Source organism: Wenzhouxiangella sp. YN9, assembly GCF_056324165.1.
In genome coordinates this window covers 113694-170675 of the sequence record NZ_JBJNIP010000089.1, presented here as the reverse complement: position 1 = coordinate 170675, position 56982 = coordinate 113694, and the positions used below count along the sequence as shown (strand labels likewise).

Genomic DNA, 56982 nt, shown 5'->3' with positions numbered 1-56982 from the left:
GTTGATAGCTGAAAGTGGCTGCAATCAACTTGCCGTTGCGATAGATATCCGTGGCACGTGAGGCGATTCCTTGCCAGCGCAGTCGAGTGAAGCGGGTTCCGTCGCGCCGTTTGACGGGCTTGGCTACAAGCGAAATATCGTCGCTGCTGGAAGCGGAAACGGCTACGGTATGAGTCACGGAGTCACTCTGATCATGCGCGTCGCTCACGGTCAGCGTTATTTCATAGCTGCCCGGCTGCGGGAATCGATGGCTCACCAAAGGACCAGCGCCAATCGAACCATCTCCGAAAGCCCACTGATATTCGTAATCGGTACCGGAACGGACCTCTGCGGCAAGACTGCAATCAAGGCCTTCACAGTTTGCGCTGAAGTCGGCTAGGGGCGGTTCCGGCGTAGGCTCAGCCCCATATTCGATGGCGCCGATATCCGGTCCGCCGTTAACGCCGCGCGGCAGATTGCTGAAGTCGTTGTCCGGTGCCATTGAGGCGTTGGCAGCCGCGATCAGCGGGCTGCCTTCTATCGGCTGCGGATCAAAATCGGTGAGCGAATCGTTTTTGATACCGGGTTGACCGCTGCATTGGCTGTCACCCGGGCAGGCACCATGACGCACTCCGTGAATGGAATTGTTTTTCCAGACGACCTGCTCGCTGGAACCTGAATAGTAGAGGCAGCTGTCCTGGCTCTGCGAGTGCCAATAGGGATTGCCGATGATCAGGTTGTTGGCTACCGAAAGTACGGATTGAGCACTGCCGCCGCCCCCGCTGATGATGCAGTTACCCTCACCGACAATAGTGTTGTTGATCAGATCGGTACGAGATCCGTTATTGAATCCGACGTAGACGGTATCGCCCAGGGCGCGACAGACGTCGCCGGCGTGCATGTTCGGGTGGTCGGAAAAGTACGAACAGTTGCCGATGATCACGGAGTTTTCGATGACAGCGCTCCTGGAAACCTTGACCTGGTTGCCGGCATTGCTGTCGATCAACGAGCGCCGCACGGTCGCCTGCCCGTCATCGCGCAGGTAGAGCAGGTCGATGCCGTCGGAGGTGTTATGGTGAACTTCGACGTTTTCGAATATCCAATCGCCGCCCGATTCGCCCAGACCGATCCCGTCGCCATAGCCACCGCCACCCTGGGCCCAGCAGCCGAACTTGTCGCCGCTTTTCCAGTCCTCGACGCAGCCATTCCAGGCAATTTCAGAATCGACAAAGAGCAGGGTGCCCGCATTGCTGCTGTCGCTGCCGATATCGCCATCCCAGCCGGCCCAGCCGTTGGCATTGATGCGGACCCGATCCATGGTCCAGTCAGTCAGTCGGCCTGCGTGCACCCCCCGGTTAGCCAGGCCATGAATGTTGACGTCACGCATTACCACGCTGCTGGAGTCACTGGCGCTTACGCCGGTCGAGGCCCAGTCGCCCCAGGGGGGTGATGAGCGGTTGCAGGCGGCCACCTCGCCGTCGCACTGGCCATTGTGGCAGTGAAACTCGACGCAGCTCGCGCGGTCGGTAACTTCGAGACAGGCGAGTTCGACGTTGGAGCTGCCTTCCAGATTGAGAATCGTGCCCGCGCGTTCAGTGCCCCACAATTCTGGCGCTGCGGTGCAGCCCTGATCGTGACCCTGACCCAAAATGCGCGTGGGCTGATCAGGTGCAGGTCCGCTGGGAATTGGCGGCATGAAACAGTCCCAGGACCAGCTTAGTGCGCAGCTTTCCGTGGCCGGAGCACCATAGCCCATACGGTAGCTGCCGCTGCCTATCACCAGCGTGTCACCGCCGGCAATATGAGGTGTTCCACCGGGCGGCAGGGCCACGAACGGATGGCTCCAGGCGCATGCCTGCTTGGTGCCCGTGCCGGGATAGGGAGCATCCGACAAGCCTGTGCACTGTTCTGCATTCCCCCCATCGGTACGAACGAAGTATGTTTCCGCCAGCACGGCGGGACTCGCCACTGCGATAAGTAGGGCAAGTACCAACCCGCGACCCCCTGAAGGTCTACGATGGGTATCAATCATGATTTCCTCTTGCAACGAGAATGATTTTCCACCGGACAAGTACCGGTGACGATGCAAGAGTATTTCAATGCTGAGTTGAAACTTCCAGACCTAAAACAGCAGTAAAATTAATAACTTGAGAGGCCGATTTCACGCGATCAAGGTTAAAGCGTGAGAGCCGGCGCAGTGTTCGGCAGCGTACAGTGAGAATCCGCTGAAACCAGCTGCGCCTGTGTACCGAAATGCGCAGCGGTCAGGAGCCGGGAGCGGACCTTTCATCCGACGACAAACCGGTTGTTGTCGCCCCTCGGCTCCTGGCCGCTGCACACTTCATCGACAAACTGGAGACACCAAAGCAAGGGGTGACGTCAGATCAACACGCGGGCCAATGGACGCCGGATCATGCACTCGAGTCCGCTGAGCTTCCAGCGAAAACGCGTCAAGTTGTCGTCGAATCCTACGGCAATTCTGGGTAGAGCGAATCGGTGCCGCGCGTGGAAGCGTTGCAGATGTCCCAGGCGTGTTGTGGTCGCGGATTCGAACCCTGTTTTTGCGGCCATGCGAAACTCCCGGAAGCCGGCCTGGTGAGGGCCGCCGAAAGGGTAAGCCAGGTGCCTGACGGGTCGGTCAATCCACGACTCCAGCGTTCGTCGGGAGGCGTCGAGTTCATGCCGCAGCTGAGGCCTAGGCAGACTGCTTAGCACCAAATGGCCATGGGTATGCGCACCGATGGTGATCAGGGGGTCATCGGCCAGCTGGCGAACGTCATCGCGGCTCAAGACCTGACTTTCGAGGTTCTGATGTCGGATCGCATGATCGCTGATCATCGCCAGAAATTTTATCTGTTCGGAGGGGGCCATGCGCTTGAGTTGGCTGTTGAAGCGCTGGTAACAGTCGTGTTTTTCAGAATGACCTTCGATTCTTTCGAGCCAGTGTTTGCCCTCCCACTCTATCTGCAGGGAGTCGGCATCACGAATAATCCTTTCGAGCTCGTACCACCACAGATGCGCCGAGTGATCAATGATTCCCGTCGCAATATACACCGTTGCCGGCACACCGTGCGCACGCAGGATGGGCAGGGCCAGGGTCAGATTATCGAGATAGCCGTCGTCAAACGTAACGACGACAGTTCGCCTTGGGAGCTTGCCTTGCTGCAGCAGACGCACCGCTTCGGGCAGCGCAAGGCAGTTGTAGTGGCGAGAGACAAATGCCATCTGGCGATCAAAGTCGCTGGCCTTAACCATAAGCTCCCGATTGGGGGAGAACTTGCTGCGGGGCGCTGCTTCATCGGCAACGATTCGGTGATACATCAGGCAGGTTCCAAGCCCGGCCCAGGAACGGCGCAGTGGTGCAGTCAGCGATGTTGCAGTCAAGGCCTGGCGAACCTGCTCCAGGCGTGAAGACAGCCGGCCGCAGCGGTGCTTTGGCCGGGTCCCGGCGGCGTCTACGGTTTCAGAATGCTCGTGCCCCCTGACCGAACTCATGGCAACACCGGTTGCTTTCGCTTCGAAGGAATGCGGGTTGTCAGCATTATTCTGGTGTCCTATTGCACGCTGCTGGTCAGCCCGGGCCGGTTTGCCAATGCTTTCATGGCCGGGCGCCGTTCCCAGTTCCAGGCAGATCGAACGATTGCCTCGATATCGTCCTGTTCCGGCTGCCATCCGAGCCGGCTCTTGATGACACCATTTTGCGCAATCACCACGGGCATGTCTCCCGGCCGCCGTGCAGCCTCCAGAATCTCGAGTTTACGACCGCTGACTCGCCGAACCGTCTCAATGACCTCACGCACGCTGTAACCATGGCCATAGCCGCAGTTGGCAATCAGCGATTCACCGCCATGTTGCAGATACGAAAGGGCTAGCAAATGTGCTTTGGCAAGATCTTCTACGTGGATGAAATCCCGAATGCAGGTTCCGTCCGGCGTGCCATAGTCAGTGCCAAAAATGCTCAGAGAAGGCAGTTTCCCGGCCGCGTGCTGGCAGGCCGCCTTGACCAGGTGCGTTGCTTCGGGTGTGTCTTGGCCGATGCGCCCCGCGCTGTCACAGCCGGCAACGTTGAAGTAGCGCAATATCATGTAGCGCATGCTTCCGGCATGGCAGGCGTCCTGGAGCATCCACTCGGTTACCAATTTTGAGCGGCCATAAGGGCTCATTGGGGCAGTTGGCATATCTTCGCTGGCGACGCCGCCGGATGGTTCGCCATAGACGGCTGCAGTTGATGAAAATATGAAGTGCTTCACGCCTGCAGCCAGGCAGGTGGCCATCAGCGTGCGCGCTCGCGCCGAGTTGGTGTCGTAGTATTCCAGCGGCAGGGCCACGGACTCGGGAACTACCGTTCTGGCGGCAAAGTGAAATACCGCCTCGAAATAATATTCACGAAACAGGGCTCGCAAGAGCCGGACGTTGCCAATATCTCCGATCACCAGGCGTCCGCCCAGGACGGCCCTGCGATGCCCGGTGCTCAGGTCGTCCAGAACGACGATGCGCCTGCCTTGCTCGGCCAACAGCGCGACAACGTGAGAGCCGATATAGCCAGCACCGCCGGTGACCAGTATGGTTGGAATTCGTTTCATCAAACGTCCCTCCTCATCGGCTGCCGCGCCTGAACAGGACCACTTCAACGGTCTCCAGGAGGATCTGGAGGTCGAACAGAAGACTCTGTTCCTTGATGTAGTAGAGGTCATAGCGGAGTTTCTCAGCGGCGTCTTCGACCGAGGCACCGTAGGGATAGCGCAGCTGGGCCCAGCCGGTCAGCCCGGGCGTAACGCTGTGGCGCAGTCCGTAGTAGGGAATCTCGCGCTTGAGCTGGTTCACGATTTGTGGACGCTCTGGTCGCGGTCCAATCATGCTCATCTCGCCACGCAGAACATTCCAGATCTGCGGCAGCTCGTCGAGCCTCAGCTTGCGGATGATGCGGCCCACCCGGGTGATGCGAACATCATCGCTGGTTGCCCAGCGGGCAATGCCGTCGCTTTCGGCATCGCTGCGCATACTGCGAAACTTGTACAGGGTGAATTCGCTGTCGCCTTCTCCTACTCTCTGCTGGCGGTAGAGAACGCCTTCGCGACCGCCGGATTCGAGCCAGACCGCCGCGGCAACCAAAAGCATGATCGGCCAGGCCAGAGTGATGACGCCCAGCGCCGCCACCAGGTCGAAAGCGCGCCGGCTGAAACGCCGCATGACGGATCGATCGAAGTGCCCCGTAAAAACGAACCAGGACGGCAGCAGGCTTTCCAGCATGACGCGCCCGGTTTCGCGTTCGCAGAAGGTATCAAAGCGCAAGACGCTGATGCCTGCCAGTCGACAGCTCATCAGCTCATCCATTGACACCCGATTGCGCAGGTCGTCGCTGGCGACCACGATGTCGTCGATCTGGCGTTCGAATGCCAGGTCAAGCAGGGAAGGGGGACCGTGATCCGGAGAACGCTCTTCGAAGTCCGCGTGACGAACCCTGGGCGCCGGAAGGTGGGCAACGATATTGATTCGGCTGAACATGCCGCGTTCGCGCGAGCGCGCCAGAAAGTCGCTGGCGCAGCTGCCGGAACCAAGTAACAGAACCCGGCGCCGAAAACCGTTGCCGCGGAACAGGCGTACAAAGCCCAGGCGGGATGCCAACAGTAGCAAGAAGGCAATCAGGATCGACAGGGCGAGGATGCCGCGGCCGACCTCCAGCCCCGGCACAGCGAAATACAACACGATCAGCGCCAGGGATCCGGCCGCCATGGCCAGGACCAGGCGGGTCAGCATGCCGATGGCCACACCACTGAGTTCATTACTGTGGCGCTGATACAGGCCCAGCGCGATCATGGTCAGCCAGACGACGCCGGCAAATACGCTGCTGGTCAACGGCATTTCCTGAAGTGCAAATGCGCGTGAGCCCGGATCGGCATGGAACCGGATCTCGGTCGCCACCAGCGGAGCCATGAGGAGCATGCCCACCTCTACGACTGCGAGGAGTAGAAAAACCCGCAGGCTTTGCTGGCGCAGCAGTCGGCCGATCAAACCCAGGCGCATCTGACGGCGGGTGGCCAGGACTGGTGAAAACGCCATCTGCCGATCGGCCGGAGTCCATCCCGATCGTTCGGCCTCTTTCATGGGCGTATCCAGGACCTTCGCCATGTACCCCTCCTGATGACTTGGTGCATGAGTGTCAGGCTATGGTTATCGAGTATCTCTGCCCTATCTGTGCGCCTGGGCACGTTCAAATAAAATTAAATATAGTGTGACACACCGCACAGATTGCTGTATATTTTCAGACTGAATCTACTCTTTAACGCCACGTGCTTAAGGAGAATGAAGTTGGATGCGCGGGTCCTGAGAACTAGAAAAGGCATGATCGGTGGAGCGCTGGGTTTCAGCATTCTGAGGATCATTGCGCCTGCTCCAAGAAAATCCGCTGATATTGACGCTGCAAGCTCAGATGGCGCGCTGGAAGACGGCAAACTGGAGCGCTATTTCGGGCCGCAGTTCCTGAACAACCTGAGCGGCAAGACCATCATCGACTTTGGATGCGGCGATGGGCTGGAGGCGGTTGCGCTCGCCCGGCGCGTGCCCGACTGTCGCGTCATCGGGCTGGACATCCAGCCGAAGATGCTCGAGCGGGCCAGAAACAGAGCCCGGACGCTGGGCGTAGCCGATCGCTGCCGCTTTGCTCAAACCACCGAAGAGCGCGCAGACGTCATTGTCAGTATCGACGCCTTCGAGCATTTCGGTAATCCAGGCGCAATTCTGAAGATAATGAGTGATCGGCTCAAGCCCGACGGCGAGGTCATGGTGTCGTTTGGCCCCACCTGGCTTCACCCTTTCGGGGGCCATCTCTTTTCGGTTTTTCCCTGGGCGCACCTGATCTTTTCAGAGCGCGCGCTGATCCGCTGGCGGGCGCAGTTCCGTTCCGATGGCGCGCAGCGATTCTCGGAGGTCGAAGGCGGCCTCAACCAGATTCTCATTTCCGAATTTGAACGGCTGGTCGAGCAAAGCCCGTTGGCTCTCGCCTGGCTGGAGACGGTGCCCATTCGCCAGTGGTCATTTCTCAGGTTGCGATCACTCAGGGAATTCGGGTCCAGTATCGTGCGGTGCCGACTGATTCATGCCAGTAGCGCCGCTGACAATCAAGCGCACTCACCAAGGGGATTGGAAGCATGAGAATATCCATTGCAGAAATTCAGGCACACCGCGCGCGGCCTCAGCCTCAGCCACGCCTGGCCGGAGAGCCTGATCCGGCCGTGAATCGCATTCTCAGGAACTTGACCCCAACAGATCGCCTGCGCATCTGGCCCCATCTGAAACTGGTGGAATGGCAACGTGGGCAAATCATCTATGACACCTGCGCTATTCAGCGCTTTGCCTATTTTCCAATCGACTCGATCGTGTCCATCGTCATGTTCCTTGAGGACGGCCACAGCTGCGAAACCGCGGTTGTGGGAAACGACGGCCTTCTGGGAATGTCGATTTTTACCCGGACAGACTCCATGCCGGCCCATGCTGCGGTGCAGATCGCCGGTAAGGCATTTTGCCTGAAGGCGTCCGTGTTGCGTGAAGAGGCCAATCGTAGCGAGAGTTTTCGCGCGCTGTTGCTTCGTTATACGCAGGTTTTGATGACACAGATCAGCCAATCGGCTACCTGTAATCGGTATCACACGATTCACCAGCAGCTGGCTCGCTGGTTGCTGTATGCCTGCGATCATCTGCCGCACAACTGTCTTGAGCTGACCCAGGAGCAGATTGCGCATAGCCTGGGGGTTCGGCGGGAAGGTGTCACCGAGGCAGCAGGGCGGCTTCAAAAGGCCGGCCTGATCGAGTATCGGCGCGGGCGGATCCAGATGCTTGATCATGCCGGGCTTGAGCAGGTTTGCTGTGAGTGTTACCGAACCGTCAAATGTGAGACTCAGCGTCTCCTGCCTGAGTGATGAGCCCCGCCGCGGCCGACATTTCTGCTGTTGGAGCGGGCCACGGCCCGGCTGGCGTCATCCGTAGTAATGCCTTGCTGGGCGGGCTGTCGACTGAAGAACTGGCCAGAATCATTGCTTCAAGCCACCCGTCAAGTTTCACGGCGGAGACCGTCATCGTGCACAGTGGGGAGCATATCCGCCAAGTTTATTTTCCGATTTCGGGCTATGCCTCCATTATGGTATCCGGCGGCGAAGGCTCCGCTGTGCAAGTTGCTCTGGCGGGCACTGAAAGCATGATCGGCTGGGAGTCCTTGCTCGGCGCCAGCGAATTCCTGCTGCATGCGTTTGCACTTGAAGCATCGGAGGTGCTGGCTATCGATGTCGATTTGTTTCGTCAGCGTGTCGGTGAGATGGACGGCTGGCGTAACGATTTGCAAGTTTACGTTAGAGGCCTACTCCAGACTATTGCTCGCTCCTCACTGTGTGCCCGATTTCACTTGCTGGAAGAACGCCTGGCGCGCTGCTTGCTCGAGATCGAAGATCGGCATGATGACTCTCCGATCCTGCTCACACAAAAGACCCTCTCACAGTTGCTCGGCGTCCGCCGCAGCGGGGTGACCAACGCAGCCACGCACCTGCAGCTACATGGCCTGATCCAGTATCGCCGCGGTGAGATTCGCATTCTCGACCGGGCCGGCCTGGAAGCGGCGGCCTGCGAGTGCTATCGCCCGTATGGCTGCGATTGAGCTTTTCAAGCAGCGTTCCGGCGGTCCTCCAAGGGCCGCGGACCGGACGGCACCAGGCGCCGGCACGCCAGCCCGGACCACCGGATCAGGAATCCGCGTTCGCGAGCTCGAAGGGATCTGCGAGCTGTTGGCGCTCCAGTCCGAGTGGCGCGCGCTGGCGGCGTCAGCCGGATGCGCCACGCCCTTTGCGCAGCCCGAGTGGATTGCAGCCTGGTGGCAAGCCTTCGGAGGCGATCGAGAACTCCGCATAATCACGGCATGGCAAGGGAGCTGTCTGGTCGGGGCAGCCGCGCTGATGCTGAGCCGGGAACGCCGCTACGGCCTGCCGGTCCGGTGCCTGGCCAGCCTGACAAACGCACACTCACCTCGGACGGACCTGCTGATCGCACGCAACGCCAGCGGCGTGATCGAGGCCATCTGGCAGCACATCGCACGGGCTGTTCGGCCCTGGGACGTGTTCGAGATTGCCGACGTGGCCTCGGAATCGCGCACGCTTGCGCCTCTGCTGGAAGCCGCTCGTGGCAGTGGCTGCCGCGCGGCACTCTGGCGCGCCGGGGCGTCCCCTTATATCGACGCTGGAACCAGCTGGCCGGACTACCTGGCGTCGCGATCACGGAACTTCAGAAAGGAGATTCGCCGCAAGGACCGCCGTCTTGCCGGGCGCGGGCAGCTGGAACTGATAGTTGTGACCGACTCGACGGAAGTCCGGGCGGCCGCCCGGACGGGCTTTCGGATCGAAGGCGACGGCTGGAAGGGCCGGGCTGGAACGGCCATCCGGTCGATCGAGAGCGTGCGCGGCTTCTACATCGACCTGGCTTGTCGCATGGCATGCCAGCACGCGCTTCGCCTGCACTTTCTCACGCTGGACGAAAAGCCCATTGCTTTCGACTATTCACTCGAGTTCGACCGGCGACTCTATTCGCTGAAATCCGGTTATCTTCAAGCGTATGCCGATGATTCGCCGGGGCAGGTTCTTCTGGGGCGGATGCTGCAGCACTACATGCGGGAAGGCATCGTCGAAATCGACCTGCTCGGCGATGAAGATGCGTTCAAACAGCGGTGGACAGACCAGAGCCGGACCCGCGACTGGTTCGTCGCCTGCGCGCCGACACTCCGCGGGCAGGTCTTTTATCTCATCAAGTACGGGCTCATCCCGCCATTGAAGCGCCTGCGCCGGGCGGCGGACAGCGTGGCTCATGCCAGCCGGCGACCGTGACCGTCGCACGTGCGTTGAGCACGCTGGCGTGGTGAAATAGGAGGCACCAGACAATCGAGAGGCGTGGACATGTCATATCAAATCCGAATCATCTTCAAAGCAGCCGCGATCCTGCTCCTGACCTGCGCGACCGGCGCACTGGCCGAAGACCAGGTCTCGATCAGTGCCAACGCCAGCCACGATGGCGATCTCGCTACCCGAAACGGTTCCATCCGCATCGCAGAGGGCGCCAGCGTGTCGGGCTCGATAGCCAGCCGCAATGGTCAAGTCGAAACCGGTCGCGGCGTAACGGCGGGCAACGTCAGTACGCGCAACGGCGCCATCGAGCTGGGCAATGGCGGCAGCTATGGCCGCATCGAGTCCCGCAACGGACAAATCATGCTCGGCGACAACACAACGGCCGGCGAGATCCAGACGCGAAATGGCAATGTTCGTATCGGCCCCTCGAGTCAGACCGGTTCTCTGGATTCGCGCAATGGCAGCATCAACGCCGGTTCCGATGCCGTCATTGACGGGACCATCCAGACGCGAAACGGCGATATTTCCCTTTCCTCCGGTAGCCGGGTTACCGGTCGCATCACCACGCGCAGCGGCGATGTCCTGCTCGACGGCGCGACGGCAGAGCAGGGCATCCAGACGCTGGCCGGCGACATTACCCTGGATAACGAGAGCCGCTCCGGCGCGGATCTGACCATTGACTTGACCGCAACCGGAGACGGCAACGATGACGGGCTTTTTAGTTTCCTTGGTAATTCAACCGGGCCGGAGGCCGGCAGTATCCGCGTACTGCAAGACAGCGCGGTCGACGGAAATATCGTCCTGATCCTGCCCAAGGACTATGATGGAAAACTGCCCGTCGTCGAAATCTCGGCCGGCTCGTCGGTTGGCGGCAATCTCCGCATAGACAGCCGCATTGAACTGATCGTCGAAGGTAAGGTTGCCGGGCAAGTTGAGCGCGTAAGCCCCTGATAATAAGGGCAAGGTATATGCCGCCATGTCCTTGTGTCAGCGCTCGCGGGGTGAAAACCGCCGCGCGATGCCATAAGGATCGAAACAGAGAATCAAGAGGATCGAGCCATGCATAAACTTGCCGCCGCCATACTCATCACGACGATATGCTGCGCCTGCAGCGACCCATCGACCCCGCCGAATAGCAGCGAAAATAACGCAGCAGAGCGGGTCAAAACGGGATACGAGCAATCGCTTGATCGTGCCAGAGAAGTTGAAGGCCAGGTGCTTGATGCGGCCGAAAGGCAGAAAGAGCTGCTCGAAGAGCAGGGCGGCCAGAGATGACATGGCCACACCGGATCGCGCCGGGCCAGGCCGGGTAGACGCAGGGTCAAGCGCCAGCTCGGGAGGATGGATATAGTAGCGGCCCTTTACGCCCGAGAGCTGCGCATGAACCGCCCCGAAAAATACGACAAAGCCGCGCTGGAGGCCTGTGGTCACGGCAAGTTGTTTGCCGGCGACATGCGGCTGCCGGTAGATCAGATGCTGATGTTCGATCGCATTACGAGCATCAACGATCATGGCGGCGCCTACGGCCGGGGCGAGGTGGTGGCCGAGCTCGATGTTCATCCCGATCTGTGGTTTTTTGACTGCCACTTCAAGGAAGATCCGGTCATGCCCGGCTGCCTGGGGCTGGATGCCTTGTGGCAGCTGGTGGGCTTTTTTCTGGCCTGGAATGGCGGCAGTGGCCGCGGGCGGGCCCTGGGCGTGGGCGAGGTCAAGTTTTTCGGCCAGGTATTGCCTGACAACCGGCTGGTGAGCTACCACCTTGATATCCGACGTGTTATCCGCCGCGGCCTGGATATGGCCGTCGCAGATGGGCGTGTGGTGGTTGACGGCAACGAGATTTACACCGCGCGCAACCTGAAGGTGTGCCTGTTCACCTCCATGGACAACTTCGGGAGCAGCGCGGCATGAGAAGAGTGGTGGTTACCGGCATGGGCATTGTCTCCAGCCTGGGCGTAGGCCTGGAGGCGGTCGAACGTTCGCTGCGTTTGTCGACCTCGGGGCTGGCCTTCAGCGAACAGGCGCGCGACGCCGGGCTGCGCAGCCACGTGTGCGGCATGGTCGATCTGGATCTGGACGCGCTGATCGAGCGCAAACACAGGCGTTTCATGTGTCCGGCCTCAGGCTATGCTTGGCTGGCCATGCGTGAAGCCATTGCGCAATCCGGGCTGAGTGAGGACGTGGTGCGCAGCGAACGCACCGGCCTGGTGGCCGGCGCCGGCGGCAATTCCAGCGTGGAACTGATGGACGCGGTCGACACCCACCGCGAGCGCGGCATCCGCCGGGTCGGGCCGTTTCGGGTCCCCCGCACGATGAGCAGCGCGATCAATGCCTCGCTGAGCACCGCGTTCGGTATTCGCGGCGTCAACTACGGCATCACCTCGGCTTGTGCCACCAGCGCTCATGCCATCGGTCACGCGGCAGACCTGGTCGCCCTTGGCCGCCAGGATGTGATGTTTGCCGGTGGCGGCGAGGACCTGCACTGGAGCCTGAGCATGTTGTTCGACGCCATGGGCGCCTTGTCAACGCGCTATAACGACACGCCGGAAAAAGCCTCGCGCACCTATGACGCAGACCGCGATGGTTTTGTCATTTCCGGCGGTGCCGGAATCCTGGCGCTGGAAGAACTCGAGCATGCCCGTCGTCGCGGCGCACCGATACTGGGCGAGCTGGTCGGCTTCGGCGCCACGTCCGACGGTGCCGACATGGTGCAGCCCAGCGGCGAGGGCGCAACGCGCTGCATGCAAATGGCGCTGCACGGGCTCGAAGAGCCGGTGGGCTACATCAATACCCACGGCACCAGTACGCCGGCCGGCGACATTGTCGAGCTGGAAGCCATTGCCCGGGTCTTTGGCGACGATATGCCCCCAATGGGATCAACCAAGCCGCTTACCGGGCATTCACTGGGCGCGGCAGGTGTGCACGAAGCTATCTATAGCCTGTTGATGCAGCAGAACGGTTTCATCACGCCATCAGCCAATATCGACAACCTTGATCCACAGGCCGAAGGCTATCCGCTTGTGCGCGAGCGCCAGGACGATGTCGACCTGCCGCTGGTGATGAGCAACAGCTTCGGGTTCGGCGGCACCAATGCCACGCTGGTGTTCAGGAAAAGCCCCGCTGGCGGGCCCGATAACGCCCCGGGGACTGTCCCATCCAGCGTTTGAAGGCGCGACTGAAGGCGCTGAGCTCGGAAAACCCGAGTCGCTGGGCAACGTCGGTCAGATTGTGTTGCTGGCGGCCCAGATACACCAGCGCGGACTCGCGTCGAACCTGATCGAGCAGGGCGGCAAAGGTCTGGTTTTCCAGCCTGAGCTTGTTGTACAGCGTTTGCCGGCTCATGTTGAGCTCGGCGGCAATGACGGTTACCCGAGCGCGGCCGGACTCGAGCCGCTGATGAATGAGACCGCGCACCTTGTGGCTGAACCCGGCCGGGGCTTCCATCTGCGCTTGCACCAGCTGCCACAGGCGCGCGACTTGCTGAGGTGACAGCTCAGCAGGCGCCAGGGCCAGCTGTTCTGGCGCAATGCGGGCGCGCCCGGCAAGATCCCGCAGCGAGTCGCCCGCCGATTGCAGGTGGCGCAGAATCGCATCAAGCAGCTCATTGGCAGTGGGCATCACAAAGCAGAAGACATCACAAAAGCTCCTGGCGCAAACTAACCCGCGTCGCTGCCGCCTTCCATGAGCGCGATCAATATTCGGCAGACATCGAGCGGTTGATCATGGCCAATCGCGTTGCCGACTCCCGGGTTCCATGGCCTCCACGGGCAACATGTTCTACAATCAAATTCGCCGGAACAAGCGTATGATCGCCAGTGCCTGCGGGCGCGGGCGAAATGGCCAAGCAGCGGGGGCGCCGCGTAATGGGGGAGGGCAAGCCATGCAACATGTCGTGATGGATCCAGAGCGGATCGAAGCGCTCAAGGAGCTGCGCGTTCACAATACGCCGCTGTCCGAGCAGCCGTTCGCGCAGATCGTCGAGACCGTCGCGGAACTGTTCGACATGCCCAATGTGGCCATTCATCTGCTCGACGACGAGCACCAGTGGGTCAAGGCGCTGGTCGGCGAAAAATTCGAGTGCCGCGTCGAAGAAAGCTTTTGTCAGTACGCCCTGACGTCGAAGGGCGGCGTCTTGGTTGTTCCGGATGCGCGCCGGCACTCGCTGTTTCACGACCACTCTCTGGTCACGGGTGGGCAGATCGGCTTCTACGCAGCCGCAACCCTGAAGACCCGTCAGGGCCATCCGGTGGGTACGCTGTGCCTGATCGACCCCCTGCCAAGAGAAGAGCTTGCGCCGGGTCAACAGGCGCTGCTGCGGCAGTTTGCGCACATCATCATTGCTGCCATGGAACTGCGCATGGACTTCCATGAAGTGCAGACCGCTCTGACGAGCGTCGCCGCGGTCGATGGAGTGACCGGCCTGCCGAATGTGCGTTCCTGCCTGAGCCTCATGCACCGTCTGCAGGCACATGCCGGCTCTGAATCAGCCGTGGGGCTGGTTCAGGTCAAGCTTGGCGATACCACCACGCTGCGCCAGTTCGCCGGAGAGTCCGGGCTCAATCAGCTGAACGTGAAGATTGCGCGCTGGCTCGGACGAAACCTGCCGGAGGATGAACAACTTTTCCGCACCGAAGACGGCGATTTTCTGTTTGTTCGCTTTCTCGAAGACGGTGCATCCGAGTCCGGATCCAGAACGCTGAAGGCCTGGGCAACCCGACGTTGCGCCGCCACGGAAAAGTTTCTGATGGAGCCTCTCCGGGTCAACGGGCGGTATTTCTACACGACCGCGCGTTTTGGTCTCGCTGCCTTCGACACCAAAGCAATGGATCCCGCCGTGGCCATGGACGCGGTGAAGATCGCGGCTGAAAAGACCCGCGAAACGGGCGCCAGCGGCGCTGTCTGGTACTCCCGGGGATTGTCGAACCACGCAGGCTTTCTGGCCGTGGCCGAGCACGGCCTGCGCGAAGCCGTCAAGTCACGTCGTTTTCAGCTGGCGTTTCAGCCCGTGGTATCTCTGGAGGCAGGCGGGTGGAAAGTCTGCGGCGCCGAAGCGTTGCTGCGCTGGCCCGATCAGCGCGATCCCGTGCTCGGGCCGGGTGAATTCATTCCGATGGCGGAGCAAAAAGGGCTGATTGACGAAATCGGACTCTGGGCCTTCGCCGAGGCCTGCAATACGCTGGCTCGATGGCAGGAGCGCTGGCCGATCTGGCTTTCCGTCAACGTATCACCCATGCAGCTTGCCGATAGCTCATTGCCCGACAGATTCTCGACCACTGCCTCCCGGGCGGGCGTTTCACCCAGCCGGATCAAGCTGGAGATCACCGAAAGTGCGCTGGGAGGAAACTTCAACCGAGTCGCGGACATGCTGAACAGATTTCGGAGTCACGGCTTTCGTCTGGCGCTGGATGACTTCGGAACCGGCCACTCCTCATTGGCGCGCGTCATCCAGCTCCCTTTCGACGACATCAAGGTGGACCGGGTTTTCGTATCCGACACGCCCGCCGGTGCCGGTGCCGCCGTGGTGGCAGCATTGGCCAATCTGACGCGCGAGCTGGGCCTGAATGCCATCGCCGAAGGCGTGGAAACATCATCACACGAGCAATTCCTGGCGGAAAACAGCTACCGCCTCGCGCAGGGCTATCTCTATGGCCGGCCAATGTTCGCCGAAGATTTCGAGGAGTGGATCCGATCGAAGGATGTTTCACCCTGAAGCTCCTGCAAATTCGACACGACCCGGGGAGCCCGGCTGTCACCAGGGTCTGGTCGCGAACAAAGGGCTGACCTCCGAACGGCTGAGCCGTTGGAAGCGCAGTTCGCATAATGTATATTATGTAAAGCTCTGGTCGGGTGGCGCGTCATCTGTTCTGCGCTCGACAAACTGAATGCGCTCGCTGTTTCTGTTTATTTTCATTGGCTTGGCGCGTTATTCTAAAAATCGCGTGAGGATGAGCAGCCGCTCATGATTGGCGCCGCGTCGTGACTGACGCAGGTCAAGCGCTTCGGCGCCGGCATCTGGCATGATCGGGTTTGAGTCGACGCACCATCACACCATCTCCAAGGAGGTTCGCCATGACCCAATCGAAAAATCTCTTCGTCGCCCTGGACGGATCCGAGCCGGCCTTCGAGGCCCTGGATGAGGCGCGTGCGCTGGCGGCGTCCATGGGCCGTGAGCTCTCGGCCCTCTATGTCTTTGCTCACCAGCCTCACGTGTCGGCCACCCCGGCCGGGCTTGGCGACCAGAGCTCGCCGCAGGAGCTCGAGCGTGCGAGCAAGAGCGAGTCGCAACAGATCTTCGACGAAGGCGAATCGCGGGCAGGATTGACGTTTGCGCAGCGGCACGTGCTGATTGGCGATCCGGCAGAAGAGATCATCGCCTTCATGGAAGACAATCCGGGTACGCATCTGGTAATGGGACGTCGCGGGATGTCGCGGATCAAGGCGCTGCTCATGGGCAGCGTCAGCCAGAAAGTACTGGCTCACGCCCCCGGTCTGGTCACCGTGGTGTGACCCGCGGCCGTGCCGTGGATCGCGGTGAAAAGACGCGCCCACATTCCGGCGCTCGACCGACTCGGCGTCGACCGGGATCCGGGTGACCTGAGCGGCCAGAATCAGCCTTCATTGAGACGGCATTCGACCTCCAGGCGTCCCCGATCTTGCCGGCCTTTCGGGCCTTCAGCGGCTGGGCGGGACAAAAATCAGCCGCACTTGGAATAGCCGCAGGCCAGGCAGGTCTGGCAGCCGTCGAGCAGGACCATCGCCTTGGTGTTGCACTTGTGACACAGCGTGGCCGAGGCCGGATAGGCGGCCTCACCGCCCTGCCCCGCATCGCCGGCATCGGATCCGGCCGGCTTTGGCGCTTCGGCTTGTGGCTGTTGCTGTTCGTGGGCTTCGGCTTCGGCGCGTTTTTGCTCGAGAATGAGCTGCTGCTGCTCGGATAGTTCGTCGGGCTCGATCATGCCGATGCGTTTGAAATGGTGCTCGACCACCGCACCGATGTCGGCCACGATCGATGGCACGAAGCGCCCGCCGGGCTTGAAGTAGCCGCCCTTGGGGTCGAACACGGCCTGCAGCTCCTCGGCCAGGAAGGTGACGTCGCCACCCTTGCGGAACACCGCCGACATCACCCGCGTCAGCGCCACGATCCACTGGAAGTGGTCCATGTTCTTCGAGTTGATGAAGATCTCGAAGGGCCGGCGCTGCTCGTGTTCGGTGCCCTGATTGAGCACGATGTCGTTGATGGTGACATACAGGGCGTGGTCGTCGAGCGGCGTGCGGATCTTGTAGGTCGCGCCTTCCAGGCACTCCATACCCTCCGGGCGTTCGAGCTTTTCGTGCATCCGGATGATTTCGGCCTTTTCCTTGCGACCGTCCTGGTGATCGCTCGCTTTTTCCTCGGCTTGCTTGTCCTGGACCGCGTAGTCCACGATTTTCTTGTCGATCCTGATGGTCATTTCAATGTTCCCGGATTGTTTCTCGATCTGTTGCTGGATTGCTTGATCACTCTGCTAATGCCGAAGGCATGTGGCCCAGTCACGGCGCCGCAGGCGAGGCTTTGCGATTACCGGGGCCCCGGAGCGTACATCCGGGTACGTGAGGAGGCCCGATAACCGTAAAACACGGCCTGCGGTGTCGTGACGAAGCCACATCAGAACTTTCCGTAGTAGCCTTCCTTCAGGGCATCGAACAGATTGGCGGCTGTGTGCACTTCGCCGTCATATTCGATCTTCTCGTGCCCCTGAACCTCCACCTTCGACCCGTCCTCGAGCTCGAACACGTAAGTGGTCGACTCCAGGTCCTTGTCGGTGACCAGCACGCCCTGGAAAGCCTGCGGGTTGAAGCGGAAGGTGGTGCAGCCCTTCAGGCCCTGCTCCCAGGCATACAGATAGATGTCCTTGAAGTCCTCGTAGGGATAATCGGTAGGCACGTTGGCGGTCTTGGAAATGGATGAGTCAATCCACTTCTGTGCCGCCGCCTGGATGGCGACGTGCTCCTTGGGCGTGATCGATTCGGCGGTCACGAAGTAGTCGGGCAACTGCTCGTCGGGATGGTCCGAATACGGCATGGCACCCGCGTTGACCAGGGTGCGATAGGCCAGCAGTTCGTAGGAATAGACGCTGACCTTTTCCTTGCTCTTGCGGCCCTCGCGAATCACGTTGCGGTTGTAGTGGTGGGCGAAGCTCGGCTCGATGCCGTTGGAGGCGTTGTTCGCCAGCGACAGCGAGATGGTGCCGGTTGGCGCAATCGAGGTGTGATGGCTGAAGCGCGCACCCGACTCGGCCAGACGGTCGACCACTTCGGGCGCCACTTCCGCCACCTTCTGCATGTAGCGGCTGTAGCGTGCGTGCAGGATGCGGCCGGGCACCTTGTCGCCGACTCTGTAGCCGTCGCGTTTCATCTCCGGGCGCTTGCGCAGCATCTCCGGGGTGACCTCGAAGTCGTCGTCCATGATCGGTGCTGCGCCCTTTTCCTCGGCCAGTTCGGCCGCGGTCTCCCAGCCGGCGACGGCCATCTCGCGCGAGACGCGCTCGGTGAACTCCAGCGATTCGGGTCGACCGTACTGCATCCGCAGCATGGTCAGGGCCGAGCCCAGGCCGAGAAAGCCCATGCCGTGGCGGCGCTTGTAGAGGATCTCGTTGCGCTGCTTGTCCAGCGGCAGACCGTTGATCTCGACCACGTTATCGAGCATGCGCGTGAAGATATTGACCGTGCGCCGGTACTCGTCCCAGTTGAAGCGCGCGTTGTCGGTGAATGGTTCTTCGACGAAGCGCGTCAGGTTGATCGAGCCAAGCAGACAGGCGCCGTAGGGCGGCAGCGGTTGTTCGCCACAGGGGTTGGTCGCGCGGATGGTTTCGCACCACCAGTTGTTGTTGTCTTCGTTGATGCGGTCGACCAGCACGAAGCCCGGCTCCGCGTAGTCATAAGTGGAGGTCATGATCATGTTCCACAGGCGCCGGGCCGGCACCTTGCGATAGATCTTGCAGGCGACCAGGCCTTCTTCGTTACTGACGTAGTTCTTGGTGGTGGGCCACTCGCGCCAGATGACCTGCTCGGGGTCGGCCAGGTCGATATCCTCGGCTTCGCTGTCGAGCACCGGGAAGACCAGTGGCCAGTCGGCATCGTCGACCACGGCCTGGACAAAAGCGTCGGTGATCAGAAGCGAGCAGTTGAACTGGCGCAGCACGCCGTCTTCGCGCTTGGCGCGGATGAAGTCCATGACGTCGGGGTGCGAGACGTCGAAAGTGGCCATCTGCGCACCGCGGCGGCCGCCGGCCGATGACACGGTAAAGCACATCTTGTCGTAGATGTCCATGAACGACATCGGGCCCGAAGTGTAGGCGCCTGCGCCGGAAACATAGGCGCCCTTGGGCCTGAGCGTGGAAAAATCGTAGCCGATGCCGCAGCCGGCCTTGAGCGTCAGGCCGGCCTCGTGAACCTTGCCGAGGATGTCGTTCATCGAATCCTCGATGGTGCCCGAGACCGTGCAGTTGATGGTCGAGGTGGCCGGCTTGTGCGCCAGCGCGCCGGCATTGGAGGTAATGCGTCCGGCCGGGATGGCGCCTCGCCTGAGCGCCCACAGGAATTCACGATACCAGTGGACCTGCTTGTCGCTGCCCTCCTCCACTTCGGCCAGGGCGCGGGCGACACGCTTGTAGGTGTCGTCGATCTCCTGGTCGATGATGTCCCCCGACTTCGACTTGAGACGGTACTTCTTGTCCCAGATGTCGAGCGACGCTTCCTGGAAGGCAATATCCGGAAGCGCAGCCGTCAAAGCTTCTGCCGAAACGCTCATGTTTCAACCTCTTGATTATTGTGTGCTACTTAGGGTTATACACAGGTTGCCCACCGTTGTACTCACAACTGGTTGTGCCTGTTCCTGTCGCGGGACACAAGATCTTGTGTCAGATGCCCATACCATACGCCCAAGGCCGGGCGCGATCAAGTCTTGCCAAAGGAGGTGTTTGCGGGTACGGGCGGCTGCGCGGGCGCGCTATTCCGTTTCGGCCTTGAGCTCGCGCTCCATGAGCACCTGCACGCCCTTGCGGGCGCTCCAGCCCTTGAAGAGGATGCCGTGCACCTGTTCGGCGATCGGCATTTCCACGCCGGCGCGCGTGGCCAGGCGCATGACCTCTGTGGCGGTCTTGACTCCCTCGACCACCTGGCCGATGTCGGCCACCGCGTCGTCGACCGAGCGGCCCTGCCCGACGGCCAGGCCGAGCCGGCGGTTGCGCGATTGATCGCCGGTGCAGGTCAACACCAGGTCACCGATCCCAGCCAGGCCCATCAGGGTACGGTCGTCGGCGCCCAGAGCGCGGCCAAGCCGGCGCATTTCAGCCAGGCCGCGGGTAATCAGGGCAGCGCGGGCGTTGTGCCCGAGCTTCAGGCCATCGGCCATGCCGCAGGCGACCGCCAGCACGTTCTTGATTGCGCCGCCCAGCGCCGCGCCGACCAGATCGGCCGTGTAATAGGCACGAAAGCTGTTGCCGTGCAGCAGCGCGGCCCAGGCCTGGCCAAAATCCGGGCTGGTGGCCGCCACGGTCACCGCCGTCGGCAGCGCTTCGGCCACCTCGCGGGCAAACGACGGGCCGGTGATCAGCGCCAAGGGGATGTTGGCGCCAAAGCGTTCGGCGGCAACCTCGTGCAGCAGTCGCCCAGTGCCCGGCTCGAAGCCCTTGCTCGCCCATGCCAGGCCGGTTTGAGCCGACACGAACGGCGCCACCCGGTCCAGGGTCTCACCAAAGGCGTGACTGGGCGTGGCCACCAGCAAACGCTGTGCATCACGACAGGCCGCCTTGAAATCTGCGGTCACGCGCAGCGACTCAGGCAGCGGACAGTCGGGCAGATAGCGCTGGTTGACACGGCCGCGCTCCATCGCCTGGGCGCTCCTGGCGTCGCGCGCCCACAGCTGCACATCGTGGCCCATGCGCGCCAGCTGCATTCCCAGCGCCGTGCCCCATGAGCCGGCGCCCAGAACCGCAATCCGGACGGCTGTCACTGATCAGGCTCTAGTCGCCGCTGGGCGGCTGTTGGCCATTGCCCTCGCCCGAGCCTTGCTGCTGATTGCGGGCTTCCTCCAGGCGCTGGCGGAAAACCGCCTCGAAATTGACCGGCTGGATGGGGGGCATGAAAAAACCGCCCGCGCTGACCAAGGACCCGATCTGCGTGCGGCAATAAGGAAACAGCACGTTCGGGCACAGCACGTTGATCACGTACGGCATCTGTTGTTCGGAAAACCCGGCCATCTGGAAGATGCCGCCGTACTGAACCTCGCACAGGAAGGCGGTCTTGTCTCCCTGCTTGGAGGTGACGGTAACCGAAAGCGTGATCTGGTGGCGGTCTTCGCCGATGTTCTCGCTGCGCTGCGACAGGTTCAGGTTGATTTCGGGCTCCCCCTCGCTCTGGCTGAGCTCGAGGATATTGGGCGCTTCAAAAGAGGCGTCCTTGAGATAGATATGCTGGACGGCCATCTGGGCTTCCTGCTCCTGGCCGGCTGCGGCGGCTTGGTTCTCTTCAGTCATGCTTGAGGTTTCCTTTCCAGTAGTCTGATTGAATTCAGTTTTTCACGGCTCATCAGGCGTGGATTGCTTCGAATCGTCCTTGCCTGTCCTGTTCTTTTTCTTTCGGCCTTTATCCGCATTGCGCCTGTTGCTTCTGGACTTGCCGCTTTTGCCTGCGCCCTTCGGGCGAGAGACGGGCTGCTGATCGCTGATCCACTGCGTCAGGCCGCCGGCCAGAACATTGACGTTGGTGAAGCCGAGCTTGACCAGTCGCGAGGCCATCTGGGGCGCCACCTGATTGTTCTTGCAGTAGATCAGGATCGGCTGCTCGCGATGCTTGAGCAGCTGCTGGTTGCCGGCCTCGATATTCGAGGGTGGCATGTGCAGGGCCCCGCGGATGTGGCCCTTGGCGTAGTCGCTGCTGTTGGAGACATCCAGCACGACCGGGTCGCCCCGGTTGATCAGCTGAACCGCCGCCAGCGTGCCCAGCTCCGTCCACTTGCGAAACAGGCGGCTGATTTCGTAGGCAACGAGCGCGACCACAGCCACGCCCAGCCCGCCGGTCAGCACGGGGTGATTTCCTATGAACTCGAGGGCTTGTTCCATCCAGGGTCAATCGCTTCGGGTCAAAGCGACCCATTATCCTTGATCCGTCGCTTTGTTGCCAGCACCTCGGCGGCCGGCTGTGGGATAATTGTCATCAATGCGCCAAGCCTGAATTCCGGGGAGATCATGCCGACACACCGACCACTCATGCTGCTCATTCTCGATGGCTGGGGACAGCGCGAAGCTGCCGAGGACAACGCCATTGCCGCCGGTCACACGCCCAATTGGGATCGGATCCAGGCCAGCTGCCCCACGACTCTGCTCGAGACTTCCGGCGAATCGGTGGGCCTGCCGCCAGGCCAGATGGGCAACTCCGAGGTCGGACACATGAATCTCGGTGCCGGTCGAATCGTGTACCAAGAGCTCACGCGCATCGGCCAGGCCATTGCCGACGGCAGTTTTGCCCGCAACCCGGCGCTGCTCGGCGGTATCGAGAAGGCGCGCGCCGCCGGCGGCTGCGTGCATCTCATGGGCCTGCTCTCACCGGGGGGCGTGCACAGCCACGAGGATCATCTGCTGGCCGCGCTCGAGCTTGCCCTCAGCAGCGCCGTGACCGAGGTTGCGGTGCATGTCTTTCTCGACGGACGTGATGTGGCGCCGCGCAGTGCGGCGGCTTCCATCGCGCGTCTTGAAGCGGCAGTGGCCGCCGATGGGCGCGCGCGCATTGCCAGCGTCAGCGGCCGCTATTACGCCATGGACCGCGATCAGCGCTGGGAGCGAACCCGGCGCGCCTGGGATGCGATTGTCGAAGGCCGCGCAGATTTTGCGGCCGCAAACGCCTCCGAGGCGCTCGAGGCAGCCTATTCCCGCGGGGAGGGTGACGAGTTCGTTCAGCCCACGGTCATTGCCGGCGGCCGTCGGGTGACCGACGGCGACAGCGCTGTGTTCATCAATTTTCGTGCCGATCGTGCGCGCCAGCTCACCCGCGCTTTTGTCGAACCCGACTTCGACGGCTTTTCCTGCCGCCGCCCTGCCCTTTCAGGCATGGTCACGATGACGCACTATCAAGACGGCCTGCCGGTGGATGTGGCCTTCAAGCCGCAGCGCTTCGAACACCTGCTGGGCGCTGAGCTGGCGGCGGCCGGGCTACGCCAGCTGCGCATTGCCGAAACCGAAAAATATGCGCATGTCACGTATTTTTTCAACGGCGGCGTGGAGCAAGTGTTCGACGGCGAGGATCGTAAGCTGATTCCGTCTCCAAAAGTTGCCACCTACGATCTGCAGCCGGAGATGAGCGCGCCGGAGCTGTCACAGGCGCTGCAGACGGCGATCGACAGCGGCGATTATGATCTGATCGTGTGCAATATCGCCAATCCCGACATGGTCGGCCACAGCGGCAGGTTCGAGGCCGCCGTGGCCGCGGTCGAGGCCGTCGATGACGTGCTTGGCGAGGTTCTTCCGGTGCTCGAGCGCGCCGGTGGCGAAGTGCTGATTACCGCCGATCACGGCAATGTCGAGCAGATGAGTGACCCGGCCACCGGTCAGCCCCATACCTCGCATACCACCAATCCGGTACCTCTGGTCTATGTTGGCCCGCGACGCTTGCGGCTGCGTGAGGGTGGCAGCCTGCGAGATATTGCGCCGACACTGCTCGGCCTGCTCGGCCTGCCGCATCCCGAGGCCATGACCGGCCGCTCGCTGATCCGGGCCGACTGAGGCGGGTGCGAGCGCTGGCGCCCCGATTCTGCCTGCCGGCGGCAGCGCTGCTGGCCGCCTCGTCTCTGTCGCTTTGGGCCCAGGAAGACCGCGAAGCGCTCGAGGCCGAACTGGAGCAGCTGCGCACGCGCATCGCTGCCGTGCAGGCGCAGATCGACGAGCGTCTGGGTGAGCGCGACCGTCTGGACGAACAGCTGGCCGAAGCCGAGCGCGAGGTGGGCCGCGCCCGCCGGGCGCAGGTCGAGGCGAGCCAGGCATTGAGACAGACCCGCGCCGAGATCGACCAGCTCGAAGCGCGCCAGGCGACACTTGAAAACCGCGTCGGAGAGCGTGCTTCGGAGCTGGCGCTGCAGCTGACCAGCGCCTATCGTCAGGGCAGCCGCTCGCGGCTTGCCATGCTGCTCAACCAGGATGACCCCAGGCATCTGTCGCGGCGCCTGGCCTACCACGGTTATCTGTCACGGGCGCGCATTGCCGCAATCGAGGAACTGCAGGAAACGGTGGCTGCGCTGATGCTCACGCGCGAAGAGCTCGATGCGGAGGCTAGACGACGGGGTCAGCTGCTGGCTCGGCGCAAGCGTGAAACGCTGCATCTGGAGACGGCAAGTGCAGAGCGCGCGGCCGCGCTCGATGCGCTGGATCAGCGCCTGATCAGTGATCGTGAGCGCCTGGCAGAGCTCGAACGCGATGCCGATGAGCTCGCCGAACTGCTTGAAGAGCTCGCCGATGCGCTGGCGGATGTGCCGGCGGATGCCAACATCCCCCCATTTGCCGAGCTTCGCGGCGAACTGCAAATGCCGCTTGCCGGTCGTGTTCTGAGGGCTTTTGGCGCCGAGCGTAGCGGCGAACTGCGCTGGAGCGGCTGGTTGATCGAGGCCGATGGCGGTGAAGAGGTGGTCAGCATCGCGCACGGACGCGTGGCCTACGCTGACTGGCTGCGTGGCTATGGTTTGCTGCTCATCCTCGATCACGGCGATGGCTTCATGAGCCTCTACGCGCACAATGAAGCGCTGATGCGCGATGTCGGCGACTGGGTGGCCCCCGGCAACGTGGTTGCTCTGGCCGGGCGTTCGGGCGGAGTGGATCAGCCGGCCCTGTATTTCGAGCTGCGCCGGGACGGCCGGCCGGTGGATCCGGCCGGATGGCTCAACCGTCAGTAGTCTGAATTGCCCTAGCCCGCCGGCGGATAGGCATAGCTCGTGCCCGGGCCGAGCGGGATGCCAAGCATCCAGTAGCTGATCAGGAACACCGACCACACCAGCAAAAAGACCACCGAGAACGGCAGCATCATCGACACCAGCGTGCCGATACCAGTGCCCTTGACGTAGCGCTGGCAGTAGACGACGACCAGCGGAAAGTACGGCAACAGCGGGGTCACGATATTGGTCGATGAATCGCCTACGCGGTAGGCAGCCTGAGTCAGCTCGGGAGAGAACCCGATCTGCATCAGCATGGGTACGAAAATCGGCGCCAGCAGCGCCCACTTGGCCGAGGCCGAGCCGACGAACAGGTTGACGAAGCCGACCAGGAGGATGATGCCGAACAGGGTCGCGCCGCCCGGCAGCGGCAGGCCAGCGAGGAAATTGCCGCCCTCCACTGCCAGCAACAGCCCCAGGCCGGAGCGTCCGAACTCGGCCACGAACAGAGCGCAGAAAAAAGCCATGACGATGTAGTAGGCCATCGATCCCATGGTTTCAGACATGGCATCGACGACATCCTTGCTTTTCTTGAAGCTGCCGGTCATGTAGCCATAGATCACGCCCGGCACGACGAAGAACAGGAAGATCAGCGGCACGATCGACTGCATGATCGGCGCCGAAAATTCAGCAATCTTGCCGCTGGCGGCATCACGGAACGGCGAAGTCTCCGGAAACAGCGACACGATCAGCAGCACGAAACCCAACCCCATGACGCTGGATGCAACCCACATCGCACGGCTTTCCCTGGCCTCGATGGGGTGCATTTCAGGCATGTCTTCTGCATCGCCGTCAAGCGGCGTGTTGGCCAGGCGCGGTTCGATGATGCGGTCGGTCAGCCACCAGCCCAGCAGCACGATCACCAGGCACGAGGCCGAGGTGAAGTACCAGTTGATCAGCGGATGCAGCTCCAGACTGGCATCCGCGATCTGGGCTGCGGGCTGAGTGAAGCCCATCAGCAGCGGATCGAGCGCCGAGGGCACGAAATTGGCCGAGAAGCCACCGGAGACGCCGGCGAACGCTGCGGCAATGCCGGCCAGGGGATGGCGGCCGGCGGCGTAGAAAATGATGCCGCCGAGCGGAATCACCACCACGTAGCCGGCATCGACGGCGGTATGGCTGACGATCGCGATCAGGATCAGCATCGGCGTGAGCAGCAGCTTTGGCGTGAACGCCAACAGCTTCTTGAGCAACGCGTTGATGTAGCCGCTGTGCTCGGCCACGCCGACGCCCAGCATGGCTACCAGCACCACGCCCAGCGGCGCGAAGCCGGTAAAGGTGTCGACCATGGTGGTCAGAAAGCTCACCAGTTGTTCGCCGGTGAGCAGGTTGGTGATGGTGATGGCATCACCGGTCGTGGGATGTTCAGCGCCGAACTGAATGCCTGACATCAGCCAGGAGAGCACCCAGACCACGATCATCAGCAGCAGGAAAAGCATGGCCGGGTCGGGCAGCTTGTTGCCGACCACCTCGATGAAGTTCAGTGCGCGGTTGAGCCAGCCGGCCGTGCTGTCGCTGTGGCCGGCAGAATTCTGTTCGGTGCTGTTCATTGGCGGATGGTCCCCATCAGATCGTTATTCGGTCAGCGCCGCACGTGTCCACCCGGTCGGTACCAGCGATAGCGACCCGGCGCTGAAAAGCGCCAGAACCGTACCATAACCACGCCGCGCAGACCACTGAAGCCGCACTTCGGCTCAGCGCCGGCGACGCGGCCCGTCGAGCGGCAGTGGCGTGACCTTCTCCCCGCTTTTGCGGTCGCGGATGACCGCCGTGCCGCGTTTTGCGACCTGCTCGACACGGACGATCGAGTGCATCGGCAGATGCAGCACTTCGACGTCTTCAAACTCGTCGCGCAGCCGCTCTTCGGTCGGATCGACCACGAGCCCTTCGTCGCCTCCCAGCACCAGCTCGGAAACCTCGACAAATCCGTAGGCCAGCTCGCTGCCGCTGACCTTGTGGCAATAAAGCTCGTAGACCTGCCCTTGATTGAGAAAACTGACCTTGTAAAGAATGGACATCACATGATCCGAACGATTGCCATGGTGCGCGTGCCTGTCAGTCGTCCTGCAGCCCGAGATCGACCAGACCGGGAAACGGGCGCAGTATCAGGGCCACGATCACGCCGGCGATGAAGCCGGCCACGTGTGCCCACCAGGCGACGGCACCATCGGGTGTGCCGAAAACGGTGTAGATCAACTGCAGTGTAAACCACGAGCCGATGACCAGGATGGCCGGCACCCGGGCAAACTGCAGATACAGCCCGAGCGGCAGCCACAAACCCATCCGGCTGACCGGAAACAGCCCGAGATAGATACCGATGATGGCCGACACGCCGCCGCTGGCGCCAATGACCGGGGTTTGCACTTGTCCCATCTGCCAGGCCAGGAACAGATTGGCAAGCGCGCCCAGACCGAGAAAGCTCAGCACCATCCCGCCGTGCCCGATCGCCCGCTCCACGGTGATTCCGAACACCCAGAGATAGGCCAGGTTGCCGGCCAGGTGAAGCCAGTCGGCATGTACGAACAGCGAGCTCAGAATCCGGAGCAGTGCCGGGCTGTGCCAGCTGGCAGGAAACCGGGCCAGGTCGGTGAGCACGTGCGCCGGCACAAACCCCCAGCTGCGGACCCACTCGGTCGCATTCGTCGCCGAGCCCCACTGCGCCCAGGCCCAGGTCAGCACCATGGCCAGGCTGAAAAACGTCAGCACCCAGGGCCACACCAGCTTGCGCCGGTGGGTGTTGACGGCTTGCCTCATCGCGGCTCGAGCAGGAAACGGTGAGACTCAAAATCAATCACTGCGCCATCACGCGTGATTTCGACGATATGCGCGCCCTTGACGCTGTCACCGACCATGTGACGCTCGCCGTTGAGCAGCACGAAGCGCTCTGCCTCCCTGGGTGAATAGACGTGGATTGTCAGATCGAGCTCCGGCAGGTTGCGACGCGTTGACAAGGGAAGTTCCCAGATCCGCAGGTACTCCGAGACGCCCTCATTGAGCGGCGCTGGCTCCGGCCTTGCTTCAGGTGCAGCGGCGGATTCGCCCCCGGTGTCTGGCTTCTGAGCGGGCGCTGTCTCGCGCTTCGCCGGTTGCCTGGGGGCGTCACGCTGGCGCTGCGCACGCTCGGCGGTGATGCGGCGCTCCAGTTCCTCGCCTGCTTCCGTGGCGGGGACGGGCCGTGACTCGCGCTCGGACGGTTTTCGCCGCACGACACGATCGGGGGCGGCCGGAATCGGCTGCCGGCGGTCGCGACGGTCCCTGACCGGTGCGGCCTCTTCACCTGCCCGGTCGTCGGATTCGACCGGAGGAGTCCGACGGCGCCGCCGGTCTTGCGTGGCGGACGCTGCATCCGCACTGTCAGACGGTTCGACTTGAGCGACTTCAAGCGTTGCGGCGTCACCTTCCTCCTCGCCGGGCCGCACGGGCTCCGGGCGTGGCGCGCGGTCTTTTGCGAGCGGCGCGTCGTCGTGGCTCGAGGGCAGCCATTGTGGCTGCACAACGTAGATGGTGGCCGCCGCCACGGCCACGACCAGGAGCACGGCGCCAAGCCAGGGCCATATCCGTCGCCGGCGGCGCGGTGCTGGTCGGGGTGGTTCCGGCGAGTTCAGCCCCGGCGCGCCGGAGTGCTGGCGGCGCGATTCGGACTTGCGCAGGGCATCGAGAATGAAGGACAAGTTCAGGCTCCGTCGTGTCGGGTCAGCAGGCGCGGTGCATTCTCGTGCGGTGCGCGCAGGAACAGGCGGGTAACGGGTCCCACCACACCGTCGTCGTTGAGCCCGTTATGGCGTTGAAAGGCCGCCACCCAGTCGCTGAAGGCATCATCATAATCGGCATCGATGGCGCCAGTCCACGGCACTGGATCGGCTCGGGAGGCCAGTGTTTTCATCCTGCGGATAGCGGCGCCGCTATCGCCGCGCTTGAACACCTCGCCGCTGTCGGGCCAAGCCACGAGCAAGTCGCCACGCCAGCGGCGGTCGAGTTGCAGGCGGGGCACGCGCCAATCCTGGCCGTCGTGGCGCAGCAGCACTTCCTGATCGTCGAGCCCGACCAGCAGCACGTGTCCGTCGGGCGGACGGCTCAGCCGCAGCACCAGAGGCAGGTCGATCGACTCGACAAAGGACCAGTTGCCTTTCAGTCGCAAGCAAACCAGGGCTTCGACCTCCGTTCCAGCGCAGGCCCGGGCGATATCCGCGGAGTCCAGCTCGGGCCATAAGGCGGACAGTTCGGTCCAGGCTGTCTGCGCATCGGCATCGGCGAGCATGAGCTGCCAGCCCGAGCGGATCTCGTCGACGCTTTCACCCTGTGGCTGCAGCATCAGCCAGGACAAGGCGCCACCGGCGGCCAGCACCGCCACCAGGGCGCCGGCTGCGATGGTTCCGCGCAGCCAGCCGCCGCGCGGCCGGGTTTCCTCTCCGGCGACTTCGCGGGCGGCCGCGCGCACCAGCCCGGCGCCAACCCGGTCGTGCTCGCGTGCGTAGCCGGCAACCAGAGCACGGTCGGCAATGATGTTGATCAAGCGCGGTACGCCCTGAGAGGTCTGGTAAACAGCGCGCAGTCCGTCGGCGGTAAACGGGCAGCGGTGGGCGCCGCCCACGTCCAGACGGTGCCGGATATAGGCTTCGGTTTCGCTTTCGTTGAGCGGGTCCAGGTGATAGCGCGCCGTGATCCGCTGCGCCAGCTGTCGAAGCTCCGGCCGCGACAGCAGATCGCGCAACTCGGGCTGGCCGATGAGAATGATCTGCAGCAGTTTGTCGGTGGCCGTCTCCAGATTGGTCAGCAGTCGGATCTGCTCGAGCCCTTCGCGGCTCATGTTCTGGGCCTCGTCGATGATCAGCACCACTCGCTCGCCCTCGGCGTGGCGCTCGAGCAGATAGCTGTTGAGGCGCTCCTGGAGCTGCTGCAGGCTGCCGTCGGTGCCTGCAATCGAGATTTCCAGCTCGCCGCAGACCGCGCGCAGCAGCTCCGCCGGCGACAGCATCGGGTTGAGGATCAGCGCAATACGGGTGTTTTCGGGCACCTGCTCGAGCACCACGCGACACAGCGTGGTCTTGCCGGTGCCGACTTCTCCGGTCAGCTGCACGAACCCACCGCTGCCGCCCTGCCCCACGCCATAGAGCAGATGCGCCAGCGCGTCGCGGTGGCGCTGGCTCAGATAGACGAAGCGCGGGTCGGGCGTGATCGAAAACGGGCGCTCGGACAGACCGTAGAAGTGTTGATACATCAGTAGCAGATCCCGGCAGTCACTCGCTCAGTTTCACCCGTGTCGTCACCGCTTCGGCATCTGGGGCTCGCGGGGCTTCATTTCAGTCCGACAGCGCCATCAGCGATGCGTTGCCGCCAATGGCTGCGGTGTTATTGGTCAGCACGCGCTCGGTCACGAAACGATGCAGGTAGCGCGGACCGCCGGCTTTCGGACCGGTGCCCGACAGCCCCTCGCCGCCGAAGGGCTGTACACCCACGACTGCGCCGGTCATGTTGCGGTTGACGTAGGCGTTGCCCACTCGGGCACGGTGGGCGATATGACGATAGACCCGGTCGATGCGGCTGTGGATGCCCAGCGTCAGGCCGTATCCGGTGGCGTTGATCTTGTCGATCACCGCATCCAGCTCGCTTGCCTTGTAGCGCACCACGTGCACGATCGGCCCGAAGATCTCACGCTCGAGGCGGTCGATGCTGTCGATTTCGTAGGCGCGCGGGGCAAACCAGTGGCCCGGCGGCAGATCATCGCGCAGCGGCGTTTTGGCAATCAGCTTTGCTTCGCGATCCATCCGCTCGGCGTGCTCGTTGAGCATTTCGAGCTGACCGGCGTCGATGATCGGGCCGACATCGGTTTCGAGCAGGCCGGGGTCACCCACCACGATTTCTGCCATTGCGCCGGCGAGCATCTCGAGCATGCGATCGGCCACGTCGGCCTGCAGATAGAGCACGCGCAGCGCCGAGCAGCGCTGCCCGGCGCTGAGAAAGCCCGAGTGAACGATGTCGGCGACAACCTGCTCGGGCAGCGCCGAGGAGTCGACGATCATGGCGTTCTGGCCGCCGGTTTCGGCGATCAGGGTCGCCAGCGAGCCTTCGCGCTCGGCCAGGCTGCGGTTGATGACGCGCGCGGTTTCGGTCGAGCCGGTAAATGCCACGCCGGCGATGCGCGAATCACCAGTGAGTGCGGCACCCACCTTGCCGCCGCCGGGCAGGCACTGAATTACCTCTTCCGGCACGCCCGCCTCGTGCATGAGAGCCACGGCGCGGGCGGCGATCAGGGGCGTCTGTTCGGCGGGTTTGGCGAGCACCGTGTTGCCGGCCACCAGCGCGGCCACGACCTGGCCGGTGAAGATCGCCAGCGGGAAGTTCCACGGGCTGATACACACGAACACGCCCTTGCCGTGCGTACGCAGGGTGTTGGATTCCCCGGTCGGGCCGGGCAGCTCGACCGGCTCGGCCAGCTCGTTTCTGGCCTGCATGGCGTAGTAGCGGCAGAAGTCGACCGCCTCGCGCACCTCGGCGAGCCCGTCGAGCAACGCCTTGCCGCCCTCGCGGGCACAGATGGCCATCAGCTCGGCGCAGTGCTGCTCGTAGAGATCGCCGATGCGATCGAGAATGTCGGCCCGCTCGGCAGCGCCGCGGTGATCCCAGTCGCCCTGCGCAGTCAGCGCCGTGTTGACGGCCTCGGAGACCGATTCGGGATCGGTCCAGGTGACCTGGCCGACCGACATGCGACTGTCCATCGGCGAGGCGATATTGTCGTCCGTACTGCCACGCGCGGCCGGGCCGGTGGGCGCTGCCCGCCAGTCGGCTTCGGCGGCACGTTCCATATCCTGCTTGAGCTGCGACAGCTCCGGATCGCGAGCCATGTTGATGCCGCGGCTGTTGCGCCGCCCGGAGCCATAGATGTCGGCCGGCAGGGGAATGCGCGGATGCGAGAATTGCGCATGCGACTGGACCTCGGCTATCGGATCGTCGATGACCTTTTCGACCGAGAGTTTCTCGTCGACGATACGGTTGACAAACGAAGTGTTGGCGCCGTTTTCAAGCAGGCGGCGCACCAAGTACGGCAGCAGGTCCTTGTGGTTACCGACCGGCGCATAGACGCGGCACTGCGCGTTGAAGCCTTCACCGTCGAGCACCTCTTCGTAGAGCTGCTGACCCATGCCGTGCAAACGCTGGAATTCATGCTCGGTGTTGTCACCGGCCAGCTCGGCGATGGTGGCAATCGTATGCGCATTATGGGTGGCAAACTGCGGATAAAAGCAATCCGGCAACGACAGCAGCTTGTCGGCGCAGACGATATAGGACAGGTCCGTGTTGGCCTTGCGGGTGAATACCGGGTAGCCCTCGACGCCGTCAACCTGAGCAAACTTGATTTCGGTGTCCCAGTAGGCGCCCTTGACCAGGCGGATGGGAATGCGGTGCCCGGTTTCGCGCGCCTTTTCCGCCAGCCAGTCGATGGCGGCCCAGGCCCGCTTCTGATAAGCCTGCAGCGCCAGCCCGAAGCCGTCCCAGCCTTGCAGTGAAGCATCGCCCAGGACGGCGGCGAAAACATCCAGCGAGATCATCAGACGGTCGGCCTCTTCAGCGTCGACGGTCAGGGCAATGCCTGCCTTGCGCGCGCGCTGGGCCAGCTCGAGCAGGCGCGGAACCAGCTCTTCCATCACGCGCTGATGCTGGGCGTATTCGTAGCGCGGGTGCAGTGCCGAGAGCTTGACCGAAATGCTCGGCAGCGCGAATACATTGTCACCTTCGGTGCGCTCGCCGATGGCGTCGATGGCATTGGCATAGGCATCGAAGTAGATGCGGGCGTCCGCCGCCGTCAGCGCCGCCTCTCCGAGCATGTCGAAGGAATAACGGAAACGCCGGTTCTCTTTCTTGACCGACCGTTGCATGGCCTCTTCGATCGTGCGCCCCATGACGTACTGGTGGCCCATGATGCGCATCGCCTGGCGGATGGCAGTGCGCACCACCGGCTCGCCGGATTTGTTGGCCATTTTCGACAGCAGCGTGCCGATGCTGCGCTTCTCCGAGCCCTTGACGCCGACCAGCCGGCCAGTCAGCATCAGCCCCCAGGTGCCGGCATTGACGAGCACTGACGAACTCTTGCCGAGATGCGCTTCCCAGTCGGCGTCCGAAAGCTTGTCGGAAATCAGCATTTCTGCGGTGTCGTTGTCAGGAATCCGCAGCAGCGCCTCGGCCAGGCACATCAGGATCACGCCCTCTTCCGACGACAGGTCGTACTCGCGCATGAACGCTTCCATCACGCCAACATCGCGGCTGCGATTGCGAACGCTCCGGACCAGAGCGGCAGCCTTGCCGCTGATGCTCTCGCGCTGCTCGGGGTCGAGACGCAATTGCTCGAGCAAGAAGCGAACATGCTCGCCCTCATCCACCTGCCAGGCCGCATCCAGCGCCTGGCGGCGCGCGTCCGCGGTGAAGGAATCAATGGTGACGAAAGGGTGGGAAGCTTGTGTCATCGGGCCCTCTGAAAACAGGTTTCGAAAGTCATTCGCAAGTGTAACCGAAGGCGGCTTGTGACTGGCGTCATCACTGACGACCGGGTGCGGGTGCGCGTGCACGCTTGCGTGGCCGATTTCTTGATCCAGCGCAATTCCCCCTGCCACCTTCCGATTGCATCAGCTAGAATGGGCGCAATGCAGTCCGGAAACATGGTGATCGCTGGCATGATCGACATCCGGTACAGTTCGGAACCGCAGCCCTCCCGTGTAATAGAGGCGCGTTCCAATCTTTCCATGTCGCTCGACCGGCTGGCCGCCGTGTTTCTCGGTTTGAGCGCAGTAACGCTTCTGGTGGCGCTTGGCCCGCTTCTGCTGGGCTTCTGGCCAATCATGATAGCTGCAATACTGCATCTGTTCATTGTCGGCTGGTGCATGCGACTGGCCTGGCGAGGGAACTGGGCGCGCGAGACCATGATGGTTGATCGTGACAGGCTCAAGATCGAGCACTTCGACGTCCGGCGCCAGACTTGTTCCGAATGGCCTTCGGCCTGGGTACAAGTGAAGGTCCTGCAGCAGCCGATGGGTGAGCGGCGGGTGATGGTAGCCTGTCACGGACGGCAACAGGCGATCGGCGAATTTCTGCCGATTGACGAGAAGCTGGCGCTGGCTGGCGCTCTCAGGGAAAGTCTCCGGCCATACAGTGCCCGGAGTTGAGCAAGCAATCACAGGTGAGACGAGGATGAAGAAAACGAACGAACTGATCGTGGCCCTGGCCGTACTGGCGGTCATCACCGTGGTCACCTGGGGCCTGTTCGCCGTCGGCGACAACATGCCCGCTGGCGTGACGGCCTACAGCCAGGATGTCTATCAGCTGCACAATATTGTTCTGGCCGTGGTGACCGTGATCGGCATTCTGGTGTTCACGGCGATGTTCACGTCGATCTTTGTGCATCGGAAGTCAAGAGATTACAAGGCGGCCAAGTTCAGTCATTCCACTGCCGCCGAAATTACCTGGACGGCCATCCCGGTTGTCATTCTGATCATCCTCGCAATCCCTTCGACCCGCGTTCTGATCGACATGGAGAATACCGGCGGGGCCGAGATCAATATCAAGGTCACCGGCTTCCAGTGGCTGTGGCAGTACGAATATCTCGAGGACGGCGTGGATTTCTATTCGATGCTGGACCGGGAAAGCAATCGCGCGCGCCAGATTGGCGCGGGCATCGACGTTCGCACCGTCGACAACTACCTGCTCGAAGTCGATAACCGGCTGATTGTCCCCGTCGACACCAAGATTCGTTTCCTGTTGACCTCCGGTGACGTGATCCACTCCTGGTGGGTGCCGGAGCTCGGCTGGAAGCGAGACGCGATCCCCGGCATGGTCAACGAGGCCTGGGTGCAGATCGAGGAAGAAGGCGTCTACCGCGGTCAGTGCGCCGAGCTGTGCGGCAAGGACCATGGTTTCATGCCCATTGTGGTCGAGGCCGTTTCACAAGCGGATTACCGCGAGTGGATTGAAAACCGCAAGGCGGAGCAGGCGGCAGCCGCCGACAGCCCAGCGTCAGCGCAGCAGGTGGCAGCGACCGGTGAGCCTGCCGGCAGCGTCGAGTCGGGTGGAAGAGTGAACAAGAGCAAGGAAACCAAGTCATGAGCCATGAAACCGCACTGAATCAGGACGAACACCACGGCGACCACCCGACCGGCCTGGCGCGCTGGCTGTTCACCACCAACCACAAGGAAATCGGCACCCTCTACCTGGTCTTTTCCCTGACCATGTTCTTGGTCGGCGGTGCGATGGCCATGGTCATTCGCGCCGAACTGTTCGTGCCCGGCCTGCAGATCGTCAACCCCGAATTCTTCAACCAGATGACCACCATGCATGCGCTGGTGATGATCTTCGGGGCGGTGATGCCGGCGTTCGTCGGCCTGGCCAACTGGATGGTGCCGCTGATGATCGGCGCACCGGACATGGCGCTGCCGCGTTTGAACAACCTGTCGTTCTGGATACTGCCGTTCGCGTTCGCCGTCCTGCTCACGCCGCTGGTGCTGGGCATGTTCGGCATCGGCACCGGCGGACCGGCCTCGGGCTGGACGCTATACCCGCCGCTGTCGCTGCAGGGCGGCACCAACATCGCCTTCGGCATCTTTTCCATCCACCTGATGGGCATGTCGTCGATCATGGGCGCAATCAACATCATCGTCACGATCCTCAACATGCGTGCCCCGGGAATGAGCCTGCTGCGCATGCCGATGTTCGCCTGGACCTGGCTGATCACCGGGTTTCTGCTCATCGCCGTGCTGCCGGTTCTGGCCGGTGCCGTCACCATGCTGCTGACCGATCGCTTCTTCGGCACCAGCTTCTTCAATGCCGCAGGTGGCGGCGATCCGGTGCTGTATCAGCACATCTTCTGGTTCTTCGGGCATCCGGAGGTCTACATCATGATCCTCCCTGCCTTCGGCATCGTCTCGGAAATCCTGCCGACGTTCTCGCGCAAGCCGTTGTTCGGCTATACCTCGATGGTATATGCGACCGCGTCGATTGCGTTTCTGTCGTTCATCGTCTGGGCGCATCACATGTTTGCCGTTGGCATGCCGCTGGGCGGCAATATCTTCTTCATGTACGCCACGATGGTCATTGCCATCCCCACCGGCATCAAGGTATTCAACTGGGTCTCGACCATGTGGCGCGGCTCGATGAGTTTCGAAACACCGATGCTGTTCTCCCTGGGCTTCATCGTGCTGTTCACCATTGGCGGATTCTCGGGGCTGATGCTTGCCATCGTGCCCGCCGATTTCCAGTACCACGACACCTACTTCGTGGTGGCTCACTTCCACTACGTTCTGGTGACCGGCTCGGTCTTTGCCCTGATGGCCGCCGTCTACTACTGGATACCGAAATGGACCGGCCACATGTACAACGAAAGGCTCGGCAAGATCCATTTCTGGTGGTCGGCGATTTCCGTCAACGTGCTGTTCTTCCCACAGCACTACCTGGGTCTTGCTGGCATGCCCCGACGAATCCCCGACTATGCCGTTCAGTTCGCCGAGTTCAACATGATCTCGTCGATCGGCGGCTTTGCCTTCGGCATCGCCCAGCTGTTTTTCGTCTATATCGTGTGGCAGACCATCCGTGGTGGGGAGCGCGCCAGCAATCAGGTCTGGGAAGGCGCGCGCGGCCTGGAGTGGACCGTGCCTTCGCCCGCTCCGCTGCATACCTTTGAAACGCCACCGAAAGTGGACGACAGCGTGACCGCTCATCCCGACCATACCGGATGATGGGAGCGCGGGCGTTGAGTGAGAACAACAATCAGCACAAGACCCGGCGGCGCCGGGTCATCGGGATGGCGCTGGTGCTTGCCGGAATCGCGACGGCCATCTACATCGGTTTCATCATGATGGGAGTCGTCAACGCCCAATGAACACTCCGGCGACATAACGAATCAGCGCCCTGAGGTGCTCGAACAACAGAGGGAGCTGGCGAGCGGCCAGCCACAGAACCAACTGCATCAGGAATCAACAATGGCACAAGCACATTATTTCGTACCCTCCAGGGCCAGGTGGCCCATCGTCGGCTCGTTCGGTCTGTTCGTCATGGTCATGGGCACGGCCACCTGGTTCAACAACCCGGCCATCGGGCCCTGGATTCTGCTGACCGGTGCGGCAATCGTGGCGGTCATGTTTTTTGGTTGGTTTTCGGAGGTGATCGGCGAATCCGAGAGAGGGGTCTACAACAAGGCCGTTGATGGCTCCTTCCGCCAGGGCATGATCTGGTTCATCTTCACGGAGATCATGCTTTTCGGCTCTTTTTTCGGGGCCCTGTTCTATACCCGGATATTGTCGGTCCCGTGGGTCGGTGGTGAGGGCACCGGGGCGATGACCAACCAGCTGCTCTACCCCGAGTACGACGCCGCCTGGCCCACCGCCGGACCGGCCAATCTCGGTGGCGGGTTCGAGCTCATTCCGGCCTTCGGCCTGCCGCTGGTCAATACCCTGCTTCTGCTCAGCTCCGGCCTGACCATCACGCTGGCCCACTGGGCGCTGAAGAAAGCCCAGCGCGGCCCGCTGGTCGGCTGGATGATTGCCACCGTGGCCCTGGGGTCCACCTTTTTGTACTTTCAAGCCACGGAGTACGTCCACGCCTACCAGGACCTGGGCCTGACCCTGGGTTCGGGCATCTATGGCTCGACATTCTTCATGCTGACTGGTCTCCACGGCGTGCACGTTACTGCCGGCACCATCATGCTCATCGTCATTACCCTGCGCTGCATGGCCGGACACTTCACCAAGAAGAATCACTTCGGCTTCGAGGCCGTGGCCTGGTACTGGCACTTTGTCGACGTGGTCTGGCTGGGCCTTTTCGTTTTCGTCTACGTTCTGTAACCGGGCAGCGACAAATCGAAAACGAACGTGCCGGCCAATGTGCCGGCACGTTCGTTATTGACCCGTGATCAAGCTCCAGTTTTCAAACAAGTACCAATTCTCGAATGCCCCAATGACCGAAACAATTGCGGCGCCGGCATCAGGTGGTTTCTGATCATCGATCATTGAACATCATCATGTCCCCGCAACCCGTTCCCAGCGGGCCGAAATGAGCATCCACTCGCTCTCATCGAGCCGCCAGCCGGTCTCGAGCCGGTACCAGCCGCCGGTATCGGGGATGAGGCCGCTGCCCCCGGTCAATACGGCGTGCATGGTAGCGGTGGCGCGGTCCCTGCCCTGAAGCTTGATCTCCAGTTTGGCCAAGCGCGCCTTGAGGCGTTTGTGCGCCATCATTTCCCGCCGTAGCAGCAGACCGGCCGCGCGCCGGTCCAGGTTGCGTGTCGTCGCAGTGAAGTCCTTGGCTATCGGTGCCATGAACGCACGCGCCCGCCCTTCGCTCAGGCTTGTCTGCATCGACTCGATACGGGCCCGAATCCGCTCTTCGGCTGGCCGATCATCGGCGCAGGCGGCAAGAGTCGCCGCCGCTATTGCCGCCATTGCCAGTGCCCGAAGGCGCGTTCGCCTTTTCACTGGCGCTGGTCCTCGCTGAGATAGGATTCCAGCAGCCGCGAGGCCACCACAATCAGATCATGCTCGGTGATCAGACCGACCAGGTGGCCCTTTTCCACTACCGGCAGGCTGCCCAGACGCTTGTCTCGCATCAGACGTATGGCCTCTACCGTGGTCGTATCCGGAGTTATCGTGATCGGATCTGATCGCATGATGTCGCGAACAGTCACGGATTCTTCGCTGCGCCTGCCGCGGGCGATCAGTCGCAGCAGCTGACGATGAGAGACCAGGCCCAACAGCTGGCCCGCGTCGTCCTCTACCGGGACATGGCGAACGTGTCGCCATTCCATCAGGCTGGCTGCAAAATCGACAATGTCGTCCGGCCTGACGGTAAACAGATCAGTGGCCATGAACTGTCCCACATGGCGATAGCTGTCGCGCCAGTCCTGCTGGCTGCAGAAGGCAGCCAGCTCCCACTCCGAAACCGGTCGTCCGGTTTCGGAGCGCTCGGCCATCGACGAAACCAGCGCCCGCAAACGCTCATGCTCGTTGCCCTCCCCGCGCATGCTCTCGAGCGATTCCAGCTGCCACCGCGCGCCGGTGCGGCGATTTTCCACCCGCGCCTGAATCACGCCCAGGTAACGCTCGATGTCGCGCTCGTCGATACCGGCTTCGACCAGGCCGGTTCGGGCCATGGGCAGCAATTCGTCGAGGATCAATTCCTGCGCAGTGACCTGACGATCGTTGAACCAGACCTGCTGCGCACGCAGCCCCTCCCGCGCTGCGGCCAGGAAGTTGCTCTTGACGTCGCTGAAGTTCAGATGTTCGCGGATGTCGTCGATGGTGTGCGACAGATGCGACATCATGCCGAAGAAGAACGCCGCATTGGCCACTTCGTCGATGACGGTCGGCCCGGACGGAATAACGCGATTTTCGATGCGCAGATGCGGCTTGCCGTTGGACGAAACGCCGTAGCAGGCGCGATTCCAGCGATAGACCGTGCCGTTGTGAAGACACAGCGCGCGTAATCGCGGTGTCTCGCCACGCGCCACCATGCCGACCGGATCGTCTTCGAATTCGGTCGTCAGCACGACCCGGAAGCGGGCGATGTCTTCCTTGAAGATTTCGATGACCGACTCGTCGATCCAGTGATCGCCAAAATGGACCCGGGGCTTGTGGCCACGGGTGGCATGTGCCTCCGAGCGGGCGTCGACCGAGTGCTCGAATACGGCGATCCGGGTCTCGTGCCAGAGCCGCTTGCCAAGCAGAATGGGCGAATTGACGCAGCTGGCCAGCAGCGGCCCGGTGACTGCCTGGGCAATGTTGTACAGATGGGCAAATTCATCCGCACCCACCTGAAAATGCACCTGAAAGCTGGTATTGCAGGCCTCGAGCATCAGGTTGTCGTGATTGATGTTGAGCTGGTCAATGCCCTTGATGGCAAACTGGACCTTGCTGCCACGAAGCTTCAACAGTGCCTCGTTGAGCGCAAAATAGCGCGCCTTGGGCACCATGGAGTCCAGCGACATGTGCTCACGCGTGAGCGTAGGCAAAATACCCACCAGCGCGATGCGGCTGCCTGCCGTGTCGGCCTTTTGCCGCGCGATGGCGAGCACTTCCTCGGCCTCCCTTTCCAGCTGGCGCAAGCAGTCGCCGCCGAGCTCGAGCGGTGACAGATTGGCTTCCAGGTTGAACAGGCCCAGCTCGTGCGTGAAGCGCGGGTCGTCAATCTGCTCGAGAACCTGCATTGCCGTCAGCGCAGGGCGGGCAGCCTGATCGACCAGGAACATCTCCTGTTCGGCGCCAATGCGCCTGACGCCGGATTCGATCATGCCGGTCTCGAGCATGTCCTCGAGAGCACGCACTTCTTTTAGCAGCGCTTTCATGAAGGCGTGGCGGCTGCGCTCATCGCTGGTTTGTTCGACGTTCTCTTCGCCCATGGGGTTCGGTTGCTGAGGATTTTCCCGCGATCATATACGGCGGCCGATAAAGGGGCAAATATCGAGCTTGTGGCAGGTCACGCATCGGTCGATGTGCGGGCGCGATCCCGGCTTGTCTCGGCGCAGCTCCTGTGCCAAGCTTTGATCAGATCGATCAAGCGGATTCAAAGGGAGACCTGATGAGCGACAAACCCTGGCTCAAGCAATATCCGGAAGGGGTGCCGGCCGAGATTGACGTGGATGAGTTCGACTCGGTAGTGGATGTCATTGACACCAGCTGCAATGACTTTCGCGACAAGATCGCGTACGTCAACATGGGCGGCAAGCTGACCTACGGCCAGGTGGATCGCCACAGCGCGGCCTTCGCCGCGCGACTGCAGGCCATGGGTCTGGAAAAAGGCGACCGGATCGCCATCATGATGCCCAATGTCCTGCAGTATCCGATTGCCGTTTTCGGAGCGCTGCGCGCCGGGCTGGCGGTGGTCAACACCAACCCGCTCTACACCGCGCGCGAGCTCAAGCACCAGCTCAACGATTCCGGCGCCCGTGCAATCCTGATCATGGACAACTTCGCCGGCGTGCTCGAGGCGGTCATCGACGATGCGCCGGTCGAGCATGTGATCGTCACCCGCATGGGTGACATGCTGGGCGGCATCCGGGGCGCGCTGACCAACTTCGTGGTGCGCCATGTCAAGAAAATGGTGCCGGCCTACAGCCTGCCCGAAGCACTGCCATTCAAAGCACTGCTACGGGAAGGCGCCGATCAGCAGTTCCACCCGGTGCGTCTGGGGCATGAAGACATCGCTTTTCTGCAGTACACCGGTGGCACCACCGGCATCTCCAAGGGGGCGGTGCTCACCCACGGCAACATGGTCGCCAACATGCAGCAGGCATCCGCCTGGCTGGGCGGAAACATGAACATGGGCGAGGAAACCATCATCACCGCCCTGCCCCTCTATCATATCTTCGCGCTGACGGCCAATTGTCTGGTGTTTCTCAAGCTCGGCGGCCGCAACGTGCTGATTACCAACCCGCGCGACATGTCCGGTTTCGTCAAGGAGCTCGCCAAGGTGCGCTTTACCGCCATTACCGGGGTCAATACCCTGTTCAACGGCCTGCTCAACACCCAGGGCTTCAGCCAGCTCGACTTTTCCAGTCTGCGCATGACGCTCGGCGGCGGCATGGCGGTTCAGCGTTCCGTGGCCGAGCGCTGGAAAAAAGCCACGGGCGTCACGCTGGTCGAGGCCTACGGGCTGACCGAGACCGCCCCGGCAGCGTGCATCAACCCGATGGATCTCGAGGAATACAACGGCTCCATCGGCCTGCCGATTTCCTCGACCGATTGCCGCATCATCGACGCCGACGGCACGCCATTGCCGACAGGTGAAATCGGCGAACTGTGCGTGCGTGGTCCACAAGTGATGCACAGCTACTGGAATCGGCCCGAAGAGACCGCCAAGGTGCTCGACGACGATGGCTGGCTGCGCACCGGAGACATGGCGCGGATGGACGAGCGCGGCTACTTCTACATCGTCGACCGCAAGAAAGACATGATTCTGGTCTCCGGGTTCAATGTTTATCCCAACGAAATCGAGGACGTTGCCTCCGGTCATCCCAAAGTGCTCGAGGTGGGCGCCATCGGTGTACCGGACGAAAAGTCCGGCGAGGTGGTCAAGGTGGTGGTCGTGCGCAAGGACGAATCGCTCACGGTCAAGGAGCTGCGTGAATACTGCCGCGAACAAATGACCGGATACAAGGTCCCCAAGTACGTCGAGTTCGTCGACGAGTTGCCCAAAAGCAACGTCGGCAAGATTCTGCGGCGAGAAGTGCGCGATCTTCATGGCGAGGCAAACAGCTCGGATGAACATTGACTCGGCCGCGCAGACAGGTTCGGGTCGCGGCGCGCGTCAATCAAGCAGTTCTGACTCGTCTGGCCGGGCTGACAAGGCGGAAACTCCTACGCCGATGAGGCGAACCGAAAACTGCTTGCGCCAGCCGGCCCAGTCTGCCAGCAGCTCGCGCGCGGCAGCCAGGATCGGTTCGGCGGCGCGGGTGTAACCGCTCAGTGACTGACTGCGGGTGATGGTGGAAAACCCTCCGGAGCGCAGCTTGATCGTGACAGTGCGGGCGTACAGATCACGCTGGTCGAGCCTTCTTGCCACCTCGTCGGCCTGAACGCGCAGGACTTGCTGCAGACTTTCGATATCGTGATGGTCACGCGCAAACGTCGTTTCCTGGCTGATCGAGCGGCGAATGCGATCGCCCGCGACCGCTCTCTCATCGATGCCCGCGGCGCGCTGGATCAATTCCTCTGCCTGATCACCCAGCACGCTTGCAAGCACGTCAGCATGGGTGCGCCGCAGCTGGCCAATGGTAAAAACGCCGATCTCGTGCAGGCGCTCTGCCGTCCGCGGCCCGATCCCCCATAGCCGCCGAATCGGCAGCGGGTCGAGGAAGCCCTGTACGCGCCCTGCCGGCACGTGCACCAGACCATCGGGCTTGTCGTAGTCGGAGGCAATCTTGGCCAACAGCTTGTTATGGGCCATGCCCACAGAGGCCGTCAGCCCGGTTTGCTCTGCGATGCGCTCCTTGAGCCGGGCACCAATCGCCGGCAGCGACTCGCCGTGCTGGCGAACGCGTTCGCTGACGTCGATGAAGGCCTCGTCAAGGCTGAGCCCCTCGACCCGATCGCTGAGCTCCCGGAACAGCGCGAAGACCCTGCCGGAAACTTCACGGTATCGATCGAAACGCGCGGCAACGAACACACCCGCGGGGCAAAGCCGCCGGGCCCGGGCGCCGGGCATCGCCGAGCGTACGCCATATTGCCGGGCTTCGTAGCTGGCTGCCGCCACCACGCCGCGCGTGCTGCCGCCACCCACCATGACCGGGCGGCCGCGCAATTCGGGATGATCACGTTGTTCAACGCTGGCGTAGAAGGCATCCATGTCGACATGGATGATGGCGCGGTTACTCACATCGACGATCGGGCATCAGTGGACCACAACGACATTGATCGCAGAACATCGAGCGCGCCGACTGCCCCAGGCACCTGGATCACGTTCACGGGCCCGACGGGACCTGCTTTCAATGCCTGGCAGGAAACCTGAAATCAGATGGTCCGGGTCGGCGTGTCGCTGTCGAGCATGCCGGCCAGATGGGAAACAATGACATTCCTGGCCTGCTGGCCCTCGGCGCTGTCGGAAAACTGGATGCCGACACCGCTGTTGGCCGTATGCCGACCGCCCGACGGCGTCAACCAGGCCACCTTGCCGGGAATTGCAATTCGCTCCTCGCCCATCAGGCCGAGCAGGATCAGAACCTCGTTGCCGAGCCGGAACTGCTTGCGCGTGGGCACGAACAGGCCGCCGTTGATCAAGAACGGCATGTAGGCGCCGTAGAGTTCCTGCTTGTTTTCGATGTTGTAGGACAGAATGCCTTTCTGAGCCATGAAGTCACTTCCGCGCCGATTGAGCTGCCTGCCATTCTAACAGCCACTGCCCCAGCAGCAGATCCTGGCGAACCACGCCTCTTTCAGCCTCCCGGTGGCCCTCCAGCGCGCGCTGCCAGAGTTCTGCCAGGCGGCGTCGATCGATATGACGGGGCAAGGCCCGGTCGGGCGGTTGCCAGCCGCCGGCGCCGCTGAGCTGCGCCATGATGATGCTCAGCCAGCGCGCCAGCCAGCGCCAGGTCGCCGCCGGATGGCTTTGCCAGCGCTCGAGCACCTGTGCGTGCGGACGCGACTGGCTCAGATCATCAAGCAGCTCGAAACCGAACGCGAGGTCGTCACTTGCGATCATCTCGCGTGCTGCCAGCGGTGCACCACCACTCAGTTCCAGGGCGGCTTCGCGCGTGCCCGCTTCCGCGCTGCTGCACTGCTGCTCGAGCCAGCGTGCGGCAAGGTGTGGCTCTGCGACCCGTAGCGGCCATTGCTGGCAGCGCGAGCGCACCGTTGCCGGCAAGCGCGCGGGCGTCTCGCTGAGCAGAATCAACCAGGCCCCGGAAGGTGGCTCTTCCAGCGTCTTGAGCAGTGCGTTGGCGGCGTTGCGGTTCATGGCGTCGGCGTGTGGGATCAAACCGATCCGGCTGGCGCCCAGAGAAGCTGTCAGCTGTAGTTGCTCGATCAGCCTGCGCACCTGATCGACGCCGATACTCTGCTTGTCCTCGGCAAGTTCAACCACAAACAGATCAGGATGGGTATCGCTGTCGATCCGGCGACAACTCTGACAATCTCCACAGGGCTGCCCGTCGTCTGGCTGGCTGCAAAGCAGCAGTCGCGCCAGCCAATCGCCAAGCGCGCGCTTGCCGATGCCGCGCGGCCCGTGGATCAATGGCGCGTGGCCGAGACGCCCGCCCGCCATGCGCTTCGCCAGCCCGCGGCAGGCCCCTTCCAGCCAGGGCAGCATCACCTCAGCCTCTGCTCGAGAGTCTTTTCGATCATTTTGGAAACCTCCTCGAGCGGTCGGGTGGCGTCAATGACGGCAAAACGCTGCGGCTGGCGTTGGGCCTGTTCCAGATAAGCGCGGCGTACGCGCTCGAGAAATTCGGGCCGATTCTGCTCCATGCGATCCGGCGGAATGCCGCGCGCTTGCACCCGCGACATGCCCAGCTCGACCGGCACATCGAGGAGCAGAGTCAGATCCGGCTCGAAATCCGGATGCACCAGATCGGCCAGGGTTTCCACTGCCGCGCCTCCCAGCTGTCGCCCGGCCCCCTGATAGGCGCGGCTGGCATCGGTGAAGCGATCGCACAGCACGTCATGGCCGTCGGCCAACGCCGGACGAATGACCTGCGCCAGATTTTCCTGGCGTGCAGCAAACATCAGCAGCAGCTCGCTCATCGGCGTCAACGCGCCCGTTGCCGGGTCAAGCAGTAGTTCGCGGATGCGTTCGGCCGTGGGTGTGCCGCCGGGTTCACGCGTGACCACCACCTCGCGGCCGTGGCGATCAAGCCAGGCGCAGATGGTCTCAACGGCCGTGGTCTTGCCGGCGCCCTCGCCCCCCTCGAGGGTGATGAATCGTCCGCGCTTCACTGGCGGCTCCGGATGTAGCGATCGACCGCGGTGTTGTGCTCAGGCAAAGTGTCGGAGAATTGATGACTGCCGTCGCCGCGGGCAACGAAATACAGGGCGCTGCCGGGGGCCGGTTGTGCCGCCGCAGCGAGAGCTGCGCGGCCGGGCAATGCAATCGGTGTGGGCGGCAGCCCATGGCGGGTGTAGGTATTCCAGGGGTGATCGGTGCGCAGATGCGCACGTCGCAGCCGGCCGTCAAAGTCCTGGCCCAGGCCGTAAACGACGGTTGGGTCGGTCTGCAGGCGCATGCCGCGCCGCAGCCGGCGCACGAAAACGCCGGCAATCCGGGCACGCTCTTCAGGGCGCCCGGTTTCGCGCTCGATCAGGGAGGCGAGTACAAGCAACTCCTCGGGTGCGTCCAGCGGCAGGCCGGCATCGCGCCGGGCCCAGGCCGCGGCAAGCGCCTTGTCCATGGCTGCATGGGCTCGTTCCAACAGGTTCAGGTCGCTTGATCCACGCACGAAAAAATAGGTCTCGGGAAGAAAACGGCCCTCTCCCCGGCAACCATCGCAGCCCAGTTCACGCATCAGGCGTTGTTCGCTGAAATCGGCGGACACCTTGCGCAACCGCGGATCTCTGCTCAGGCGCGCGCGCAACTCGCTCAGAGTCCAGCCTTCGACAATGGTGAAGCGATGCTCCTGCACCCGACCGGAGACGATCTTGTCGAGCAGCTGGTCGGCGTTCATGCCGGGGGCAATGCGATACTCACCGGCCTGCAGCAGTGGCGACTCGACACGCCCCAGCAGGCGCCAGCGCCAGTCCAGACGCGTCAGCCCCAGATGTTCGAGCTGCCGGACCATGCCGTGAAGGCTGGTGCCCTTGTCCAGCCACAGATGAGTGATTCCCGAATCGGTCAGCGGCCGCTGACGAAACTGTAGCCAATCGTTGGCCAGCCAGGCGGCCATGAGCGCCGCCAGCACACCGACAAAACCCGTGGCCATGATCAGTCGTCGCATTCGAACAGTTCGTCCCAGAGTCGCTGCCAGCGCCGGCAGACCGGCCCGATGGCCAATGCTCGATCATCGAGCATGCGCACCGGGCGGATGCCGGCAACCGAGTTTATCACCATGACCTCGTCAGCCTGTCGCAGATCGTCGACCTCCAGAGTGGCTTCCTGCGGTGCTTGCCGCAGCCACTCGCCGAGCGCCTGCAGGCCGACGCCGTCGACGCCGGCGTGGCGCTTTTGCGGCGTCAGCGCCTGACCATCGATGATCAACACCAGATTGCCGGCAATGGCTTCGAGGGGGCGACCACGCTGATCGAGCATGATCGCTTCATCGACGCCGGCACGCCGAGCGTACTCGGCCGCCAGCACCTGCTCCAGGCGGTTACCGTGCTTGATGCCGGCCAGCTGAGCCGAGGATGCCAGGCGTACGCTGCTGGTGTGCAGCTTCAGACCCCGCTGACGCTGGGCTGCCAGGCGCTGTGGCCAGGCGCGGCGCTGGATAATGCGCCGCGGCTGCGGCGTAGCCGGCGGCTGGTAGGCTCGCCCGCTGCTGCCGCGCGTCAGCGTCAGACGCACAACACAGCGTGGTTGCGAGCCTGCCACGCGTGTGCATTCAGCGGCGAGCAGTTCCGGATCCGGCGCCGGCAACAGCAAGCGGCCTGCGTCTTGAGTCAGGCGCGCCATGTGCAGCGGCCACAGCGGCGCGCGGCCGTCGACAAAGGCGATGGTCTCGAACAGATGGTCGCCGTAAAGCAGCCCGCGATCGTCGGCGGGCACGCTGTTTTCCGGCTTGCCGTTGACCAGACACTCGCTCATGCTCGATCCCGACCCAACGCTGCCAGCAGCCCGCGCGCCTTGTCTTCGGTTTCGTGCAGCTCGGCCAGCGGATCGGAATCAGCCACGATGCCCGCCCCGGTCCGGAACGTCAGCCGACGCGGAGTGGCCACCATGGACCGAATCAGGATATTCAGATCCATGCTGCCGTCGCGCCCCATGTAGCCCAGGGCACCGGTATAGCAGCCGCGACCCTGTCCCTCCAGTTCGGCGATGATTTCCATGCAGCGCACTTTCGGACAGCCGGTGATGGTGCCGCCGGGAAAGACGGCGCGAATGACGTCGGCGGCATCAACCTCCGGGCGCAGTCGACCGCGGATATTGGAGACGATATGGTGCACATGAGCGTAGGATTCGATCACCATCAACTCGTCGACCTCCACACTGCCCACGGCGCACACTCGCCCCAGGTCATTGCGCTCAAGATCGATAAGCATGATGTGCTCGGCCCGTTCCTTGGGGTGCGAAACCAGCTCCTGGCTGAGGCGCGAGTCGGCGTCCGGCGAGTGCCCGCGCGGGCGGGTGCCGGCGATGGGTCGGGTCTCGACCCGGCGGCCATGAACGTTGATCAGGCGCTCTGGTGAAGAGGAAATCACCGTTCCTCCCGGAAGACGGGCCAGCGCGGCAAACGGTGCCGGGTTGACTTCGGCCAGCGCCTGGTAGAGCCCGGCGGGGTCGATATCGCGCTCGCTCGTGGCCTGCCAACCGCGCGATAGATTGGCCTGGAACACATCACCGGCGCGAATGTACTCGCGAATGCGCTCCACCCCTGCCTTGAAGTGTTCACCTGCATCGACGGTCAGCGCCAGATCCGGCGCGGTTTCCGGAGCACGGGGTTGATCAGCAGTGTTCAGTCCGGCGACTTCTGCCCAGGCCTCATCAAGCTCCTGCGTGTCTTCGGCAACCAGCCATGAACGCTGCTCGAAGTGATCATGGAGTATGGCCGCACGGCAACGCCGGGCCAGCGCCACCGGCAGCCCGTCGGCCGCAGGAGGCAGCGCGAGCACGGGCTCGATTTCGCCGCTCAGCTCGTAGCCGAGGTACAGGAACCAGCCGCCGGAAAACGGAAAGCGCCGGTCCCCGGAAGGCGCCGCATTGGCGCGCTGTGCATCGGCAAGCTGGTCGAGAAAGCCGGGCTGGTCGCCGATTCTGTGAGCTTCGAGTACCAGCGCGGGTTCGTCAGCTGCGCGCAGCAGCATCGACCAGCGCGCAGATCCGCCGGCCGGGGCGGAGCTGGCGAGGAGGAAGGGCCAGCGCTCAGGGAGCTGTCGGTGGACAGTGAGCAGCGGCAGGGAAGCCGCCAGCTCACGCGCCGGAGCGCTCATTCAAATCGTTTCAGCAGCAGGGTGCCGTTGGTGCCGCCAAAACCAAAGGAATTGGTCAGGGCAACGCGAATCGATTGCTCGCGAGCCTCGAGTGGCACGAGGTCGATGTCGCGACAGTCGGGGTCGACTTCTTCGAGGTTGATGGTCGGCGGCAGAATGCCGTCGCGCAGCGCCAGCACCGTGAAGATCGCCTCGACACCGCCGGCGGCACCGAGCAGATGGCCGGTCATGGACTTGGTCGAGCTCATCGCCAGCTTGCCGGCATGGTCGCCGAAGCAACTGCGCACGGCAGCGCACTCGGCGCGGTCGCCCAACTGGGTGGAGGTGCCGTGCGCGTTGATGTAATCGACGTCTTCGGGATTCAGCCCGGCATCGCGTACGGCGTTGGCCATGCAGCGGGCGGCCCCTTCGCCGCCCTCGGAAGGAGAAGTGATGTGATAAGCATCTCCGCTCATGCCGTAACCGGCCAGCTCGGCATAAATGGTGGCACCACGACGCTTGGCATGCTCGAGCTCTTCCAGCACCACGATGCCGGCGCCGTTGCTGAGGACAAAGCCGTCCCTTTCGACATCCCATGGACGACTGGCCTTTTTCGGTTCGTCGTTGCGGGTTGAAAGCGCCTTGGCCGAGGTGAAGCCACCGTAGGCCGTCGGCGTGGTGCCGAATTCGCCGCCGCCGGCAACCATGACATCGGCGTCGCCGTAGGCAATGATCCGGGCGGCATCCCCGATGTTGTGGGTGGCGGTAGTACAGGCCGTCACCATGGACAGATTCGGCCCCTTGTAGCCGTACTTGATGGACAGATTGCCGGCGATCATGTTGATGATGACCCCGGGGACGAAGAACGGTGAAATTCTTCGGGGGCCATTATCAAGGTAGGTCTTGTAGGTTTTCTCGATCGTCGATATACCGCCGATGCCCGCGCCGATAGCCAGGCCGATCCGTTCGGCATCGGCCTCGCTGTCGCCAAGCCCGGCGTCGTCGATGGCCTGCATTGCTGCGGCCATGCCATAGTGGATGAACGGATCGCACTTGCGTGCTTCCTTGGGCGTCAGGTAGTCGCCGATATCGAAGTCCCGCACTTCACCGGCAATCTTGGCCGGAAAGTGTTCGGGATCGAACGACTCCAGCGGGCCAATGCCGCTGCGACCGTTACAGATGGCGTCCCAGGCGCTGGCGACATCATTGCCTACCGGCGAGAGGCAGCCCATGCCCGTAATCACGATGCGACGGTCACCACGCATTGACGACTCCGTTATTCAATTCCACTGGATTCACCGAACCGCGAGCGCGGTTTATTTTTCGACGTTCGCCTTGACGTAATCGACAGCCTGCTGAACGGTCGTGATCTTCTCAGCTTCTTCGTCTGGAATCTCGCATTCGAATTCCTCTTCGAGCGCCATGACCAGTTCAACCGTGTCGAGCGAATCGGCACCCAGGTCGTCGACGAAGGAGGCGCTTGGCGTGACTTCTTCTTCCTTGACGCCGAGTTGTTCGATCACGATTTTCTTGACGCGTTCTTCGATGCTGCTCATTGGATATATCCTCTTTGATAGGGGGTTGCCCAAAGCGGGCACATTGTAGTGAACAATTTCGCTCACTGCCAGCTTGCGTATTCCGGCCTGCGCGTGAAGCAACGCCGGAACTTGCTTTAAGTCCTCAATGAAGTCATGGGTTTATGCGAGCTTTCCAAGGCGTCAGCTCATGTACATGCCACCGTTGACGTGCAGCGTCTGGCCGGTGACGTAGCTGCTGGCGCCGGCGGCGAGAAAGCCAACGGCGGCGGCCACGTCCTCGACTGCGCCGAGCCGCTCGAGCGGAATCGACTCGGTCAGGCGCTGGCGCTGCTTCTCATCGAGCGCGGCGGTCATGTCGGTTTCAATGAAGCCGGGCGCGACCACGTTGGCGGTAATGTTGCGGCTGCCCAGTTCCTGCGCAATCGAGCGCGAAAAGCCGGCCAGCCCGGCCTTGGCAGCCGCATAGTTGCTTTGCCCCGGGTTGCCGCTGTAGCCCACCACCGAAGAAATGCTGATGATACGACCGAATCGCGCCTTGAGCATGCCGCGCAGGCAGGCACGAGTCATGCGCATCACGCCCTTGAGGCCGGTGTCGAGCACGGCATCCCAGTCCTCGTCCTTGAGCCGCATCAGCAGCTGATCGCGGGTAATGGCGGCATTGTTGACCAGCACGGTCACGGCGCCGGCACGTTCCCGGATCGCTGCAACCGTCTGCTCAACGGCTGTGGCATCGGTCACGTCGAGGCACAGTCCGCGATCCTCGCCCAGGCGTTCGCTGATCTTCTCGGCGCCGGCCGTCGAAGTGGCAGTGCCGAATACATCGCCGCCCTGGGCCTTGAGCCAGTCGGCCGTAGCCCGTCCGATGCCGCGGCTGGCTCCGGTGACCAACACGACCTGTCCGTCCAGTTGATATGCCTGTTCAGGGTTCATCAAACAGATTCCTTGAAGCTTTGGATGGTTTCCTCGAGGGTTTCCGGATTCTCCAGCGCGTACCAGCGCGCCTGGCGCTCGATGCGACGGCCCAGACCACTGAGCACCCGCCCCGGGCCGCACTCGGCCAGGTCCATGATACCCGCCTGGCAGATATCTCGCACCGACTCGGTCCAGCGGACCGGGCTGGTCAGCTGGCGCTCCAGAGATTCGCGAATCAGGGCGGGGTCCTCGTGCTGTGACACGTCCCAGTTATGGGTCACCGGGATGGCCGGTGCACGAACGTCGGTTTCTGCCAGGATGGCACGCATGGCCTCTGCCGCCGGCGCCATCAGCGGGCTGTGTGAGGGCACGCTGACCGGCAGCTTCAACGCCCGGCGCGCGCCCGCTTCACGACATTTGTGCAGGGCGCGCTCGACTGCTGCCGCGTGCCCGGCGATCACGAGCTGGCCCGGAGAATTGTAGTTGGCCGGCACCACGGTCTGGTCTTCAGCCACTTCACGGCAGATCGCCTCGACCACTTCGTCGTCCAGGCCCAGGATGGCCGCCATGGCGCCCACCCCCTCAGGCACGGCCGACTGCATCTGGCGGCCGCGCTCGGCCACCAGTGAAACAGCGGCTGCAAAATCAAGCGAACCGGCAACCACCAGAGCGGCATACTCGCCCAGGCTGTGGCCGGCCAGGCGAGACGGCTGCGGACCACCGAGTTGTTGCCAGGCGCGCCAGACCGCAACCGCACCCGTCAAGATGGCCGGCTGAGTGATTTCGGTACGATTGAGCTCTTCTTCCGGCCCCTCGCGAACCAGACGCCAGAGGTCGAGATCCAGGGCGTTGCCGGCCTCTTCGAACGTCTGGCGGACACAATCGTGTCTGTCGGCCATCGCGCTGAGCATGCCGACCGACTGGGAACCCTGTCCCGGAAACAGCAATGCAAAGTCCGTCATGCGTCCTCCCTGACTATGAAATGCACGGATGAAGTGAGGGGAAAAGTGACAGGTGCCCGTTGATGCCTTGCTTAGTAGGCGATCAGGGCAGCGCCCCAGGTGAAGCCGCCACCGAAGGCTTCGAGCAGCAGCTTGTCGCCACGCTGGATGCGGCCGCTGCGAAGCGCCACGTCAAGCGCCATCGGCACCGAGGCGGACGAGGTGTTGCCGTGCCGATCCACGGTCACGACCACCTGGTCCATCGACATCTTGAGCTTTCTGGCCGTCGCCTTGATGATGCGCAGATTGGCCTGATGAGGAATCAGCCAGTCGAGATCTTCCTTGTTCAGATCGTTTGCCGCCAGGGTCTCGTCGACAATGCGGCCCAGGGTGTTGACGGCGACCTTGAACACTTCATTGCCCTTCATCGAAACGCTGACGCCGCCGCGAGCTTCGGCCTTGAATCCGCGCGAGACGCCGACATCGACCTTGAGCAGGTCACTGAAACCGCCGTTGGCGTGGATGTGAGTCGACAGGATTCCGGGGTTTTCATCAGCGGTGAGTACCGCGGCCCCGGCGCCGTCGCCAAACAGCACGCAGGTCGAGCGATCGTTCCAGTCGAGCATGCGGGTCAGGGTTTCGGCTCCCACGACCAGCACGTTGCGGGCGTTTCCGTTACGAATGTACTGGTCGGCCACTGAGAGGGCATAGATAAAACCGGAGCAGGCCGCGTTGACATCGAAGGCACCACAGTCGGCCATGCCCAGACGATGCTGCAGCAGGCAGGCAGTGGAGGGAAAGATCAGGTCCGGAGTGGTCGTGCCGACCAGCAAGAGATCAATGTCGCCGGCTTCGAGACCGGCGTCGTCCATGGCCCGGCGCGCGGCCTGTTCGGCCAGATCACAGGTGGTCTGCCCCTCGGCGGCAATGTGGCGCTGACGAATGCCGGTGCGATCGGTGATCCACTGATCGCTGGTGTCGACCATCTGCTCGAGATCCTTGTTGGTGAGGATCTTTTCAGGCAGGTAGTGGCCGGTTCCGATGATGCGAGCGTACATGGCTGATTCTTTTGTTTCCTGCTTGTCGGTCAGTAGCTGGCCCAGAGCGCTTGTTCAAGCTGCGGGATCAATTTGCGTCGGGCCTTGAGTGCAGCCAGACGGATGGCGGTGGCAAAACCGCGCTCGCAAGCGCCGCCGTGGCTCTTGATCACGATGCCGCGCACACCCAGTAAAGGGGCCCCATTATGCCGCGCCGGATCGAGCTTGTCATACACCCGCGCCAGCGGCCGGCGAACCACCGCACCGCGCCAGCCCGCCAGCTCATGTTTCATGCGCTCGAGCAGCAGTCGTGCGGTACCTTCTGCGCTCTTGAGCAGCACGTTGCCGGCAAAGCCATCGCAGACCACCAGGTCCACCTTGCCGGAAAAGATCTGATCGGCCTCGACAAAGCCGCAGAATTCAAGACCGTCTTCGTGGTCGATCAGGCGCGCGGCTTCACGCACGACATCCGGCCCCTTGTTCGGCTCGTGGCCGATATTGAGCAGCCCGATGCGGGCATCATGGCCTTCGAGAACACGCACGGCAGTGTTGCCCATGCGCGCAAACTCGCACAGCCGCAGGGCGTCGACCCCCACATTGGCGCCCAGATCCAGCGCCCAGACGGCCCGCTCGGTGCTTGGCAAGGCCGCCATCAGCGCCGGTCGCTCAATGCCCGGCAGCATTCCCAGAACCTGGCGGGACAACGCCATCAGCGCACCGGTATTACCGGCGCTGACGATCGCGGCGCTGGCCTTTTCGGCGACGCGCTCGAGCGCCAGCTGCAGGCTGCTGCCGCGGCCATGACGCAAGGCCTGGGCCGGGCCGGCGTCCATCGGCAGAACGCTGTTGCAAGCAATGATCGTTGTCCGTGACTCGCGCGCCAGACCAAAGGCTGCAAGCCGCTGGCGCAGGCGCGCGGCATCGCCCACCAGGTCCACCCGGAGATCGGTGTCCGCGTCCAGCGCCTGGCGCACCGCCGACAGCGCCGTATCAATGCCGCCGTCGCCGCTCATCACGTCGACAGCCACGCGTGCAATCTGCTGCACCGCCATGATGAATCAGAGCGGGCTGCTTCAGCCTTGCGATTCTTCCAGCTCGTCTTCGTCGATTTCCGGTGCCACTTCCACCACCTGACGGCCGCGGTAGAAACCTTCGGCGGAGACATGGTGGCGGCGATGCATTTCGCCGGTGGTCGGCTCTTCCGACACGGTGGGACCGCTCAGGCGGTCGTGCGAACGGCGCATGCCGCGCTTGGACGGGGTCTTGCGGTTTTTCTGAACAGCCATTGGAGTGCTCCTTGAGTCAATTTTCCTCGTCGCGATTCTTGTCACGGTTCGCGTGACGATTCTTGCGCAAATCTTCGGCCAGGCCCTCGAAGGGCCGGTGCGTATCCGATTTTGGTGCCTCTTCTTCCACCCCGGGTGACGCCGGATCGATCGGCACCAGCGGCAGGCCGAGAAGAACTTCTTCACCGATCAGCCGAACCAGCTCCACCTTGCTGTCCTCGCACAGCAGCGGCTCATAGTCGTCAGGCAGCGAATCGGCAGCCTGGTCGCTGGCAACGATGCCCACGGTCGAGCGGCTCTCCACCGGCTGCTCGAACACTTTCAGCGTTCTCTGGCAGCGCAGCGGCACTTGCCCGCTGACCGACACATCCACCCGCACCTGGCGTTGCTCATCGTGATCGAAAGCCACGTGAAAGCCGATTTCAGCGTCGCCGGGATCGGCTATCATGCCTTCCAGGCGAGCCAGGCGCGCGAGCGGAACCGTGCCGCTGAATTCGCGTCCGGCAGCCGCTGCCTTGTCAGGGTCGATCCAATCTGGAAAGTCTCGCGACATAAGCCGTTCATTATATCACTCAAACCACGCTTGCAGCTACAACAGCTCTATCCTGGCGCCATGAATGACATGCAACTGCCCTGCCCCCTGATCCTGGCATCGAGCTCGCCTTACCGGGCCGTGCTGCTGCGCCGCCTCGGCCTGCCTTTCGAACAGATCTCGCCGGCTGTGGACGAATCTCCGCGCCCCGGGGAGCCGGGCCCGGAACTGGCTCTGCGGCTGGCCCGGACCAAGGCGGCGGCGGTGGCCGATGCCCATCCCGATGCCGTGGTGATCGGCTCCGACCAGGTGCCGGTCTGCAATGACCACCTGCTGGAAAAGCCGGGCGCCCGAGAGCCGGCCATTGCCCAGCTGCGCGCCTGCAGCGGCCAGCAGATCACGTTTTACACGGCCCTGGTGATCTGTCGCGGCACGGTGTGCCACAGCCTGTCGATCCCCACTCGCGTGGTCATGCGCCGGCTTGCGGATGCGCAGATCGAGCGCTACGTCGATCGCGATCGACCCTTCGACTGTGCCGGCGGCATGAAAAGCGAGTCGCTGGGGATCAGCCTGGCCGAGTCGATCACCAGCGATGACCCGACGGCTCTGATCGGCCTGCCGCTGACCGGTGTAGTGGCGCTGCTGGCCCGTTTCGGCATCGATCTGCCGTGACTGGCCGGCCGGTCAATACAGCGCTGCGGCGGTGATGATAAGCTGATTCCCACCATACGTTTCTGAATGGAGTAGTTCGGGATGGCATCAACGGCCTCGCAAACCGGTGTCGGTCGACACTGGCGAATGGAAACCGATCTCGACGGCATTGCCTGGCTCTATCTCGACCGCGACGACGAGAAGGTCAACAGTCTCGGATCGGAAGTGCTGGCAGAACTCGAGTCCATCATCACCCGCTTCGAGTCCGAGCAACCCGCCGGGCTGATCCTGATGTCGGGCAAGCCGGGTTCTTTCATCGTCGGCGCCGACGTGCGCGAGTTCGACGCCACCGACGATGTCGACGAGCTGCGCAGCAAGGTGAGCGAAGTCCACCAGCTGTTCCAGCGCATTGATGACCTCCCCTTCCCCACCGCTGTGGCTTTCGAGGGCTACTGCCTGGGCGGCGGGCTGGAATTGGCACTCTGCTTTGACTATCGCATTGCCCGGGATGCCGAGCACACGCGCATCGGCTTTCCCGAAGTCAATCTTGGCATCTACCCGGGCTTTGGCGGCTCCGGGCGCAGCATCCGGGCCATGGGCGGGCTCCAGGCCATGCAGATCATGCTGACCGGCAAGCTGCTTCGCGCCGGCGCCGCCAGGCGCATGGGCCTGATCGATCAGACGGTCGGCCAGCACGGCTCGCTGCGCTGGACGGCTCGCAACGCGATTGCCAAAAAGCGCAAATCACGCCGCCCCGGCCTGAGTGCGCGCGCCACGACCTGGGGATTGGTGCGCAAATTCCTGGCCGGGCAGATGCGCAAGCAGACGGCCGCCAAGGCGCGCAAGGAACACTACCCCTCTCCCCATGCCCTGATCGACGCTTTCGAACAAGCGGGTGATTCCTGCGCAGACATGATTCGCATCGAAGCTGAACAGGTGCCACAGCTTCTGGCGGGTGACAGCTCGCGCAATCTGCGCCGCGTATTCCGCCTGATGGAAGCACTCAAGGCCCAGGGCAAGCGCAGTGACTTCAATGCCCGCCGCGTCCACGTCATCGGCGCCGGCGTCATGGGCGGCGATATCGCCGCCTGGTGCGCCCTGCGCGGCCTGGAGGTAACGCTGGAAGATCGCGAAATGAAGCACATCGAACCGGCCATCAAACGCGCGCACAAGCTGTTTGACAAGCGGCTCAAGACGCCCACGGCGGTGGCCGCTGCCAGGACCCGCCTGATGGCCGACGTCGAAGGCAAGGGCCTGGCGCAAGCCGACGTGGTGATCGAGGCAATTTTCGAAGACCGCGACGCCAAACGCGAGGTGTTCACCCGCGTCAACAGAAAGGCGCGCCGCGATGCGATCATCGCTACCAATACCTCGGCCATTCCGCTGTCCGAGCTGGCCGACGTGTTCGATGACCCCGGGCGCTTGATCGGGCTGCACTTTTTCAACCCGGTGGCCAAGATGCCGCTGGTCGAAGTGGTCCATGATCCGGAGCACTCCGACGGCGATCGCGTCGACGACGGCTCGAGCTTCGCCACACAGATCGGCAAATACGCCTTGCCGGTCACCTCGACGCCGGGTTTTCTGGTCAATCGCGTCCTGGCACCCTACATGCGCAACGCCATGCAAATGCACCGGGAAGGCCTTCCCAAGGAAGCGCTTGACCGCGCGGCTGAACAGTTCGGCATGCCCATGGGGCCGGTCGAACTGGCCGATACCGTCGGCCTGGATGTCGGCTTGAGCGTCATCAAGACACTGATGG

General features: G+C 62.7%; 53 protein-coding genes (2 of these 53 running past the window's edge). 19 read left to right on the top strand and 34 right to left on the bottom strand.

Annotated elements, in window-relative coordinates:
• The 4 genes from ACEWQ0_RS06955 to ACEWQ0_RS06940 all read right to left on the bottom strand — a co-directional run.
• A protein-coding gene (locus ACEWQ0_RS06955) for a PKD domain-containing protein (RefSeq protein ID WP_476484915.1) crosses the window boundary here: on the bottom strand, positions 1-2011 show its 5' portion. 104 nt of this gene lie to the left of the window's left edge; 2011 of the gene's 2115 nt are visible here — the first part of the coding sequence; the start codon lies at positions 2009-2011; the stop codon falls past the left edge of the window.
• Between the two features lie 347 nt (positions 2012-2358).
• Positions 2359-3651, bottom strand: coding sequence for a polysaccharide deacetylase family protein (locus ACEWQ0_RS06950; RefSeq protein ID WP_476483201.1), 1293 nt, complete (start codon positions 3649-3651; stop codon positions 2359-2361).
• Positions 3534-4562: a UDP-glucose 4-epimerase GalE gene (galE, locus tag ACEWQ0_RS06945; protein ID WP_476483493.1), complete on the bottom strand. Its 1029-nt coding sequence runs from the start codon at positions 4560-4562 to the stop codon at positions 3534-3536. The genes ACEWQ0_RS06950 and galE overlap by 118 nt, the downstream gene beginning before the upstream one ends.
• 13 nt (positions 4563-4575) lie before the next feature.
• Positions 4576-6108 carry a TIGR03013 family XrtA/PEP-CTERM system glycosyltransferase gene (locus ACEWQ0_RS06940; protein ID WP_476483200.1) on the bottom strand — a complete coding sequence of 511 codons (1533 nt, stop codon included), beginning with the start codon at positions 6106-6108 and terminating at the stop codon, positions 4576-4578.
• A 120-nt stretch (positions 6109-6228) separates the two neighbouring features.
• Here ACEWQ0_RS06940 and ACEWQ0_RS06935 point away from each other — a divergent pair, with 120 nt between their 5' ends.
• From ACEWQ0_RS06935 to ACEWQ0_RS06915, 5 genes are all read left to right on the top strand, one after another.
• Complete coding sequence (locus ACEWQ0_RS06935; protein ID WP_476483199.1) at positions 6229-7131, top strand: SAM-dependent methyltransferase; 903 nt, start codon at positions 6229-6231, stop codon at positions 7129-7131.
• Positions 7128-7895, top strand: coding sequence for a Crp/Fnr family transcriptional regulator (locus ACEWQ0_RS06930; RefSeq protein WP_476483198.1), 768 nt, complete (start codon positions 7128-7130; stop codon positions 7893-7895). Before ACEWQ0_RS06935 ends, ACEWQ0_RS06930 begins: the two co-directional genes overlap by 4 nt.
• Positions 7895-8623, top strand: a complete 729-nt coding sequence (locus ACEWQ0_RS06925; RefSeq protein ID WP_476483197.1) for a Crp/Fnr family transcriptional regulator — start codon at positions 7895-7897, stop codon at positions 8621-8623. The genes ACEWQ0_RS06930 and ACEWQ0_RS06925 overlap by 1 nt, the downstream gene beginning before the upstream one ends.
• A gap of 127 nt (positions 8624-8750) precedes the next feature.
• Complete coding sequence (locus tag ACEWQ0_RS06920; protein ID WP_476483196.1) at positions 8751-9839, top strand: GNAT family N-acetyltransferase; 1089 nt, start codon at positions 8751-8753, stop codon at positions 9837-9839.
• A gap of 69 nt (positions 9840-9908) precedes the next feature.
• The gene (locus tag ACEWQ0_RS06915) at positions 9909-10808 is read left to right on the top strand and encodes a DUF4097 family beta strand repeat-containing protein (RefSeq protein ID WP_476483195.1); all 900 of its coding nucleotides are present in this window, start codon (positions 9909-9911) and stop codon (positions 10806-10808) included.
• A gap of 36 nt (positions 10809-10844) precedes the next feature.
• On the opposite strand, the gene ACEWQ0_RS06910 is transcribed toward ACEWQ0_RS06915, so the two are convergent.
• On the bottom strand, positions 10845-11135 hold the full coding sequence (locus tag ACEWQ0_RS06910; RefSeq protein WP_476483194.1) for a hypothetical protein: 291 nt from the start codon (positions 11133-11135) through the stop codon (positions 10845-10847).
• A gap of 102 nt (positions 11136-11237) precedes the next feature.
• On the opposite strand from ACEWQ0_RS06910, the gene fabA reads away from it, so the two are divergent.
• Positions 11238-11765 (top strand): bifunctional 3-hydroxydecanoyl-ACP dehydratase/trans-2-decenoyl-ACP isomerase, encoded by a 528-nt coding sequence (gene fabA, locus ACEWQ0_RS06905; RefSeq protein WP_476483492.1) that lies wholly within the window; start codon positions 11238-11240, stop codon positions 11763-11765.
• Positions 11762-13021, top strand: a complete 1260-nt coding sequence (gene fabB, locus ACEWQ0_RS06900; RefSeq protein ID WP_476484914.1) for a beta-ketoacyl-ACP synthase I — start codon at positions 11762-11764, stop codon at positions 13019-13021. The genes fabA and fabB overlap by 4 nt, the downstream gene beginning before the upstream one ends.
• Here fabB and ACEWQ0_RS06895 read toward each other — a convergent pair.
• The gene (locus ACEWQ0_RS06895) at positions 12960-13472 is read right to left on the bottom strand and encodes a helix-turn-helix domain-containing protein (RefSeq protein WP_476484913.1); all 513 of its coding nucleotides are present in this window, start codon (positions 13470-13472) and stop codon (positions 12960-12962) included. The genes fabB and ACEWQ0_RS06895 overlap by 62 nt on opposite strands.
• Positions 13473-13608: 136 nt before the next feature.
• Between ACEWQ0_RS06895 and ACEWQ0_RS06890 the strand changes: the two genes are divergently transcribed.
• Complete coding sequence (locus tag ACEWQ0_RS06890; protein WP_476484912.1) at positions 13609-15564, top strand: EAL domain-containing protein; 1956 nt, start codon at positions 13609-13611, stop codon at positions 15562-15564.
• A 359-nt stretch (positions 15565-15923) separates the two neighbouring features.
• A complete protein-coding gene (locus tag ACEWQ0_RS06885) occupies positions 15924-16361 on the top strand; it encodes a universal stress protein (RefSeq protein ID WP_476483176.1) in 438 nt (145 codons plus the stop codon).
• Between the two features lie 188 nt (positions 16362-16549).
• Here ACEWQ0_RS06885 and ACEWQ0_RS06880 read toward each other — a convergent pair whose 3' ends face one another.
• The 5 genes from ACEWQ0_RS06880 to ACEWQ0_RS06860 form a co-directional block, all read right to left on the bottom strand.
• Positions 16550-17305: a TSCPD domain-containing protein gene (locus ACEWQ0_RS06880; RefSeq protein WP_476484911.1), complete on the bottom strand. Its 756-nt coding sequence runs from the start codon at positions 17303-17305 to the stop codon at positions 16550-16552.
• Between the two features lie 194 nt (positions 17306-17499).
• The gene (locus ACEWQ0_RS06875; RefSeq protein ID WP_476484910.1) at positions 17500-19644 is read right to left on the bottom strand and encodes an adenosylcobalamin-dependent ribonucleoside-diphosphate reductase; all 2145 of its coding nucleotides are present in this window, start codon (positions 19642-19644) and stop codon (positions 17500-17502) included.
• Positions 19645-19842: 198 nt separating this feature from the next.
• On the bottom strand, positions 19843-20847 hold the full coding sequence (locus ACEWQ0_RS06870) for an NAD(P)H-dependent glycerol-3-phosphate dehydrogenase (RefSeq protein WP_476484909.1): 1005 nt from the start codon (positions 20845-20847) through the stop codon (positions 19843-19845).
• 10 nt (positions 20848-20857) lie between these two features.
• Entirely contained in the window at positions 20858-21370 is a 513-nt protein-coding gene (gene secB, locus ACEWQ0_RS06865; protein WP_476483172.1) for a protein-export chaperone SecB, read from the bottom strand.
• 42 nt (positions 21371-21412) lie between these two features.
• Entirely contained in the window at positions 21413-21955 is a 543-nt protein-coding gene (locus tag ACEWQ0_RS06860; protein WP_476484908.1) for a rhodanese-like domain-containing protein, read from the bottom strand.
• A 126-nt stretch (positions 21956-22081) separates the two neighbouring features.
• On the opposite strand from ACEWQ0_RS06860, the gene gpmI reads away from it, so the two are divergent.
• Positions 22082-23611: a 2,3-bisphosphoglycerate-independent phosphoglycerate mutase gene (gene gpmI, locus ACEWQ0_RS06855; protein WP_476484907.1), complete on the top strand. Its 1530-nt coding sequence runs from the start codon at positions 22082-22084 to the stop codon at positions 23609-23611.
• A 5-nt stretch (positions 23612-23616) separates the two neighbouring features.
• Complete coding sequence (locus tag ACEWQ0_RS06850) at positions 23617-24771, top strand: murein hydrolase activator EnvC family protein (RefSeq protein ID WP_476483169.1); 1155 nt, start codon at positions 23617-23619, stop codon at positions 24769-24771.
• Between the two features lie 11 nt (positions 24772-24782).
• Here ACEWQ0_RS06850 and ACEWQ0_RS06845 read toward each other — a convergent pair whose 3' ends face one another.
• From ACEWQ0_RS06845 to putA, 6 genes are all read right to left on the bottom strand, one after another.
• The gene (locus tag ACEWQ0_RS06845) at positions 24783-26357 is read right to left on the bottom strand and encodes an AbgT family transporter (RefSeq protein ID WP_476484906.1); all 1575 of its coding nucleotides are present in this window, start codon (positions 26355-26357) and stop codon (positions 24783-24785) included.
• A gap of 144 nt (positions 26358-26501) precedes the next feature.
• On the bottom strand, positions 26502-26825 hold the full coding sequence (locus ACEWQ0_RS06840; RefSeq protein ID WP_476484905.1) for a DUF1820 family protein: 324 nt from the start codon (positions 26823-26825) through the stop codon (positions 26502-26504).
• Positions 26826-26862: 37 nt separating this feature from the next.
• Positions 26863-27561: a rhomboid family intramembrane serine protease gene (locus ACEWQ0_RS06835; protein WP_476484904.1), complete on the bottom strand. Its 699-nt coding sequence runs from the start codon at positions 27559-27561 to the stop codon at positions 26863-26865.
• A complete protein-coding gene (locus tag ACEWQ0_RS06830; RefSeq protein ID WP_476483165.1) occupies positions 27558-28478 on the bottom strand; it encodes a general secretion pathway protein GspB in 921 nt (306 codons plus the stop codon). The genes ACEWQ0_RS06835 and ACEWQ0_RS06830 overlap by 4 nt, the downstream gene beginning before the upstream one ends.
• 2 nt (positions 28479-28480) lie before the next feature.
• Positions 28481-30025, bottom strand: coding sequence for an ExeA family protein (locus tag ACEWQ0_RS06825; RefSeq protein ID WP_476484903.1), 1545 nt, complete (start codon positions 30023-30025; stop codon positions 28481-28483).
• Between the two features lie 82 nt (positions 30026-30107).
• Complete coding sequence (putA, locus tag ACEWQ0_RS06820) at positions 30108-33263, bottom strand: bifunctional proline dehydrogenase/L-glutamate gamma-semialdehyde dehydrogenase PutA (RefSeq protein WP_476484902.1); 3156 nt, start codon at positions 33261-33263, stop codon at positions 30108-30110.
• A gap of 168 nt (positions 33264-33431) precedes the next feature.
• On the opposite strand from putA, the gene ACEWQ0_RS06815 reads away from it, so the two are divergent.
• From ACEWQ0_RS06815 to ACEWQ0_RS06795, 5 genes are all read left to right on the top strand, one after another.
• The gene (locus ACEWQ0_RS06815; protein WP_476484901.1) at positions 33432-33959 is read left to right on the top strand and encodes a DUF2244 domain-containing protein; all 528 of its coding nucleotides are present in this window, start codon (positions 33432-33434) and stop codon (positions 33957-33959) included.
• 25 nt (positions 33960-33984) lie between these two features.
• Positions 33985-34896 carry a cytochrome c oxidase subunit II gene (gene coxB / locus ACEWQ0_RS06810; RefSeq protein ID WP_476483161.1) on the top strand — a complete coding sequence of 304 codons (912 nt, stop codon included), beginning with the start codon at positions 33985-33987 and terminating at the stop codon, positions 34894-34896.
• Positions 34893-36521, top strand: a complete 1629-nt coding sequence (gene ctaD / locus ACEWQ0_RS06805; protein WP_476483160.1) for a cytochrome c oxidase subunit I — start codon at positions 34893-34895, stop codon at positions 36519-36521. The genes coxB and ctaD overlap by 4 nt, the downstream gene beginning before the upstream one ends.
• A 14-nt stretch (positions 36522-36535) precedes the next feature.
• Positions 36536-36664, top strand: coding sequence for a hypothetical protein (locus ACEWQ0_RS06800; RefSeq protein WP_476483159.1), 129 nt, complete (start codon positions 36536-36538; stop codon positions 36662-36664).
• 100 nt (positions 36665-36764) lie between these two features.
• Entirely contained in the window at positions 36765-37625 is an 861-nt protein-coding gene (locus tag ACEWQ0_RS06795) for a cytochrome c oxidase subunit 3 (protein ID WP_476483158.1), read from the top strand.
• A 174-nt stretch (positions 37626-37799) separates the two neighbouring features.
• On the opposite strand, the gene ACEWQ0_RS06790 is transcribed toward ACEWQ0_RS06795, so the two are convergent.
• Both ACEWQ0_RS06790 and ACEWQ0_RS06785 read right to left on the bottom strand, forming a co-directional pair.
• Entirely contained in the window at positions 37800-38222 is a 423-nt protein-coding gene (locus ACEWQ0_RS06790; protein WP_476483157.1) for a hypothetical protein, read from the bottom strand.
• Positions 38223-38251: 29 nt separating this feature from the next.
• Positions 38252-40174 (bottom strand): glutamate-cysteine ligase family protein, encoded by a 1923-nt coding sequence (locus tag ACEWQ0_RS06785; protein WP_476483156.1) that lies wholly within the window; start codon positions 40172-40174, stop codon positions 38252-38254.
• 179 nt (positions 40175-40353) lie between these two features.
• Here ACEWQ0_RS06785 and ACEWQ0_RS06780 point away from each other — a divergent pair, with 179 nt between their 5' ends.
• Positions 40354-42045, top strand: a complete 1692-nt coding sequence (locus ACEWQ0_RS06780; RefSeq protein ID WP_476484900.1) for an AMP-binding protein — start codon at positions 40354-40356, stop codon at positions 42043-42045.
• A gap of 36 nt (positions 42046-42081) precedes the next feature.
• On the opposite strand, the gene ACEWQ0_RS06775 is transcribed toward ACEWQ0_RS06780, so the two are convergent.
• The 15 genes from ACEWQ0_RS06775 to ACEWQ0_RS06705 all read right to left on the bottom strand — a co-directional run bounded on the left by ACEWQ0_RS06775 (position 42082) and on the right by ACEWQ0_RS06705 (position 54593).
• The gene (locus ACEWQ0_RS06775) at positions 42082-43149 is read right to left on the bottom strand and encodes a DNA polymerase IV (RefSeq protein WP_476484899.1); all 1068 of its coding nucleotides are present in this window, start codon (positions 43147-43149) and stop codon (positions 42082-42084) included.
• 134 nt (positions 43150-43283) lie between these two features.
• Complete coding sequence (locus tag ACEWQ0_RS06770) at positions 43284-43622, bottom strand: PilZ domain-containing protein (RefSeq protein WP_476483153.1); 339 nt, start codon at positions 43620-43622, stop codon at positions 43284-43286.
• 4 nt (positions 43623-43626) lie between these two features.
• Positions 43627-44577, bottom strand: a complete 951-nt coding sequence (gene holB, locus ACEWQ0_RS06765; RefSeq protein WP_476483152.1) for a DNA polymerase III subunit delta' — start codon at positions 44575-44577, stop codon at positions 43627-43629.
• The gene (gene tmk, locus ACEWQ0_RS06760) at positions 44577-45203 is read right to left on the bottom strand and encodes a dTMP kinase (RefSeq protein ID WP_476484898.1); all 627 of its coding nucleotides are present in this window, start codon (positions 45201-45203) and stop codon (positions 44577-44579) included. Before tmk ends, holB begins: the two co-directional genes overlap by 1 nt.
• Positions 45200-46198, bottom strand: a complete 999-nt coding sequence (gene mltG / locus ACEWQ0_RS06755) for an endolytic transglycosylase MltG (protein WP_476484897.1) — start codon at positions 46196-46198, stop codon at positions 45200-45202. The genes tmk and mltG overlap by 4 nt, the downstream gene beginning before the upstream one ends.
• Positions 46186-47004, bottom strand: a complete 819-nt coding sequence (gene pabC / locus ACEWQ0_RS06750; protein ID WP_476484896.1) for an aminodeoxychorismate lyase — start codon at positions 47002-47004, stop codon at positions 46186-46188. Before pabC ends, mltG begins: the two co-directional genes overlap by 13 nt.
• On the bottom strand, positions 47001-48347 hold the full coding sequence (locus ACEWQ0_RS06745; RefSeq protein WP_476484895.1) for an aminodeoxychorismate synthase component I: 1347 nt from the start codon (positions 48345-48347) through the stop codon (positions 47001-47003). Before ACEWQ0_RS06745 ends, pabC begins: the two co-directional genes overlap by 4 nt.
• Complete coding sequence (gene fabF / locus ACEWQ0_RS06740; protein ID WP_476483147.1) at positions 48344-49591, bottom strand: beta-ketoacyl-ACP synthase II; 1248 nt, start codon at positions 49589-49591, stop codon at positions 48344-48346. The genes ACEWQ0_RS06745 and fabF overlap by 4 nt, the downstream gene beginning before the upstream one ends.
• Positions 49592-49642: 51 nt before the next feature.
• On the bottom strand, positions 49643-49882 hold the full coding sequence (acpP, locus tag ACEWQ0_RS06735) for an acyl carrier protein (protein ID WP_476483146.1): 240 nt from the start codon (positions 49880-49882) through the stop codon (positions 49643-49645).
• Positions 49883-50044: 162 nt separating this feature from the next.
• Complete coding sequence (fabG, locus tag ACEWQ0_RS06730; RefSeq protein ID WP_476483145.1) at positions 50045-50794, bottom strand: 3-oxoacyl-ACP reductase FabG; 750 nt, start codon at positions 50792-50794, stop codon at positions 50045-50047.
• Entirely contained in the window at positions 50794-51738 is a 945-nt protein-coding gene (fabD, locus tag ACEWQ0_RS06725) for an ACP S-malonyltransferase (protein ID WP_476484894.1), read from the bottom strand. Before fabD ends, fabG begins: the two co-directional genes overlap by 1 nt.
• Before the next feature lie 71 nt (positions 51739-51809).
• On the bottom strand, positions 51810-52775 hold the full coding sequence (locus ACEWQ0_RS06720; protein WP_476483143.1) for a beta-ketoacyl-ACP synthase III: 966 nt from the start codon (positions 52773-52775) through the stop codon (positions 51810-51812).
• Between the two features lie 29 nt (positions 52776-52804).
• Positions 52805-53806, bottom strand: coding sequence for a phosphate acyltransferase PlsX (gene plsX / locus ACEWQ0_RS06715; RefSeq protein WP_476483142.1), 1002 nt, complete (start codon positions 53804-53806; stop codon positions 52805-52807).
• Positions 53807-53827: 21 nt separating this feature from the next.
• Complete coding sequence (gene rpmF, locus ACEWQ0_RS06710) at positions 53828-54040, bottom strand: 50S ribosomal protein L32 (RefSeq protein WP_476483141.1); 213 nt, start codon at positions 54038-54040, stop codon at positions 53828-53830.
• 16 nt (positions 54041-54056) lie between these two features.
• A complete protein-coding gene (locus ACEWQ0_RS06705) occupies positions 54057-54593 on the bottom strand; it encodes a YceD family protein (protein ID WP_476484893.1) in 537 nt (178 codons plus the stop codon).
• A gap of 60 nt (positions 54594-54653) precedes the next feature.
• Between ACEWQ0_RS06705 and ACEWQ0_RS06700 the strand changes: the two genes are divergently transcribed.
• Positions 54654-55244 carry a Maf family protein gene (locus ACEWQ0_RS06700; RefSeq protein WP_476484892.1) on the top strand — a complete coding sequence of 197 codons (591 nt, stop codon included), beginning with the start codon at positions 54654-54656 and terminating at the stop codon, positions 55242-55244.
• Between the two features lie 81 nt (positions 55245-55325).
• Positions 55326-56982 carry the 5' portion of a 3-hydroxyacyl-CoA dehydrogenase NAD-binding domain-containing protein gene (locus tag ACEWQ0_RS06695; protein WP_476484891.1) on the top strand. Its footprint extends 329 nt past the window's final position, so only the first 1657 of its 1986 coding nucleotides appear in the window; its start codon is at positions 55326-55328; the stop codon falls past the right edge of the window.

Coding starts and splice junctions, on each gene's coding strand:
- ACEWQ0_RS06950 (WP_476483201.1), bottom strand. CDS start 3,651: ATGGCAGCCGGAACAGGACGATATCGAGGCAATCGTTCGATCTGCCTG.
- galE (WP_476483493.1), bottom strand. CDS start 4,562: ATGAAACGAATTCCAACCATACTGGTCACCGGCGGTGCTGGCTATATC.
- ACEWQ0_RS06940 (WP_476483200.1), bottom strand. CDS start 6,108: ATGGCGAAGGTCCTGGATACGCCCATGAAAGAGGCCGAACGATCGGGA.
- ACEWQ0_RS06930 (WP_476483198.1), top strand. CDS start 7,128: ATGAGAATATCCATTGCAGAAATTCAGGCACACCGCGCGCGGCCTCAG.
- ACEWQ0_RS06925 (WP_476483197.1), top strand. CDS start 7,895: ATGAGCCCCGCCGCGGCCGACATTTCTGCTGTTGGAGCGGGCCACGGC.
- ACEWQ0_RS06915 (WP_476483195.1), top strand. CDS start 9,909: ATGTCATATCAAATCCGAATCATCTTCAAAGCAGCCGCGATCCTGCTC.
- ACEWQ0_RS06910 (WP_476483194.1), bottom strand. CDS start 11,135: ATGTCATCTCTGGCCGCCCTGCTCTTCGAGCAGCTCTTTCTGCCTTTC.
- fabA (WP_476483492.1), top strand. CDS start 11,238: ATGAACCGCCCCGAAAAATACGACAAAGCCGCGCTGGAGGCCTGTGGT.
- fabB (WP_476484914.1), top strand. CDS start 11,762: ATGAGAAGAGTGGTGGTTACCGGCATGGGCATTGTCTCCAGCCTGGGC.
- ACEWQ0_RS06895 (WP_476484913.1), bottom strand. CDS start 13,472: ATGCCCACTGCCAATGAGCTGCTTGATGCGATTCTGCGCCACCTGCAA.
- ACEWQ0_RS06890 (WP_476484912.1), top strand. CDS start 13,609: ATGGCCTCCACGGGCAACATGTTCTACAATCAAATTCGCCGGAACAAG.
- ACEWQ0_RS06885 (WP_476483176.1), top strand. CDS start 15,924: ATGACCCAATCGAAAAATCTCTTCGTCGCCCTGGACGGATCCGAGCCG.
- ACEWQ0_RS06880 (WP_476484911.1), bottom strand. CDS start 17,305: ATGACCATCAGGATCGACAAGAAAATCGTGGACTACGCGGTCCAGGAC.
- ACEWQ0_RS06875 (WP_476484910.1), bottom strand. CDS start 19,644: ATGAGCGTTTCGGCAGAAGCTTTGACGGCTGCGCTTCCGGATATTGCC.
- secB (WP_476483172.1), bottom strand. CDS start 21,370: ATGACTGAAGAGAACCAAGCCGCCGCAGCCGGCCAGGAGCAGGAAGCC.
- ACEWQ0_RS06860 (WP_476484908.1), bottom strand. CDS start 21,955: ATGGAACAAGCCCTCGAGTTCATAGGAAATCACCCCGTGCTGACCGGC.
- gpmI (WP_476484907.1), top strand. CDS start 22,082: ATGCCGACACACCGACCACTCATGCTGCTCATTCTCGATGGCTGGGGA.
- ACEWQ0_RS06845 (WP_476484906.1), bottom strand. CDS start 26,357: ATGAACAGCACCGAACAGAATTCTGCCGGCCACAGCGACAGCACGGCC.
- ACEWQ0_RS06840 (WP_476484905.1), bottom strand. CDS start 26,825: ATGTCCATTCTTTACAAGGTCAGTTTTCTCAATCAAGGGCAGGTCTAC.
- ACEWQ0_RS06835 (WP_476484904.1), bottom strand. CDS start 27,561: ATGAGGCAAGCCGTCAACACCCACCGGCGCAAGCTGGTGTGGCCCTGG.
- ACEWQ0_RS06825 (WP_476484903.1), bottom strand. CDS start 30,025: ATGTATCAACACTTCTACGGTCTGTCCGAGCGCCCGTTTTCGATCACG.
- putA (WP_476484902.1), bottom strand. CDS start 33,263: ATGACACAAGCTTCCCACCCTTTCGTCACCATTGATTCCTTCACCGCG.
- ACEWQ0_RS06815 (WP_476484901.1), top strand. CDS start 33,432: ATGGGCGCAATGCAGTCCGGAAACATGGTGATCGCTGGCATGATCGAC.
- coxB (WP_476483161.1), top strand. CDS start 33,985: ATGAAGAAAACGAACGAACTGATCGTGGCCCTGGCCGTACTGGCGGTC.
- ctaD (WP_476483160.1), top strand. CDS start 34,893: ATGAGCCATGAAACCGCACTGAATCAGGACGAACACCACGGCGACCAC.
- ACEWQ0_RS06795 (WP_476483158.1), top strand. CDS start 36,765: ATGGCACAAGCACATTATTTCGTACCCTCCAGGGCCAGGTGGCCCATC.
- ACEWQ0_RS06790 (WP_476483157.1), bottom strand. CDS start 38,222: ATGGCGGCAATAGCGGCGGCGACTCTTGCCGCCTGCGCCGATGATCGG.
- ACEWQ0_RS06785 (WP_476483156.1), bottom strand. CDS start 40,174: ATGGGCGAAGAGAACGTCGAACAAACCAGCGATGAGCGCAGCCGCCAC.
- ACEWQ0_RS06780 (WP_476484900.1), top strand. CDS start 40,354: ATGAGCGACAAACCCTGGCTCAAGCAATATCCGGAAGGGGTGCCGGCC.
- ACEWQ0_RS06770 (WP_476483153.1), bottom strand. CDS start 43,622: ATGGCTCAGAAAGGCATTCTGTCCTACAACATCGAAAACAAGCAGGAA.
- holB (WP_476483152.1), bottom strand. CDS start 44,577: ATGCTGCCCTGGCTGGAAGGGGCCTGCCGCGGGCTGGCGAAGCGCATG.
- mltG (WP_476484897.1), bottom strand. CDS start 46,198: ATGCGACGACTGATCATGGCCACGGGTTTTGTCGGTGTGCTGGCGGCG.
- pabC (WP_476484896.1), bottom strand. CDS start 47,004: ATGAGCGAGTGTCTGGTCAACGGCAAGCCGGAAAACAGCGTGCCCGCC.
- ACEWQ0_RS06745 (WP_476484895.1), bottom strand. CDS start 48,347: ATGAGCGCTCCGGCGCGTGAGCTGGCGGCTTCCCTGCCGCTGCTCACT.
- fabF (WP_476483147.1), bottom strand. CDS start 49,591: ATGCGTGGTGACCGTCGCATCGTGATTACGGGCATGGGCTGCCTCTCG.
- acpP (WP_476483146.1), bottom strand. CDS start 49,882: ATGAGCAGCATCGAAGAACGCGTCAAGAAAATCGTGATCGAACAACTC.
- fabG (WP_476483145.1), bottom strand. CDS start 50,794: ATGAACCCTGAACAGGCATATCAACTGGACGGACAGGTCGTGTTGGTC.
- fabD (WP_476484894.1), bottom strand. CDS start 51,738: ATGACGGACTTTGCATTGCTGTTTCCGGGACAGGGTTCCCAGTCGGTC.
- ACEWQ0_RS06720 (WP_476483143.1), bottom strand. CDS start 52,775: ATGTACGCTCGCATCATCGGAACCGGCCACTACCTGCCTGAAAAGATC.
- plsX (WP_476483142.1), bottom strand. CDS start 53,806: ATGGCGGTGCAGCAGATTGCACGCGTGGCTGTCGACGTGATGAGCGGC.
- rpmF (WP_476483141.1), bottom strand. CDS start 54,040: ATGGCTGTTCAGAAAAACCGCAAGACCCCGTCCAAGCGCGGCATGCGC.
- ACEWQ0_RS06705 (WP_476484893.1), bottom strand. CDS start 54,593: ATGTCGCGAGACTTTCCAGATTGGATCGACCCTGACAAGGCAGCGGCT.
- ACEWQ0_RS06700 (WP_476484892.1), top strand. CDS start 54,654: ATGAATGACATGCAACTGCCCTGCCCCCTGATCCTGGCATCGAGCTCG.